The sequence below is a fragment of the Dinoroseobacter sp. S375 genome, from assembly GCF_049800775.1.
Classification (GTDB): Bacteria; Pseudomonadota; Alphaproteobacteria; order Rhodobacterales; family Rhodobacteraceae; genus Dinoroseobacter.
Map to the genome: position 1 here is coordinate 951,035 of NZ_JBNAFR010000001.1, position 57,171 is coordinate 1,008,205.

Genomic DNA, 57,171 nt, shown 5'->3' on the forward strand with positions numbered 1-57,171 from the left:
CATATCCAGCAGGACCCAGACCAGCAGATGGAACACCACGTAAACAAAGGCGAGTATCCCGATCGGACGGCGCCACTTGATCAGGTTGAGCCCCGCATAGCGCCGCAATGGCGTGATCAGCAGCCCCGCGATCAGCAGCTGGAGCGCGATCAGCCCCAGCTCATGCTCAATCACCTTGACCGGATCCACGCCCAGCGCCCCGGTGATCCCCTGCCACAGGAGCCACGCCGCAGGCAGCGGACCGAGCACATAGAAAACCCAGTTCGGCAGCTTGCGCGCCATGTGGTTCAGCCGGTCGATCATTAGAACGACTGCGTCAGATCCATACCCGTATAGAGATCCGCCACCTGATCCGCATAGCCGTTCAGCATCAGCGTCGGGCGGCGGCGGGCCAAGAGACCCCCGCCAATCCGACGCTCGGTTGCCTGCGACCAGCGGGGGTGATCCACCTGCGGGTTCACATTGGCATAAAAGCCGTACTCCCGCGGCTGGAGCATGTTCCAGGTGGTCGGCGGCTCTTCGGCGGTGAAGGAGATGCGCACAATCGACTTGATCGACTTGAACCCGTATTTCCACGGAACGACCAACCGGATCGGCGCGCCGTTCTGCTTGGGCATGGGCTCGCCATAGATCCCCGTCCCCATCAGGGTCAGCGGATGCATCGCCTCATCCATGCGCAGCCCCTCGCGATAGGGCCAGTCGATATTGCTGCGTCCGGCCTGCCCGCGCATCTCTTCGGGGCGCACCAGCGTCTCGAAGGCCACGTATTTCGCCCCGGGCTGCGGACCGAACTTGGCGAGGATCTTGCTCAGCTCGATCCCGTTCCACGGAATGACCATCGACCAGGCCTCGACACAGCGGAAGCGATAGATCCGCTCCTCGATCTCGGCCTCATCCACCAGATCCGCGATGTCATAGGTGCCGGGCCGGTCCACCAGACCGTCCACCTTGATCGACCAGGGGTCCGTGGTCAGCGCCGAGGCATAGCGCGCCGGATCCCCCTTATCGGTGCCGAACTCGTAGAAATTGTTGTAGCTGGTGATCTCTTCAAAGGTGTTTGGCTCTTCTCCGCCCGCGAAATCCCGCGCCGAGACCTGGCTTCCGGCCATGATCCCGGCCGCGGCCGCGCTGGCGAGAAAGCTGCGCCGGTTCAGGAACACGTCCTTGGGGGTGATGTCGGAATATCTGAGGTCTGGGCGAAAGCGCGTCATGGAGGTCTCCGGTTCTATTCGCTTGAGATAGGCGAACTGCGGCCGAGGTCCAAAACACGGGCGCTCACGTTGTAGCGGGTTCCTGAAACACGGGGTGCAACTGGTCAAACGGGACCGACGTGCCGTTGGGCTGCACGAGGCGCACATGATGACGGCGCATCTGGCGCGGCTCCTGCACCCCCACGGAATGAGAGATCGTCTCGACCTCCTTCACCAGACCGGTCGCGTAATTCGCCACGCGCTTATACTTCTCCTCGACCACGAGCCCTTTCTGAAACCGGGGATCATGGGTGGTGATGCCCGTGGGGCAGGTGTTCTTGTTGCATTTGAGCGCCTGGATACAGCCCAGACTGAACATGAAGCCCCGCGCCGAGGTCACGAAATCCGCCCCCGCCGCCAGGGCCCAGGCCACATCGCCCGGATTGACCAGCTTGCCTGAGGCGATCAGACGGATCCGCTCGCGCAGCCCGTATTCACTGCGCAGGTCATCGACCATGGGCAGCGCCTCGCGCACGGTCATCCCCACCAGATCGATCAAAGGCATGGGCGCGGCCCCGGTGCCGCCCTCGCCCCCGTCCAGCGTGATGAAATCCGGGGCACTCTCGGGGCCGCGTTGGTTGATGGCCTCAAAAAGCTCGCGAAAGGGGCGTTCTGCCCCGGCCACCATCTTGATGCCCACGGGCTTGCCGGTGACCTCGCGCACATGATGCACGAAATCCAGCAGGTCCTCCCAATCGTCGATCTCCACATGGCGGTTGGGCGAATAGCTCGTCTGCCCCACTGCAAGACCGCGCACCTCGGCGATCTCGGCGGTCACCTTCTCGCCGGGCAGGATCCCGCCCTTGCCGGGCTTGGCCCCCTGGCTGAGCTTGATCTCGAACATGCGCACGGTCTCATGGGCGGCCATCTTCGCCAGTTTCTCGTCGTCCAGCGCCCCCTCGGGCGTGCGCACCCCGTATTTCGCCGTCCCGATCTGATAGACGATATCCGCGCCCCCGGTCAGGTGATGCGCGCTCAAGCCCCCCTCGCCCGTGTTCAGCCAGCATCCCGCCGCCTTGGCCCCCTTGGACAGGGCCAGCACCGCCGGTTTCGAGATCGCGCCATAACTCATGCCCGAGATGTTGAAGATCGAGCGGGCCACGAAAGGCTGTCGCGCCGTGGGACCGATCAGCATGGGCCCGGCGGCGCTCGCCTGCTCGTCCAGGGGCGGAAAGGCCGCGTTCACGAAGATCGGTGTGCCCACCACGCTCAGATTGCGGGTCGACCCAAAGGCCACCGTGTTGCCCTTGCCCGAGGAGGCCCGGCTCACCCATTCCCGCTGGGCGCGGTTGAAGGGCAGCTCCTCCCGGTCCATGGCAAAGAAGTATTGGCGAAAGAATTCGCCCAGGGTCGAGAAGATATGCCGGAACCGTCCGATCACCGGGTAATTCCGCCGGATCGCGTCGGCGGTCTGCATCCGGTCGATGACAAAGAGCACGACAAGCCCTGCCGCGATCGCCCCCAGAACCAGAATGAACCCGTTCGACAGGACCCGGGCGACCCAGTCCGCGCTCTCCATCATATCCATCGCTCACCTCCGCAATATCTTGCCAAGGCTAGGCATCCCCCCGCCGCAAAACCAGCCCGGAGGCGATGAATTCCGAAACACTTTGCCGTCATTTGTCACGACGCTTCACAAAAATGTGTCTCGCATTCAGCTTTTCAGAGGGCTTAGGCCCAGCGCCGCTGTCGTCAACTCCGTCGGCGGAAAGCCCCGCTCGAAAACACACCTAGCTGCCCGTCATCGAACAAGAGATCCGCCATGGGGGCGGATGTTTGACAGGGAGATACACTCATGATCCGCAGAACTTTTCTCGCCGCTTCCACCGCAGTGATGATGGCCGGTGCGGCCTTCGCGATGAGCGACGACGACAAGGCAAAGGATATCGTTGACGTAGCCGTGGAAGCCGGCAGCTTCGGCACGCTGGTCGCGGCCGTTCAGGCCGCCGGTCTGGTCGAGACCCTCAAGAGCGAAGGTCCCTTCACGGTCTTCGCACCCACCGACGAGGCCTTCGCCGCCCTGCCCGCAGGCACGGTCGAAGACCTGCTCAAGCCCGAGAACAAGGACCAGCTGACCGCGATCCTGACCTATCACGTGATCCCGGCCAAGGTGATGTCCGGCGATCTGTCCAACGGTATGGAAGCGGCCACCGTGCAAGGCAGCTCGGTCAAGATCATGACCGAAGGCGGCGTCACCGTGGATGGCGCAACCGTCACCGCGGCCGATATCGAAGCCTCCAACGGTGTCATCCACGTGATCGACACGGTCATCCTGCCGACCATGTAAGGTCAACCACCCACTGGTTCGGCCGGGGTTCCGGCCGGACCAGCACCACAGTTTTGAAGAAAAGAGAGACCCCAATGAACCGTCGTTTCGCACTCAAGTCCTTGGCAGCCGCCGGTGCCGTCGCCTTCGTCGCAGCATGTGACCCCATGGCCAGCACCTCCCCCGATATTGTGGATATTGCCGCATCTGACAGCCAGTTCTCCACCCTGGTCGCCGCCGTGGGCGCCGCCGGCCTCGTGGACACCCTCAAGAGCGATGGCCCCTTCACCGTCTTCGCCCCGACCGATGAGGCCTTCGCCAAACTGCCCGCCGGCACCGTGGAATCCCTGCTGGAGCCGGGCAATATCGATCAGCTGACCGCGATCCTGACCTATCACGTGGTGCCCGGTGCGGTGACCTCCGGCGATCTGGCCGGCGCCATGCTCGACGTCGCCACCGTGCAGGGCGGCACCGTCAAGGTCGACGGCACCGACGGCGTGAAGGTCAACGATGCCACCGTCATCGCGGCGGACATCATGGCCTCCAACGGCGTGATCCACGTGATCGACACGGTTCTGCTGCCCTGATCGGGACCCGACCCGCGTTACCAGTGCTCTGATTTCGAGTACCCAAGCCCCCGGCGCCGCCGCGTCGGGGGCTTTTTCGTGCAAGCCCCGCCCCCTCTTGTCTGCGCCCGGAGCTTCCCGCACTCTGAGCCCAAAGCGCCCCGCGCAAATGGGAGATCACATGTCCGAGAAAATCGCCGTCGTCACCGGAGCCGCCCGCGGCATCGGCCTCGCCACCACGCGCCTCTTCACCGATTCCGGCTGGAAGGTCGCGATGATCGACCGCGATGGAGAGGCGCTCGCCGATGCGATCACCAGCCTCGACAATGTCCACGGGATCGATTGCGACGTCTCGGATGCGGACTCGGTCTCGGGAATGATCGCCGAGACCCTGCGCAAGTTCGGGCGGATCGATGCGCTGGTCAACAATGCCGGCGTAGCCGATTTCGGCCCGATCGAGGACACGACCTACGCGCGGTGGCGCACGGTGATGGCCACCAATCTGGACGGCCCCTTCCTCTGCGTGCAGGCCGCGACCCCGGCCCTGCGCGAGACGGGCGGGGCCATCGTCAACATTTCCTCGATCTCGGGCCTGCGCGCCTCGACCCTCCGGGTGGCCTATGGCACCTCCAAGGCGGCGGTGATCCAGCTCACCCTGCAACAGGCGGTCGAGCTCGGCGAATATGGTATCCGGGCCAATTGCGTCTGCCCGGGCCCCGTACGTACCAAGCTTGCCATGGCCGTCCACTCGCAAGAGATCATCGAGGCCTATCACGACGCGATCCCGCTCAACCGCTACGGCTCGGAACAGGAAATCGCCGAGGCGATCGCCTTTCTGTGCTCGGACAAGGCCAGCTATATCACCGGGCAGGTGCTCGCCGCCGATGGCGGGTTCGAGGCCACGGGCATCGGCCTGCCCGCCCTGCGCCGCTAGGGGCGCCGCCTCTCAGCCGCGACCCGCCGTCAGCGCATCATCGTGGCGTGGCCCGAGGCGATCAGGGCCGCGCCGATATCCTCGCCATCCGCCTGACAAGTGCCCGAGGCAAAGCTCTGGATGCCCGCGCCCTGCATCTGGCAGGTCACGAGCTTGCCCTCGACAATCGCGCGCAACATCTCGGCCGCCGCTTCGCCCTGCGGACTGTTCGGCGGGGGCACCGCGATCCCTTCGAGCCGAACCGCCGTTCCGGACATCACGAGGGTTCCGGCATCGGCCACATAGACATCCCCCTTGGGAGCCGCGAGCAACAGAACGAAGGCCACGAGGGGAAACATGCGAAGGCTCCTTTTCTAGGGTTCGGGACAGGATCCGCAGATCCCGTCAAGAAACCGTTAAAAGCCTAATGATTTATACTTTTTGTATCAACTATCATCTTCTGCGTTGCCATAGATTAACGCCTGTGACACATACCTCGCCATGAAGATCGGAACCATCATCGCGCGGGCGCGCCGGGCCACGGGGCTCAAGCAGAAAGAGCTGGCCGATGCGGCCGGCGTGCATGTGCAGACCCTCAAACGCCTCGAGGGCGGGTCCGGGGCGGGCTATGACACGGTTCGCGCCCTGGAAAAGGCGCTGCGCAAACATGGCGCGCGGTGGGAAGAGACCGAGACGGGCGTACGGCTGACCGTGGATCTGGACGGCTAGGCGCCCGCGCGAACGCTAGCCGTTCTGCGCCGCATTGCAGTCGCGCGCAGCCTCGATGGCCTTCATCGTCCCGGTCAGATCGACCACGAATGCGAAATCCGTCTCGGGCAGAACGATCATCTCGTATTGCTGCATGATATCGGTGACGAATTGCGGGTCATCCGAGATGATGTAGCCGCCCTGATACCCGTCCCGCAGGCCCGAGCTGAGCGTGCGCGCCGAGCCCACATAGAGGTTCTCGCCCAGCAGCACCGCGACCGTTTCCTCCCCGGTCTCCAACGGGGTGTCCTGTTTGGTGAACACGCCCAGATAGCCGAAGCCGCGATCCACGGTCAGGCCCATCTGAACGACATTCTCGGCCGCATCGACCTTCTCGATCATGCAGGTCTTCCGGTCCTCATTGACAAAGACCGTCCAGCCTTCGATCGACCCATAGGCGCTGAACGTGGTGCCCGGGGCGGGCAGGACATCGGAATTGGCCTGCGCCATGGGCGCGGTGCAGGCGAGCGCTGCGGCAAGCACGAGGGGTCGGAACATGGCTGGGCCTCCTGATCTGGCGATGTCCTCCCGACACTGACCGGCCCCCGTCACGGACGCAAACAAAAAAGGCCCCCGCATCCGGGGGCCTCTCTCAGGTGCCGTCTGGCGTCAATGGACCACCGCATCCTCCGGCGGTGTGCGCTGGGAACTCGACACGCGGTCCCCGACCAGAAGACCATCGGCCCCGGCACTGATCGGAATACTGTCGCCATCGGACAGATCCCCCGACAGGATCATCTCTGCCAACTGGTCCTGCAGGGCCCGCTGGATCACCCGCTTGAGCGGGCGCGCGCCAAAGACCGGGTCATAGCCCTCATCGGCAAGCCAGGTCCGCGCACTGTCATCCAGTGCCAGCGTCAGCTTGCGCCCATCCAGCCGCTTTTGCAGCAGGGCGAGCTGGATATCGACAATCGCATCCATATCCTCGCGCACGAGCCGGTCGAAGATGATCGTCTCGTCCAGCCGGTTGAGGAACTCGGGCCGGAAATGGGCCCGGACCGCATCCATCACGTCGCGCTTGGCCCCGCTCGTATCGGCTCCGTCGGGCAGCTGGCTCAGCGCCTGCGCCCCAAGGTTCGAGGTCAGCACGATCAGCGTCTGCTTGAAATCGACCGTCCGGCCCTGCCCATCGGTGAGCATCCCGTCATCCAGCACCTGCAACAGCACGTTGAAGACATCCGGATGCGCCTTCTCGACCTCATCGAACAACACGACCTGATAGGGCCGCCGCCGCACCGCCTCGGTCAGCACGCCGCCCTCGTCATAGCCGACATAGCCCGGAGGCGCCCCGATCAGCCGCGCGACCGCGTGTTTCTCCATGAACTCGGACATGTCGATGCGCACCATCGCGCTGTCATCGTCAAAGAGGAACTCCGCCACGGCCTTGGTCAGCTCGGTCTTGCCGACCCCGGTGGGCCCGAGGAAGAGGAACGAGCCCAAAGGCCGGTTCTCGTCGTTCAGCCCCGCCCGCGCCCGGCGCACCGCATTGGCCACCGCACGTACAGCGGATTTCTGACCGATGACCCGACGCCCGATCTCATCCTCCATCCGGAGAAGCTTCTCACGCTCGCCCTCGAGCATCTTGGAGGTCGGGATGCCGGTCCAACGCTCCACCACCGAGGCGATCTGCTCCGGGCGCACGGCCTCCTCGACCATCACGTCGCTCTCGCCATTCTCGGCGGCGGCCAGCTGCTTCTCGAGCCCCGGGATCACGCCATAGGACAGCTCCCCCGCGCGGCCCAGATTGCCCTCGCGCTTGGCGATCTCGAGCTCGGCCCGCGCCTTGTCGAGCTGCTCCTTGAGGTCCCGCGCCGCGCTCAGCTTGTCGCGCTCGGACTGCCACTGGGCGGTCATCTCTGCGCTGCGCTGCTGCAGATCCGACAGATCCTTTTCCAGGCTCGCGAGACGGTCGCGCGAGGCCAGATCATCCTCTAGCCGCAGCGCCTCCGCCTCGATCTGCTTCTGCAGGATCTCGCGATCCAGCGCGTCGAGCTCTTCGGGCTTGCTGTCCACTTCCATGCGCAGCCGCGACGCCGCCTCATCCACGAGGTCGATCGCCTTGTCCGGCAGGAAGCGGTCCGTGATATAGCGATGGCTCAGGGTCGAGGCCGCCACCAGCGCACTATCCGAGATCCGCACCCCGTGATGCAGCTCGTATTTCTCCTTGATGCCCCGCAGGATCGACACCGTGTCCTCGACCGTAGGCTCCTGCACGATCACCGGCTGGAACCGGCGGGCCAGCGCGGCGTCCTTCTCGACATATTTGCGGTACTCATCGAGCGTCGTGGCCCCGACACAGTGCAGCTCCCCGCGCGCCAGCGCCGGTTTCAGCAGGTTCGAAGCATCCATCGCCCCATCCGCCTTGCCCGCGCCCACAAGCGTGTGCATCTCGTCGATAAACAGGATGATCTCCCCCGCCGCCGCCGTCACTTCCGACAGCACGGATTTCAACCGCTCCTCGAACTCGCCGCGATACTTCGCGCCCGCGATCAGGCTGCCCATGTCCAGCGCCATCAGCTTCTTGTTGCGCAAGGATTCAGGCACATCGCCATTCACGATCCGCAGGGCGAGACCCTCGGCAATCGCAGTCTTGCCGACGCCCGGCTCGCCGATCAGCACCGGGTTGTTCTTGGTGCGACGGCTCAGCACCTGCATGGCGCGCCGGATTTCCTCGTCGCGCCCGATGATCGGGTCGATCTTGCTATCGGCCGCCGCCTCGGTCAGGTCGCGCGCGAATTTCTTGAGCGCATCATAGCCCGATTCCGCCGAGGCCGTATCCGCCGTCCGCCCCTTGCGAATGTCATTGATCGCACCGTTCAGCTTCTGGGCGGTCACGCCACCGGCCTCCAGCGCGCTCTTGGCACCGGATTTCGTCACGGCCAGCGCGGTCAGGATGCGCTCCACCGGGACAAAACTGTCGCCGGCCTTGGTCGCGATCTTTTCCGCCTCGTCCAGCACCTTCGAGGTCTGGGCATCCAGATAGGTCTGCGCGCCGTCGCCCGACACCTTGGGCAGCTTATCCAGCGCCGTCTCCAGCGCCTCGCGCACCCGTGCCAGATCCCCGCCTGCGCGTTCGATCAGGTTGGCCGCCAGCCCCTCGTCATCATCCAGAAATGCCTTCAGAAGATGCTCGGGCACCATCCGCTGGTGATTTTCCCGCATCGCGATGGTCTGGGCGGCCTGAAGGAAGCCGCGCGACCGCTCCGTGAACTTTTCCAGGTTCATCGGTTTCTCCTTTTTCCAAGCGCTTGCCCGGTGAGACGCCCGCTTCGCGGCACATCTGTTGCAAGCCTCACATCTCAGATGGGCGTGAAGAAACCGTTGCGCAAGAGCCACAGACCCGAAATCGGGCGCGAAAAAGCGCCCCTTGCAGGGGGGCCGGGGCTCTGGCAGGGGAAGGCAGCAACCATGGAGGCCCCGATGACGCAAACCGCAGATGATCGCCTGATTGTGGCGCTGGATGTTCCCAACGCGCTGGCCGGGCTCGAACTCGCCGGCAAGCTCGGGGATGCGGTGTCCTTCTACAAGATCGGGCTGGGGATGCTGACCGGCGGGGGGCTGGCGCTGGCCAATGAGTTGAAGACCGAGCATGGCAAGCGGATCTTTCTCGACATGAAGCTCTTCGATATCGGGGCGACCGTCGAGGCGGCGGTGCGCGGGCTGGCCCAGTTCGAGATCGATTTCCTAACCGTCCATGGCGATCCCCATGTGGTCGCGGCCGCCAAGCAGGGCGCCGCCGGGTCGGACATGAAGATCCTCGGGGTCACGATCCTGACCTCGCTGGACCGGGCGGATCTGGATGCCTGCCTGATGCCCGAGGGGCCGGTGCAGGATCTGGTGCTCGAACGCGCGGGCCGCGCGCTGGAGGCCGGGGCCGATGGCGTCATCGCCAGCCCGCAGGAGGCCGCGCTGATCCGCGCCCTGCCCGAGGCGGATGGCAAGCTGATCGTGACACCGGGCGTGCGCCCGACCGGCGCCGCGCTTGGGGATCAGAAACGGGTGGCCACGCCCGCCAAGGCAATCGCCGACGGGGCCGACCATATCGTGGTCGGGCGCCCGATCTGGCAGGCCGCGGCCCCGGCCGCCGCCGCGCGCGCCGTGCTGGCCGAACTGCCCACCACCTAGCGGCTGTGGCGCGGGCCCGGCTTAGTCGTCGTTGATATCATGTTCAAAGGTCTTCACCTGCCCCTGACGCAGGCCGAAGATCCGACGCAGCGCCAGCCACGCGATCAGCGAGAGCACCGCAAAGATCAGGCAGAGGATCGGGACGGATTGCGTCCAGCCGAGCTCCGCCGGGGTGACAAGCAGCAGCCCGCCCACGAGCCCCGCGCCGATCGCGATCCCGAGAAAGATATAGCCGGGCGCCAGCATCTCGACAAAGCCAAGGATCAGCGCCGCCGCGAACCAGAACCATGGCGTGACCAGCATCAGCCGCGCCCTTTCAGCATGTGGAAGGCATTGGTGAAGGCGTCCACCGCATCCGCCGGAACGATGACCGTCTGTGTGCCTTGGGAAGACCCCACCGCCGTGAGCGCCTCGACCTGCTTGAGCGCGACCTGGTACTGTGCCGCCTCCAGCCCGTTATCCTGAATGGCCCGGGCCACGGCGCTGGTGGCATAGGCCTCCGCATCGGCGAGCACCCGGCGGGCCTTCGCCTCCTGCTCGGCGGCATAGAGCTCCGCATCGGCGGCCAGCTCCACCGCGCGTTTCTGGCCCTCGGCCTCGGTGACCTGGGCCCGGCGCGCGCGCTCGGCATTGAGCTGCTGCAACATCGCCTCGCGCGTGGCCGCATCCAGATTGACGTCGAGGATCTCGGCCCGGGTCACCTCGATCCCCCAGTCATCCACCGCATCCTCGACCAGCGCCTTGATCTGGCTGATCAGCTGGCTGCGGTTCGACTGCACCTCGTCCAGCTCCATCTTGCCGATCTCGGCCCGCACGATCCCGGCGACGGTGGTGGCAATCGCGCCGTCCACATCGCGGATCCGGTAGACCGTGCGCTCAGGCTCCAGAATGCGGTAGAACACGCTGGTCTCCACCTGCACCAGCACGTTGTCACTGGTGATCGCGTCCTGGCTGGCATTGGGCAATTGCCGCTCGAGGATCGACACCTCATGGGCGACCCGGTCGAGAAACGGTACGATGAAATTGATCCCCGGCCCAAGCACCGCACGCAACCGCCCGAACCGTTCCACCACATGCTTCTCGGATTGCGGCACGATCCGGATCCCGAGGAACACGCAGAGCAGGATGAACGCCGCCAGCAGCAGGATCACGAGATTTTCCTGTACCAGCGTGAAAAGCAGGTCTTCCATGGCAAAGCTCCGTTACCGGCAGGCCCCCTTGGCCTGCCCCGGGCGTGTCCGCCGCGCCCGCAGAGTAACAGTATCCACGGGGCCGTAAACGGCCCGATAACGTCTCGGCGACCTCCAACCAAAATGGCGATTGGGCGCTCGCCAAATTGTCGCAGCGCGCTAGATATGAGCGATCACTCAAGGAGACGAGACATGAGCACATTCACACGCCGCCAAGCCCTTGCCGCAGGCGCCGCCCTGCCCCTGGCCGCCGCCGCCGGCAGCCCGGCACTGGCCGCCGCCGACATGAAGGGCGCCACAGTGCCGACCCATAACCGCATCAAGCTCGGCGGGTTCGAGGTGACGACCCTGCTGGCCGGCACCACCAAGCGCGACGAGATCCAGTCGATCTTCGGCATGAACGTCTCGCCTGAAGAATTCGCGCAGGTCAGCGAAGAGAACTTCATCCCCGCCGACGCCTCGCAGTTCTTCTTCACCCCGACGGTCGTGAACACCGGCAGCGAGCTGGTGCTTTTCGACACCGGCCTGAACCCCGACGGCATCACCAGCGCCCTGGCCGCCGCAGGCTACAGCCCGGATCAGGTGGACACGGTGGTCCTCACCCATATGCATGGCGACCATATCGGCGGGCTGATGTCCGGCGATGACCCGACCTTCGCCAATGCGCGCTACATCACTGGTGCGGCCGAGCACAACCACTGGTCCAACGCGGCCAATGACCGGTTCAACACCAATGTCGCGCCGCTGAACGAGCAGTTCTCCTTCCTCGATGATGGCGGCTCGGTCGCCTCGGGCATCACCGCCATGGCCGCCTTCGGCCACACCCCCGGGCACATGACCTACCGGATCGAGAGCGAGGGCCAGGCCCTGATGCTGATCGCGGATCTGGCGAACCACCCGATCTGGTCGCTGGAGCGTCCGGACTGGGAAGTGCGCTTCGACATGGACAAGGCCGGGGCCGCCGCCTCCCGCCGTGCGGTGCTGGGCCAGATCGCCGATGAGCGGATCCCGATGATCGGGTACCACATGCCCTTCCCCGGGGTCGGCTTCGTGGAAACCCGCGGCGACGGCTTCCGCTACATCCCGCACAGCTACCAGCTGATGCTCTGAACACGCCCCCTCTCGGGACGACAAGCAGGCCTCCGGGCCTGCTTTTGCGTTTCGGGGTCTGGGCGATCTGTGGGCTCTGCTCGCGGTGTGTGTCGCGAACAGAGCCCGCCCGGTCTCGTGAGTGGTGACGCCCAGCGCCGTCCAACAGGGTGTGCGCCCTAAGGTGTGTCAGACGCTCGCCACGATGCATGAGCGACACGCATGCACCGGGCGTTTGGGGCCAGGAGGACCGGGTGTTCCCGCCTGTGAGTGACATTTAGGGATGCGCCGATACCGCTACCATCGCGCGATTACGTGACAAAGCCGCAGGCCACCCCGCATGCATGGGCGCGCCCCGATCCCGGGCCGGCACTCCGGCACATTTCTGCCACCCGACAGAGTTCGTCGCATGACGGCTTGTCTCCGGAACGACAAAGGCGGAAGCCATGTCCGAACCCGATGCGGCCCGACCCGCCGACCCTTGTGGCCTCCCGCCCGGGGGGTCAGCGCCGATTGGACATGACAACACCCAACCACAGTGACCTGCCCCATGCCTTTCCAGACCGCCATCGCCGCTTGCTCCGTCTGCGCTCTTATCGCCTGTCTCGCGGGCGAGGCGCGTGCCGAAACACGCCGCGTCATCGCCGCAGACCCTCTCGCCAAGGAGATGACCGGGCGCGATGTCAGCTTCCTGGCCCGCGATCTCGAAACGCAGGAGGCCTGCCTCCTCGAGAACAGCGATCTCGAGACACGCCATGGCCCCTGGTCAAGTTTCAAGATCCCCAATCTGCTGATCGCGCTGGAAACCGGCGCGGCTGACGGTCTGCACGCCGAGCGGTCCTGGGATCCGCAACGCCGACCGGCGGCGGGATACTGGCCCGAGGACTGGCGCCGGGACCAAACACTCGAAAGCGCCTTCAGACGGTCGGCAGCCTGGTATTTTCAGGATGTCGCCGTCGATGTCGGCGCGCAAACCTACCGGACAGTTCTCGACGCGTGGCGCTATGGCAATGCCGCCGCGCCCGAAGCGTCGGACAGGTTCTGGCTGGACCGAACCCTGCGCATCTCGGTCTCGGAGCAGGTCGCGTTTCTCTCCCGTCTGCTCTCGGGGTCTCTCGATGTGGCGCCAAAAAACGTTGAGGCGCTCGCCACAGCAAGCCTCGACCGTCGCAGCCCCGAGATCAGCCTCCACGGCAAGACCGGATCGGGCCCCCTGGTCCCGGGGGATTTCTCACGCCCCTTCGAAGGTTGGTATGTGGGATGGGTGGCCAGAACCGGGATGCAACCGATCCCCTTCGCCCTCTATGCCCGTGCCGCCACCTATGGCGAGATCAGGGAGTTCCGGCGCGAGTTTGCCCTCCGGATGCTCACGGAGTGCGGTTATCTCCCGGACGGGTTCGACCGCTGACCGACAGCGCGCGCCTCGGGCAGCCGGTCAGATGGATCTCGCTGTTGTCGACAAGCGCCCCGCCGATCTCAATGCGGCTCCGGCCTCTCGCGGACCGCCAGTCGCTCAGCCCGCAAAACTCTGGCGGCGATCAAACGCACAGGTCGAAGAAGTTGCCGAGCTCAGAGCCACCGCTCAGAGTGCTGGCATGAGCAGGTCGGCATAAGTCTTGGGTAAGCTCGGACAGGCCGTCGAACATTCGGACCGCCGAAGTGACTGCTGCTCCGGGCAAGACATACAGCAGGGAACGTCCGGGTGGGTACCAAGGGGCGTGGTCGTCCATCGGTCTATATTGCGAGGGCTCTGGACCAGGACTGACTTGAGTGCATTCACGAGGCTATCGCAGGATGTGCCCACCGAGCGACCGGACGCAGCGCGCAGGGTGGTCCCCCTTAACCGCAGGATGCCGGAAGCAGTGGCTGAAATTGTCGCCGAAGCGGCCAAATTTCGGTCCGGGGGCTAGGGGTCAAGTTCGTCCCTCGCATCAGTAGCGGTGTAGTGAGCCCCGCCCTTCGCTTCCCTCGCCGCCCCGTGCCTGCGATAGAGGGTCATGTCTGACCGCGCCCCTGATCTCACCGCTTTTCTACAGATGGCCCGCGCCACGGTGGCAGAGTTTCCTGCACCCTTCGCGGCGCTGGCGGCCGAGGTCTCCATCGTCATCGAAGAGATGCCTCAGGACTGGATGCTCGAGGATCTCGACATCCCGGATCCGCTCGATCTGACCGGGCTCTATGACGGGGTGCCGCTGACGGAGAAATCGGTCTTCGATCAACCGATGCAGCCGGACACGGTCTGGCTTTTTCGCCAGCCGATCCTTGCGGAATGGCGCGAGCGCGAGGGCGTGCGCCTTCCCGATCTGATCGCCCATGTGACCGTCCACGAGTTCGCCCATCACTTCGGCTGGTCCGATGAGGATATCGCCGCCATCGACCGCTGGTGGGAGTAGTGTTGCGCGGTTTGGGGGGTAACGCGCGCCCGTGCCCGACACTTGCCCGACACATGTCCGACAGCTGTCCGACGGGGGGCCGACCGCCGTCGGGCAGGCCCGGCGCGCCCCTTTCGGAGGCTGCGCTACGCCAGTTGGAGCCGGTCCGCGGTGGGGTTGATTGGGTAGATCAGGGCGCGATCCGCGCGACATAGGAGACGTCGGCCCGCACCGCTCGGCCCTGCCGCCATGGGACCAGACCCGCCGCGCCGCACCAGCGCGCAGGCCGTCCCGGCGGACCTGTTAGCACGGCACGGGCCGATGGCTCCCGCGCCCCTGAGCGCCAGCCTTCCGACCCCCAGGACCCGGTTTCAGCGTGGTTCAGAGCGTGTCAGTGGTTGCGCGTCGCCGAGGTGTCGCGCCAGCGGTTCACAATGGGATAGCGCCGGTCGAGCCAAAAGGCCCGCTCGGTCAGCCTTGCGCCGGGTGCCGATTGGAACCGCTTGTATTCACTGATGAAAATCAGGTGTTCGACTTTCTTGACCGTCTCAAGCTCGAACCCTTCGGCGACCAGTTCCGCCACCGAGGCTTCGCGGTCGATCAGGCCTTCGAGGATCGCGTCGAGCACCCCATAGGGCGGCAGGCTGTCCTCGTCCTTCTGATCCTCGCGCAACTCCGCCGACGGGGCCTTGTCGATCACCCGCTGCGGGATCACCTCGCCCGCCGGTCCCATCATCCAGTCACGATGGTTCTCGTTGCGCCAGCGGCAGGTCTCGAAAACCCGGGTCTTGTAGAGATCCTTGATCGGGTTGTAGCCCCCCGCCATGTCGCCATAGATCGTGGCATAACCCACGGCGACCTCGGACTTGTTGCCCGTGGTCAAAAGCATCTCCCCGAACTTGTTGCTCAGCGCCATCAGAAGCAACCCGCGCAACCGCGATTGCACATTTTCCTCAGCAATCCCCGGCGAGGTCCCATTGAAAAACGGCGCCAACGCCTCCGAGACCGCCGCGCGCGGTCCGGCAATGGGCAAGGTATCGAGCGGGCAGCCAAGGCGGTCGGCCACACCGGCCGCATCCTCGAGCGAGTGCTCCGAGGTGTATTCCGACGGCAGCATCACGCAGCGCACGTTCTCCGGACCAATCGCGTCGGCCGCGATCGTGGCAACGATCGCGCTATCGATCCCCCCGGACAGGCCGAGCAGCACCTTGCCGAAACCCGACTTGCGCAGGTAATCGCGCAGGCTCTCGACCATCACCCGGTAATCGGCTTCCCATTCGTCGGGAAGCGCCGCTTTCTCGCCCTCGCGGATCCGCCAGCCCTCGGGCGTCTCGTCGAGATCCAGATGGGTGATCGCCTCGTCCATGGCGGGCATCTGCAGGGCCAGCGCCCCATGGGGATTCAGGGCAAAGCTCGCCCCGTCGAACATCTGGTCGTCCTGCCCGCCCACCATGTTCAGATAGATCAGCGGCAAGCCGGTCTCGATCACCCGTGCCACCATCAGGTTGAGCCGAGTGTCATGCTTGTTGCGGTGATAGGGCGAGCCATTGGGAACCAGCAGGATCTCGGCCGCCGATTCCGCGAGGGTCTCGGTCACATCCGGGTACCACGCATCCTCGCAGATCGGCGTCCCGATGCGCAGGGGCCCGATCCGGTACGGCCCGCTCACCGGCCCCGAGGTGAAAAGCCGTTCCTCGTCAAAGACATCCGCATTGGGCAGGTGATGCTTGAGCACCCTCGCCACCACGCGTCCGCCTTCGAGAATGGCATAGGTGTTGTAAAGCTTGCCGCCTTCGATCTGCGGCGATCCGATGCCCAGCGCGGGCCCGTCGGCGCAATCCTGCGCCAAGGCGGCCAGCACCCGCTCCGCATCGGCGGCAAAGGCCGGACGCATGACCAGATCCTGGGTCTGGTAACCGGTCAGGAACATCTCGGGCAGGGCCACGAATTGCGCGCCCGCCGCTTTGCCGGCCTCCCAAGCCGACAGGGCCTTGGCCGCATTGTCATCCAGCGCCCCAAGGGTCGGGTTCAGCTGGGCCAGGGTCAGGCGAAAGGTCTGGGTCATCTGGGGCGCCTCGGATTGACTGTCGCTGCGAAGCATCGCTTCGCCGTTGGGGCGTTTGTAGCAGGTCCTCCGCCGGGCGAAAGGCTCGGCGCGCCTTCGCGGCCCCCCGCCTAGCCCATTGCCCCCTGACGGGAGGTCCATTAGCCTTTTGGCCAACGAGAACGCCGCCGCATCCCGCGCGCAGGCCCGACAGGACACAACCCATGCCGCAAAAGCTCCCGCCCGTCTCTTCCCTGCGCCGGATCGCCCTGACGGCGGGCCTCCTGCTGGCCGCGCAGGGCCCGGCACTGGCTCAGGACGGGGCCATCGTGAAGCAATTCGACGATGGCGGGATCTATGAGGGGACCTTTGTCGACGGGCTGCAGGACGGGGTCGGCACCTATACGCTCCCCAATGGCTATGTCTATTCCGGCGAATGGGTCCGGGGCGAGATCCGCGGACAGGGCGAGGCCCGCTTCCCCAATGGCTCGGTCTATGTGGGCAGCTTCGTGAAGGGCAAACCCGAGGGGCAGGGCCGGATCACCTATCCCGATGGCGCGACCTTCGAAGGCGACTGGGTCGATGGCCGGATGACCGGAGACGGCACGGCGAGCTATGCCGATGGCGCGCTCTATACCGGCTCCTTCCTCAATGGCCGCCAGAACGGTCCGGGCCGGATGGAGGCCGCGGACGGCTATATCTATGACGGAGACTGGGTCGACGGCGTGATGCAGGGCCAGGCCCGGATCACCTATGCCGATGGCGCGGTCTATGAAGGCGCGGTCGTGGCGGGCGAGCGCACCGGATCGGGCCGACTGACCCGGCCGGACGGGCTCGATTACAATGGCGAATGGGCGAATGGCCAGTTCAACGGACAGGGGCGCCTGATCCAGCCCAATGGCGACATCTATGAAGGCACGCTGGTCAATGGGTTGCTGCAGGGCGAAGGCACCATGATCTATGCCAGCGGGTTGCGCTATATCGGTAGCTTCGCCGATGATCAGCGCCACGGACAAGGCGTGTTCGAAGGCCCCGATGGCTACCGCTACGAAGGCAGTTGGGTCGAGGGCAAGATCGAGGGCGAAGGCACCGTCGTCTATCCCGACGGCTCGCGCTATGTGGGCAGCTTTGTGGACGAGAAGCCCCATGGCACGGGCCAGATCACCTATCCCGACGGCTCCACCTATGCGGGCACCTGGGTCGCGGGCGTGATCGAGGGCGACGGCGTGGCGCGCTATGCCAATGGGATCGTCTATGAAGGCCAGTTCCGCAACGCGTTGACGGACGGGACCGGCACGATCACCTATCCCAACGGCTACAGCTATACCGGCGGCTGGGTCGCGGGCGAGAAGGAGGGCGAAGGCACCGCCACCTATCCCGACGGCTCGGTCTATAGCGGCGCGTTTCGGGGCGGAATGCGCGAGGGCGAGGGCGTGGTCGTGCTTGCGGATGGGTTTCGCTACGAGGGCAACTGGACAGGCGGCGAGATCAACGGCTTTGGCCGCGCCACCTATGCCAATGGCGATGTCTATGTGGGCACGTTCGAAGGCGGCAAACGCTCGGGCCAGGGCACGCTGACCTATGTGGGTGGGCAGGTCGAATCCGGCGAGTGGCAGAATGGCGCGCTGTTGCGCAATGGCGGCGAAGCACCTCCCAGCCCCGCCACCCAGGATGACGACGCGGCCACGCCGACCGAGTAACCCCGCCTAGATCCGTTCGCCCCGGTCGAGCCGCGCCAGCAGGTCGTCGGCCTCGGCCAAGACGGTCTCGCGGCGGGTCTCATCCATCCGGTCAAAGGTCCGGTACATCTGCGCCATGCGGGGATTGCCCTCGAACTTCGCGCGATGCCGGATCAGGAACTGCCAATAGAGCAGGTTGAACGGGCAGGCCCCCTCGCCCGTCTTCTGCTTCACCTTGTAGGCGCAGGATTTGCAGTAATTCGACATCCGGTCGATATAGGCGCCGCTCGACACGTAAGGTTTTGAGCCCAGCACCCCGCCATCGGCAAACTGGCTCATGCCGATGACATTCGGCGCCTCAACCCACTCGTAGGCATCTGCATAGACCGCGAGATACCACTCATGCACCGCCGCCGGATCGATCCCGGCCAAGAGCGCGAAATTGCCCGTCACCATCAGCCGCTGGATATGGTGGGCATAGGCCTCGTCCCGGGTCTGGCCGACCGCCTGCGAGATACAATGCATATCCGTGTCGGCATCCCAATAGAAGGCCGGCAAGGGCCGGTCATGGCCCAGCGCGTTGCGCCGCGTATACTCCGGGCCTTCGCGGAAATAGATCCCGCGCATGTATTCCCGCCAGCCGATGATCTGGCGAATGAACCCCTCCACCGCGTTGAGCGGCGCGGTTCCGTCCCTGTAGGCGGCCTCCGCCGCGTCACAGGCCGCGCGCCAATCCAGCAAACCCGCATTGATGTATTGCGCGATCACCGCGTGGTAGAGAAACCGGTTCTCCGACAGCATCGCGTCCTGGTAATCCCCGAATTTCGTAAGCGCATGCCGGATGAAGTGATCCAGCGCCTGCTGGGCCTGCTCTGCATCGGTGGCGAACCAGAAGGGCGTGAGCTCTCCGAAATTCTCGCCGAAACGGGCCGCGACAAGGGTAAGCACCTCTTCGGTGACCGCATCGGGGGCAAAACGCAGCGGCCCCTCGAAGGCCACATCCTCGGGTGCAGGTTTACGGTTGTCGTGGTCGTAGTTCCACTTGCCGCCCTCGGGCTTGTCCCCCTCCATCAGGTAGCCTGTCTTGCGCCGCATTTCGCGATAGAAATACTCCATCCGGAGCTGCTTGCGCCCCTCGGCCCAGGCATCGAATTCCGCGTGGCTGGCCAGAAACCGCGTGTCGGGCATCTGGTGGACCGGCAGCGGGCAATCCTCCAACGCCGAGATGAGCCGCCATTCCCCGGGCTCCGTGGCGATGACCTCGGTCGCGCCCAGCGCGTCGGCCCGGCGGAGAAGCTCTCCGGGGATCGACTGCGTATTCTCCGGATCCTCCAGCTCGGTATAGGCGACGGTCCAGCCCTGATCGCGCAGCCGGGCCGCGAATTTCCGCATGGCGGCAAAGAGGAAGGCGATCTTCTTGGGATGGTGGGGCACGTAGGAGGCCTCGTCCATCACCTCCGCCATGACCACCACGTCGCGGCCAGCCTCCGCCTCGGCGAGGGCGGCGATCTGGGGTGAGAGCTGGTCGCCGAGGATCAGGATCAGTCGCGGCGCGCTCACCAGGGCACCTCGGCCCCGGACCAGTCGAAGAACTGCCCCGTCTGGGCCGCGCCCACCCCGTCCATGACCCGGACCAGATTTGCCGCAGCCTCGGCCGGCGGGACGGACGGGTGGCGGCCGAGATACTTGGCCGTGAAGGGCGTCGCGACCGTGCCCGGATGCAGGCAGACCACCGCGGCCTCGCGATGGGTGCGCGCGATTTCGATCGCCGCCGTGTGGACCAACTGGTTCACTGCCGCCTTCGCCGCGCGGTAGCTGTACCATCCGCCCAGCCGGTTATCCCCGATCGATCCGACCCGCGCCGAGAGCACCGCAAAGACCGCAGGACGGTCCTTGGGCAAGAGCCGTTGCGCATGGCGCAACACCAGCGCAGGCCCCGCTGCGTTCACCAAGAACTGGTCCAAAAGGGCCTGCGGCGTGAGGTCGCGCAGGGATTTTTCGGGGGCAGAACCGGCAATTTCCAAGGCACCGGTCGCCACGATCACCCGGTCGAACACCCCCTCCAGCGCGCCGAGCTGGGTGTCGACCGCTGCTGCGTCCGTGACATCGAAGCCCGTCTCACTCCTGGACAGACCTATGATTTCATGTGTTTTTTCGAGCTCGACCTGCAACGCGGCACCGATACCGCCCGAATTGCCGAGGATCAGCGCGCGCGGGGCCATAGCGTCTCTCCTTGTCATCGGCGTGACACTTAGGTCGCAGCGGCAATCTGCCGAGGGCTTTTATTAAGGAATTCAGAGTAGCCTTTCAGAAGGCTGAGGGAGGTAATGTAGAGTGAGACTGACGAATGACCAGACTATTCATTGCCGCGCTCGCATCCCTGTTGCTTGGGGCTCCTGCGTCCGCGATTGAGCTACACCTTCTGAGAAGTTTCCCGTCCGACGGCCCCTCGGGCCTTGCCTATGATCGCAATTTCTGCGGCCTTTGGGTTGCGAACGAGACCGGCACGGTCCGGCTCATCGATCTCTGGGGCAACGAGGTGCGCAGCTTCGAAGCGCCGCTTCACCGGGTTGATGCGGTCGCCGTCGAAGGTGACCACCTGCTGATTTCTGACGGCTCGGGCCTCTATCAACGGGTCTCGCGCGAGGGCAAGGCCCTTGGCGAGCCGTTCCGGCTGTCCCTGACCCTGAGGGATACGGACGGCCTTTATGTGGACAATAGCAGTTCGGACTACTGGGTCGCGGATGACACGGCGGCCGAGATCGTGCAGATCCGTCAGGATGGTACCACGGTGCGCCGCCTGATCGGCTATATGCAGAGCCCGCAACTGATGGAGCCTCAGGGCATCACCCAGGACCCGGTCCATGGCACGATCCTCGTGGTGGATGACGCCGATGCGTCCGACAGCCTGTTCGAGTTCGATGCCGATGGCGTGCTGCAATCGGTGACCTCCCTGCAGTTTGCCGGGAATGACGCCGAGGGGGTCACGATCAATGCCGAGGGCACCCAGGTCTATGTGGCCTTTGACGAGGGCGGCGTGATCGCGGTCTTCGACTACAGCCCCACAAGTGTGGGGTCGTTTGGCGAAGCGCTGCCGTCGGCCTGCATGATTTCCAGCTTGGAATTCGCGGAGCCGCCCGTATAAAGGGGCCCATGACGCTGCAAACCGCCTCTGACACGATGTTGCCGCGCGCCATGACCGGCGCGCGCCTTCCTGCACGTCTCCTTCTTCTTAGCCGCCTCTGAGCGTGCCGTACGGCGCGACCGCTCAGAGGTATTCGCTGCGCCACTTCGCGACAGAGACAAACGGCTAAATCAAGAGACATCCCATGACCGACAAGACGAAACAGGACCGCGTGTTGATTTTCGACACGACCTTGCGCGACGGCGAGCAGAGCCCCGGCGCCACCATGACCCATGATGAGAAGCTGGAGATCGCCGGTCTGCTCGACGAAATGGGGGTCGATATCATCGAAGCGGGCTTCCCCATCGCCTCGGATGGCGACTTTGCTGCGGTGAGCGAGATCGCCAAGAACGCCCAGAACTCCGTGATCTGCGGGCTGGCGCGGGCGAATTTCAAGGATATCGACCGCTGCTGGGAGGCAGTGCGCCACGCCCGCCAGCCCCGGATCCACACCTTTATCGGCACCTCGCCCCTGCACCGGGCGATCCCGAACCTGACCATGGACGAGATGGCGGATCGGATCCACGACACGGTTACCCATGCGCGCAACCTCTGCGACAATGTCCAATGGTCCCCCATGGACGCCACGCGCACCGAGTATGACTATCTTTGCCGGGTGATCGAGATCGCGATCAAGGCCGGGGCCACCACCATCAACATCCCCGACACTGTGGGCTACACCGCCCCGCGCGAAAGCGCGGACCTGATCGCGCGGCTGATCGGCGACATCCCCGGCGCGGGGGACGTCACCTTTGCCACCCATTGCCACAACGATCTGGGCATGGCGACCGCCAACGCCCTGGCCGCCGTGGATGCGGGCGCGCGCCAGATCGAGTGCACAATCAACGGCTTGGGCGAGCGCGCGGGCAACACCGCGCTGGAAGAGGTCGTCATGGCACTGCGCGTGCGCAATGACATCATGCCCTACCAGACCGGCATCGACACGCAGAAGATCATGAACATCTCCCGCCGGGTCGCCTCAGTCTCGGGCTTTGCGGTCCAGTTCAACAAGGCGATCGTCGGCAAGAACGCCTTCGCCCATGAGAGCGGGATTCACCAGGACGGCATGCTCAAGAATGCCGAGACCTTCGAGATCATGCGTCCCGAGGATATCGGCCTCAGCGAAACCAACCTGGTCATGGGCAAGCATTCCGGTCGTGCGGCCCTGCGCGCCAAGCTGTCCGATCTGGGCTATGAGCTGGGCGACAACCAGCTCAAGGATGTGTTTGTCCGGTTCAAGGCCTTGGCCGACCGCAAGAAAGAGATCTATGACGAGGATCTCGTGGCGCTGATGGGCGAGGCCAGCACGGATCCCGCCCGCGAGCGGCTGCAGGTCAAATTCCTGCGGGTGATCTGCGGCACCGAGGCACCGCAATCGGCGGATCTGACCCTGACCGTGGATGGTGTCGACACCCAGATGACGGCCCAGGGCGATGGTCCGGTGGACGCGACCTTCAACGCGGTGAAGGCCCTGTTCCCCCATGCCGCGCGGCTGCAGCTCTATCAGGTGCACGCGGTCACCGAAGGCACCGACGCCCAGGCCACCGTCACCGTCCGGCTGGAGGAAGATGGTCGTATCGTCTCGGGCCAGGCGGCGGATACGGACACGGTGGTGGCCTCGGCCAAGGCCTATGTTCAGGCGCTGAACCGTCTGCTGGTGCGGCGCGAAAAGACGCCCGAAGGCAGCGACCGGCGCGAGGTGTCATACAAGGATGTGAGCTGACCGGGCCCAAGACCGACGACGGCGGGCCATCCCGGCCCCCGTCAAGACCCCGCCCCTTCGGCTTGGCCTGATGGCGGAAAGCTGCCATAGGCTGGGGGAATGGGTCTTTACCCGCTGCGGTGCAGCGGTCATTAAGACGTGCACCTCGGCGCGCCCGAGTCTGTGCCAAGGATTCTAGACGTGGGGTAGGCGGGCAATGGCAGGTGGCTTTTCGCTCTTTTCAACGGATATGGCGATCGACCTCGGAACGGCGAACACGCTGGTCTATGTCAAAGGCAAGGGCATCATCCTGAATGAGCCCTCCGTGGTGGCCTATCACGTCAAAGACGGCAAGAAGCAGGTTCTGGCCGTGGGCGAAGACGCCAAAATGATGCTGGGCCGGACGCCCGGTTCGATCGAGGCGATCCGTCCCATGCGCGAGGGTGTGATCGCCGATTTCGACGTGGCCGAAGAGATGATCAAGCATTTCATCCGCAAGGTGCACCGCCGGACGTTTTTCTCGAAACCCAAAATCATCGTCTGTGTCCCCCATGGCGCCACCCCGGTGGAGAAACGCGCGATCCGCGATTCCGTGCTCAAGGCGGGTGCGCGGCGCGCGGGTCTGATCGCCGAACCCATCGCGGCGGCCATTGGCGCGGGCATGCCGATCACCGATCCGACAGGCTCCATGGTGGTGGATATCGGTGGCGGGACCACCGAGGTCGCGGTGCTCAGCCTCGGCGATATCGTCTATGCGCGCTCGGTTCGCGTGGGTGGCGACCGCATGGATGAGGCGATCATCAACTACCTGCGCCGCCAGCAGAACCTCCTGATCGGGGAGGCGACCGCAGAGCGCATCAAGACCTCCATCGGGACGTCGCGGATGCCCGATGACGGGCGCGGGGCGACGATCCATATTCGCGGCCGTGACCTTCTGAACGGGGTGCCGAAAGAGGCCGAGCTCAATCAGGCGCAGGTCGCCGAGGCGCTGGCCGAGCCGGTGCAGCAGATCTGCGAGGCGGTGATGACCGCGCTTGAAGCGACCCCGCCGGATCTGGCCGCGGATATCGTGGATCGCGGCGTGATGCTGACCGGGGGCGGCGCGCTACTGGGTGAGCTGGATCTTGCCCTGCGCGAGCAGACCGGCCTGCCCATTTCTATTGCCGACGAGTCGCTGAATTGTGTAGCCTTGGGCACAGGCAAGGCACTGGAATACGAGAAGCAGCTGCGCCACGCGATCGACTACGAAAGCTAACGCAACCCGGCGGCACCGCCCGCTGAGGAGGGGCCTTGGCACGATACCGCAACGACGACGACAGTTACTTCAAGCCGATCCGCCGTGTGCTGGTCGGCTGTCTCGTTGTGGGGCTGCTTGGTCTCTTCCTGCTCTGGCGCATCGACAGCCCCCGGGTTGAGCGGATTCGCATGGATATTGTCGAGCGGGTCGTGCCCGGGCTCGACTGGGCGATGGCGCCGATCACCGGGCTGTCGCGGATGGCCGAGGATTTCCAATCCTATGCCCGGCTCTATGAGCAAAACGAGGAATTGCGCCGCGAATTGCAGCAGATGAAGGCCTGGCGCGAGGCGGCCTTGCAGCTGGAACAGGAGAATGCCCAGCTCAAGGATCTCAACACCGTGCGGATCGAGCCGGAACTGACCTTTATCACCGGCGTGGTCATGGCCGATAGCGGATCGCCCTTTCGCCGCTCGGTGATCCTGAATGTGGGGGCCGAGGATGGGGTTCAGGATGGCTGGGCGACCATGGATGGCCTGGGCCTCGTGGGGCGGATCGCCGGGACGGGCGAATCCGTGGCGCGCGTTCTGCTCCTGACCGATCCATCGAGCCGCGTGCCCGTGATCCTGCAACCCTCGGGCCAGCGCGCCATGCTGGTGGGGGACAATTCCGGCACGCCCCTGATCGATTTCATCGAAGCGCCCGAGCAGGTGCGTCCGGGCGACCGGGTGGTGACCTCGGGCGATGGCGGGCTGTTTCCCGCGGATCTTCTGGCCGGTCAGGTGGCGCGCGCCACGGATGGACGGTTCCGCCTGCGGCTCTCGGCGGATTATGAGCGGCTGAAATTCCTGCGCGTGCTGCGCAGCCAGCCGACGCCGCCTCTGCCCGAGGCCGCCCCGATCGACGGCATCGTCACCCCGCCCCTCGCCGCGCTGGAGGCGCTGGCCGATGGATAGCGCGCTCGATCTCCGACGGTGGAGCCTGCGGACCATCTTTGCGCTGATGGTTGCCGTGGTGCTGATCACAGCCCTATTGCCCCTGCGGGTCGAGGCGCCGCGCTTTCCGGGCCCCGATCTCGTGCTCTGCGTGACGCTGGCCTGGGTGCTGCGGCGGCCCGATGTCCTGCCGGTGCTGTTTGTTGTGGCGGCGGTCCTGCTTGAGGATTTCCTGTTTCAGCGCCCGCCCGGGCTCTGGGCGCTGCTGGTGCTGATCGGCTCCGAGGTGATCCGGCGACAGGCCTACCGTGAGGGCGAGATCCCCTTCCTTCTGGAATACGGCATGGTGGCCGCGACGATCACCGGCATGATGGTGGCCGAACGGGTCCTGCTGGCGGTGGCCTTTGTGCCCCAACCGAGCCTCGGCGCGCATCTGCTGCATCTGGCGACCACCATTGCGATCTATCCGGTCGTGGTCGCGATCAGCGTGTTCGTGCTCGGGGTGCGCCCGCTCGCCACCGATGGCCCGCGGATCCGGGGGATGCGTCCATGAAACGGTCCGAGAAAGACAGCAAGTTCAGCGTGCGCACCATCACTCGGCGGGGCCTGATCCTCGGCGGGTTGCAGACCGGTGTGCTGGGCGTGCTGGCCCTGCGGATGCGCGAGCTACAGGTCGAACAGGCCGAACAGTTTCAGTTTCTCGCCGAGGAAAACCGGATCAACATTCGCCTGCTACCCCCGGCACGGGGGCTGATCTATGATCGCAACGGGGTGCTCCTGGCCGGGAATGCCCCGAATTACCGGGTGGTGATCGTGCGCGAGGATGCGGGCGATGTGGACGCGGTACTCAAGACACTGACCGATATCGTCCCCCTGCCCGAAGAGGATCTTGTCCGCGCCCGCCGCGAGATGAGCCGCCGCTCGCCCTTTGTCCCGGTGACCATCGCGGACCGCCTGACATGGGAGCAGTTCTCGGAAATCGGGGTGAACGCCCCCGCCCTGCCCGGCATCACCACCGAGGTCGGTTTGAGCCGGGTCTATCCGCTGGATCAGGATTTCGCCCATTCCATCGGCTATGTAGGCCCGGTCAGCGACTACGATCTGGAGCGCTTGCAGGATGATGACCCGCTGCTGCAGATCCCGCGGTTCCAGATCGGCAAGACCGGGGTCGAGGCCAAGCTCGAGCGGGACCTGCGCGGCTCCGCCGGAACGCGGCAGATCGAGGTCAATGCCGCGGGCCGCGTGATGCGCGAGCTGCGCCGGGATGCGGGCAATTCCGGCGCGAATGTGCAACTGACCCTCGATCATTCCTTGCAGAACTTCACCGAGGCCCGGTTGGCCGGGGAAAGCGCGGCGGTCGTCGTGCTCGACATGGCGGATGGCGATATCCGCGCCATTGCCTCGGCGCCCAGCTTTGATCCCAACAAGTTCGTGCGCGGCATTTCGGGGCCCGACTACCGCGCCTTGCTGGAGGATGAATATCGCCCGCTCGCCGACAAGACCGTGCAGGGCACCTATCCGCCGGGCTCGACCTTCAAGATGATCACGGCGCTGGCCGCGCTCGAGGCCGGACTGATCGACACCGAGGAGCGTGTCTGGTGCGGCGGCTATACCGAGCTTGGGCGGCGGCGCTTCCACTGCTGGAAGCGCGGCGGTCATGGCTGGATGAACATGGTCGACAGCCTGCGCGAGAGCTGTGACGTCTATTACTACGACATCGCCCAGCGCGTCGGGATCGAGAAGATCGCCGAGATGGCCCGCCGGTTCGGGCTGGGCCAGCGGTTCGATCTGCCGATGTCGGCCGTGGCCGAGGGCCTGATCCCCGACAAGGCGTGGAAGAGCGCCAATCGCGGCGAGGACTGGCTGGTGGGCGATACGCTCAACGCCTGTATCGGGCAGGGCTTCGTGCTGACCTCGCCCCTACAACTGGCGGTGATGACCGCGCGGCTCGCCACAGGTCGCGAGATCATGCCCCGCCTCGTGCGCAAGGTCGACAACACGCCCGTCCCCGTGGCCGAGGCTCCGTCTCTGGGCATCCGCCGGCGCTATCTGGAGGTGATCCAGCGCTCGATGTACGAGGTCAGCAATCTGCGCAAGGGCACCGCCTATGGAAGCCGCGTCACCGAGAAGGCATACCGCATCGCCGGCAAGACCGGCACCAGCCAGGTCCGCAACATCACCGCCGAAGAGCGCGCCCGCGGCGTGTTCCGCAATGCGGATCTGCCCTGGAACCGGCGCGACCATGCGCTGTTCGTGGGCTATGCGCCGTTTGATGCGCCGCGCTACGCGATCTCGGTCGTGGTGGAGCATGGCGGCGGTGGTTCCAAGGCTGCGGCCCCGATCGCCCGGGATGTCCTGTTGCAGGCGCTCTATGACGGGCTGCCGCCACTCAGCGCCTACCCGGCCCACCAGCACAACATGATCGAGGAACGTCAGCGCGCGCTGGAACTGCGTCCGCGTCTCGAGCCGACCGAAGGGCGCAGCCGCGCATGAGTTATCTTGAGTCCCAGGTTCAGCGCGTCCCCTCCGGCTTTGCCAAGGCTCTGCATCTCAACTGGGGCTTGATCCTGCTGCTGATCGCGGTCGCCTGCTTTGGCTTCCTGATGCTCTATTCGGTGGCGGGCGGGTCCATGACACCCTGGGTCGAGCCGCAGATGAAGCGCTTTGCCCTTGGCATGACGCTGATGTTCATCGTCGCTTTTGTGCCGATCTATGTCTGGCGCAACCTCTCGGTGCTGGCCTATCTCGTCTCGCTGGTCCTGCTTCTGGCGGTGGAGTTCTTCGGGGTCGTGGGCATGGGCGCCCAGCGCTGGATCGATCTGGGCTTCATGCGGCTGCAGCCGTCCGAGCTGATGAAGGTGACCCTCATCATGTTGCTCGCGACCTATTACGACGTGCTCGACGTCAAGAAGACCTCGCGCCCGCTCTGGGTGATCCTGCCGCTGATCGCGATCATGGTGCCCGTGGCACTGGTGCTGAAACAGCCCGATCTGGGGACATCGATCCTGCTCATGGCGGGGGGCGGTGTGGTGATGTTCGCCGCCGGGGTGCATTGGCTCTATTTCGCGGTGGTGATCTGTGCCGGGGTCGGTCTCGTCACTGCGGTGATCTATTCACGCGGGACGGAGTGGCAGCTCCTGCAGGATTACCAGTACCGGCGCATCGACACCTTTCTGAACCCGGAAAACGACCCCCTTGGCGCGGGCTATCACATCACCCAGTCGAAGATCGCCCTGGGATCCGGCGGGTTCACCGGCAAGGGCTTCATGGAAGGCACCCAGAGCCGTCTGAACTTCCTGCCCGAGAAGCACACGGATTTCATTTTCACCACGCTGGCCGAGGAGTTCGGCTTTATCGGCGGGATCTCCCTGCTGGCGCTTTACGGGCTGATCATCGCGTTTTGCCTGGTCTCGGCCCTGCGCACCCGGGACCGGTTCTCGAGCCTGCTGATCATCGGCGTCGCGGCGACCTTCTTCTTCTTCTTCGCGGTCAACATGGCCATGGTGATGGGGCTGGCCCCGGTGGTGGGCGTCCCGCTGCCGCTGGTCAGCTATGGCGGCTCGGCGATGCTGGTGCTGCTCGTTGCCTTCGGCCTTGTCCAGAGCGCCCATATCCATCGACCAAGGTAGCCTGCCCATGCCCCCTCGCATTCTCTTTGCCGCCCATGCGCAACGCTGGGCGCAGTATGAGGCCCCCTTGCGCGCCGCACTGGCCGAGGCCGGGATCGAGGCCCGGCTCGATTGCGATCTGAGCGATCCGGGCAGCGTGGATTACATCATCTTTGCCCCTGCAGGGGATGTTGAGGATTTCACGCCTTTCACCAACGCGCGGATGGTCCAGAACCTCTGGGCCGGGGTTGAGGGGGTGGTGGGCAACCCGACCCTGAACATTCCGCTGACCCGGATGGTCGATACCGGGCTGACCGAGGGAATGGTCGAATGGTGCACGGGCCATGTGCTGCGCCATCATCTGGGGATGGACCAGATGCTCGCGGCGCAGGACGGTATCTGGCGACATTTTGAGTTCATCCCGCCCCTCGCCCGGGATCGCCGGGTCACGGTGCTGGGGCTCGGGGCGCTGGGGGCGGCGGTCTGTGCCTCTCTGGTCGGGCTGAACTTTCAGGTGCGCGGCTGGTCCCGCCGGCCGAAATCCCTGCCCGGTGTCGAAAGCTTCCATGGCGACAACCTGCACGCCGCGCTGGAAGGGGCGGAGATCGTCATCCTCCTCTTGCCCTACACCCCGGCCACGGACGGGATCCTGACCACCGATGGCTTGGACCAACTGGCCGAGGGCGCCGTGGTGCTGAACCCCGGGCGCGGTGGGCTGATCGATGATGCTGCACTTCTGGCCGCGCTCGATCGCGGGCGGGTGGGGCACGCCACGCTCGACGTCTTCCGGACCGAGCCCCTGCCGCCCGAGCATCCCTATTGGTCCCATCCCAAGGTCACGGTCACCCCGCATATCGCCTCGGAAACCCGGCCCAGCACCGCAAGCCGTGTGGTGGTCGAGAATATTCGCCGCGCCGAAGCGGGGGAGCCGCTGCTCCATCTCGTGGACCGCAGCGCGGGGTATTGAGCGTTTATTTCAGGCGTGGCGGGCGGTCGGGGTCCATGCCCGGCGCCGCGGGGCCGGTATAGCTCTCGGCCTCGGGCAAATCGAACCGCAGCCCGTGGCGCGCAAGGGCGCTGGCCACCGGGTCGCTGTCGCGCAGGAAGCCCACATCGAGCGCCCCTGCCTCGATCCCGGAGAAGACGAGCGCCTCGCGCGCGGCGGCCGCCAATGCAGGTTCCGCCCCCGGGACCGTCCCGAGGAAGCCCAGCAGGTGCCCCATGCGCCCGCCCTCGTAGCGCACGCCCGCGAGATAGGCTGTGCGCGCAAGCCCAGCGCTGGTTGCGAGCTTGGTGTCGAGCGCCGTCAGCACCGCCTCGGGCAGGCCCTTGGGGGGCAGGATCTCTTCGGGGGTGGCGGCGACCTCCTCGGGGTCTTCGGCAACGGTTTCGGCCAACCACGCTACAGCGGCCGGCGGCAAGAGCGTCGCCGAAGGCGCCACATCGAGATTGACCCCCAGCCCGAGCCCCTGATCCGCCAAAAGCTGCACCACCGTGCGCCCGGAGAGCCCCGCATATTCCGCAGCCCCCTCGGCGAACCGCGTCAGCCGATCCTCGCGGTCAAAGACCAGCACGTAGGTATCGTCCTCGACCGGAAAGAGTTGCGGCGCGACCTGATCGCCCTCCGCCTCCCCCGCGAGCAGCATGAACAGCTCCGCATCCGCCAGCCGCTCGTAAAATCGCAGCCGCGCCGCGTCATCTTCGGGGGCCGCCTCCATCGCCGCATGGGCATGGTCGAGCGGGCTGAGATCGGTCATGCAAGCACCTCGGCCAGACGGGTTCGCAGGGCGGGCAGGACCTCCGCCTCGAACCAGGGGTTTTTCCTGAGCCAAGCGGTATTGCGCCAGGACGGGTGCGGCAAGGGGAAAACCTCGGGCGCAAAGTCGCGCCAGTGTTGGACCGTCTTGGTCACGCCCGCCTTGCCTCGGTCGCCCAGATGCCATCGCTGGGCATAGGCACCGATCAGCAGGGTCAGGCGGATCTCGGGAAGCGACTCTAGCACCGGCGCGCGCCATGTCTTGGCGCAGATCTTGGGCGGGGGCAGGTCGGATTTCCTGGCGTCGTAGCCCGGAAAACAAAAGGCCATGGGCACGATCGCCACCTTGTTGCGGTCATAGAACAGGGTGTCGGACACCCCCATCCAGTCGCGCAACCGGTCGCCAGAGGGATCCGTGAAGGGTTTGCCCGACAGATGCACCCGCATCCCCGGCGCCTGCCCCGCAATCAGAATGCGCGCCGCCGGGTCGAACCATGTCACAGGACGAGGGCTGTGCCCGGAGGCGGTTGCCGCAAAACGCTCGGCACAGAGGGTACAGCGGCGCAACTCCTCCGTCACTTGGGACACGGTCATACCTTAGAATGCGGCAGGATGGCGTTTTCACCAAGGGGGTTGCTTTTTTCTACATTTCTACAATTATAGAAATATGGAAGCATCTGAGTCCCCGCCCCGCCTTGCCCCCACGCGCCTTGACGCCGCCGCGGCCTTTGCCGCGCTGGGTGCGCCCCAGCGGCTGGGCGTTCTCGAAGTGCTCGTGCGCGCGGGTCCCGAGGGCCTGCCGATCGGTGTGCTGGGAGAGCGCGCGGGCGTGACCGGCTCGACCCTGACCCACCATGTGAAAGCGCTCGTTCAGGCCCGGCTCGTGACGCAAACCCGTGAGGGGCGGATCATGCGCTGTACCGTGGCCTATGGCCGGGTCGAGGCGCTTTCGGATTACCTTCTGGCGCAGTGCTGCGCGGACACCACCACAGGACATGACCATGGCCGAGACCTCGACACAGCCTCCTAAGCTACGCGCGCCCGCCCCGCGTCGCCGCCTGCCCCGCCCCGATCCGGCCCTGAGCCTGATCGCGCTGGCACTCCTGGCGCTTGCCCTGTTGGATCGCGCGGCCCTGAGACCCGTGATCGAGAACACGCTGGGCTCGTTCGGGCACACCTTGATCTTCATCCTCTTTGCCATTGGCAGCGTCGCCTATCTGCGGGCGACCGGGGCGACCACGCTGCTGGCCAAGGCTTTTCAGGGCAACGAGACACGCATGATCCTGATGGCCGCGGCCTTTGGCGGGCTTTCGCCCTTTTGCTCCTGCGAAGTGATCCCGTTTGTGGCCGCGCTGCTGGCGGTGGGCGCGCCCCTGAGCGCGGTCATGGCATTCTGGCTCGCGTCGCCGCTGATGGATCCGGCGATGTTCTTCATCACCTCCGGCGCCTTGGGGATCGAGTTTGCCCTGGGCAAGACCGTCGCCGCAATCGCCCTCGGCATGATGGGAGGCTTCTCGGTCAAACTGCTGGCGGGCACCGCGCTCTACGCGGACCCGTTGAAATCCGCGCCGAAGCTGAGCTGCTGCGGCAGTTGCGGCCCCGCAGAACTGGAGGGCAAGCCGGTCTGGAAATTCTGGACCGAGGCGCCGCGGCGTCAGGAGTTTCGCGAGGTTGCGGTGCAGAACACGCTGTTTCTCGGGAAATGGCTGCTGCTGGCCTATGTGCTGGAATCCCTGATGCTGCGCTACATTCCCTCGGAGATGATCGCAGGCGTGCTTGGCGGTGACGGCGTTGGCCCGATCCTGATCGCGAGCCTTGTGGGGGCGCCCGCCTATCTGAATGGTTATGCGGCCGTGCCGCTGGTGGCCGGACTGTTGGAGCAGGGCATGTCCCCCGGCGCTGCCATGTCCTTCGTCATTGCCGGCGGGGTGAGCTGCATCCCGGCGGCCGTGGCGGTCTGGGCCCTGGTCAAGCCCCGGGTCTTTGCCTCCTATCTCGGCTTCTCGGTCACGGGCGCCATTCTCGCCGGGCTCGTCTGGAACATGGTGGCTTAGCGCACGCCCTCCCCGGGGGCAGACGCTCCGCCCCCTCTTTTTGCTGAAAACATCCCCGGATCGGCAGGCCGAACCGCCCTGTTGCGGCCGAGTTTGGCCGGGGCTGCGATATAGATGGCATTGAAGCTAAATTTCTGGAACATCTGGAACATTCATTAAACTGTTGCCGATATCGATACGACAAACCAGCGACGGAGCCCCCTCGTGATCGAATTCGATCAGGTCAGTAAGTCCTTTTGGACCGGAAAAAGCCGCAAGGTCATCCTCGACCAGGCGTCCTTTCGCGTCGATCTCGGGCGCTCCATGGGCATTCTCGCACAGAATGGGACCGGCAAGACCACGCTGATCAACATGATGGCGGGACTTGAGCAGCCTGATGAGGGCACGGTCGTCCGCAAGAGCCGGATCTCCTTCCCATTGGGTTTCATGGGCGGCGTGACCGGCAAGCATTCCGGGCGGGAAAACGCACGCTACATCGCCACGCTCTATCATATGGATGCGGACTACGTCGAAGCCTTCTGCCGCTATCTCTCTGGGATCGAAGAATATTTCGACATGCCCGTGGGGACTTACAGCGCCGGGATGCGGTCGCGTTTCTGCTTTTCTCTGATGCTGGCGCTGGATTTCGACATCTACCTGATTGACGAGGGCATGCCCGCCTCCACGGATGTGGGGTTCAACAAGCGGGCCGCGGTTGTTCTGAAACAGCGGCTGGAGCGGGCGACGGTCGTGATCGTCTCTCACCAGGCCAGCACGCTGGAAAAATTCTGCCGGTCCGCAGCGGTGCTGCAAAACGGTAAACTTCACATGTTCGATACGCTCGAAGAGGCAAAGAGGCTCTATGACTACGAAGCCCACAGCTAAGAAATACCGCATTCGTCGCGAGGATGTCGCCGCCTCTCTCGAGGCAGCAGAGCGGCCCGAGGCCCCCCGTGACCCCAATGCCGAAGCCCGCGCCGACAGCGAGTTGGATGCCGCCATGCGCACAGCCGAGGCCAAGTCATCGCGCCGCGTGGATCTCAAGCCCAGCATGCAGGACGCCGTGCGCACCACGGAGGCGCAAGACCCGGAGCCAGAGGGAGAGTCCCCCGCGGCGCAAGCCCCGGGCAAGGACACCGCCCCCCCTGCGCAGCCCGCTGCCAAGGGCAAGCCTGCCAAAAAGCCGGGTGGCAAGGGCAAGAAACTCGACCCCGACAGCGATGCCGCCATCCTTGCAGAAGGATTGACAGGTCGACAGCTGCGGATTGCACGACGGGTTGCAAACCGCCACGGGCTAGAGCCCGCAAATGACCTCGAGGCTGTGCGGATGCTGCGCAAGAAGGGGATCGATCCCTTCACCCGCGAGACGATCCTCGATCTGGCGCGGGGCTCTGGCAAAATCCAGCTTCCGGACACCATCCCCAATACCGAGGTGCCCTCGCCGCAGGTCCATACGGAGGCGGATGTTGCCCGCGAGGTGCGCAAGATCCAGCAAGAGATCGTCAGCCGCCGCAGAAAGCGTTTCCTGCTGCTCGCGGCCCGCGTGATGCTCTTCGTGTTCCTGCCGACTTTCCTCGCGGGCTACTACTTCTTCAAGGTTGCGACGCCCATGTTCGCCACCCATTCCGAGTTCGTGATCCAGCAGGCGGAGCCTTCGGCGGGCGCTGGCGGGCTGGGCGGGATGTTCTCGGGCACAATGCTGGCCACGACCCAGGATGCCGTCGCGGTTCAGAGTTATCTGACCTCGCGCGAGGCGATGCTGCGTCTGGACGAGGATCTTGGCTTCCGAAGCCATTTCGCGGCAGAGACCATCGACCCACTCCAGCGGCTGGAACCGGATGCGAGCTACGAAGACGCCTTTGCCGTCTACAAGAAGCGGGTGAAGATAAGTTTCGATCCCACCGAAGGCATCGTCCGGATGGAGGTCATTGCCGCCGATCCAGAGACCAGCCAGGCCTTTTCGGAGGCGCTTCTGTCCTATGCCGAGGAACAGGTCGATCACCTGACACAGCGCTTGCGGGCGGATCAGATGCAGGGTGCCAGGGACAGCTATCAGGACGCCGAAGCGATGGTGCGGGACGCTCAGAACCGCGTTCTCGACCTGCAGCAGGCCCGTGGCGTGCTGAGCGCCGATCTCGAGGTCACAAGCCTGATGTCGCAGATCTCCGCGCTGGAGGTCGAGATGAACACCGAGAAGCTGCGCCTGCAGGAGCTGCTCCAGAATGCCCAGCCCAATCCGAGCCGCGTGGCGATCCTCGAAGGCAATGTCCAACGCCTGAGCGATCTGGTGCTCGATCTGCGCAGTCAGATGACCCAAGGAGGCAATGAAGGGGCCTCGCTCGCGCGGATTTCCGGTGAGCTGGTCATTGCGGAGGCCGATCTGCAGACCCGGCAACTCATGCTCAGCCAGTCTTTGCAGCAATTGGAGATGGCGCGTATTGAGGCGAACCGGCAAGTGCGGTATCTGTCCACGAGCGTGAGCCCGATTGCACCGGACGAAGCCAGCTATCCGCGGTCGCTTGAGAATACCTTCCTCGCCTTCCTCGTTTTCGCCGGGCTGTACCTGCTGATCTCTCTCACGGCATCGATCCTTCGGGAACAGGTTTCGGGATAGAACAAGGTTGGGGCGGCATGAAAACGATCGCGATTGGGGCGTTGAATGTGGGCAACGATGCCCCGCTCACGGTGATCTCCGGCCCCTGCCAATTGGAGAGCCTCGACCAGGGCCTTGAGATTGGCGCCACCTTGAAGAGCCTCTGCGAAAAGGCTGGTGCGCAGTACATTTTCAAAGCCTCCTACGACAAGGCCAACCGGACATCTGCCTCGGGGAAGCGTGGAATGGGGATCGAGCAGGGTCTGGATGCCCTGTCGCAAATCCGCTCAAAGCTGGACGTCCCCGTCCTCACGGATGTGCATGAAGCAGCCCATTGCCAGATGGCAGCGCAAGCGGTTGATGTCCTGCAGATACCGGCATTCCTGTGCCGGCAGACAGACCTCTTGCTGGCCGCAGGCAAGACCGGTGCCGCCGTCAATGTGAAGAAAGGTCAGTTCCTTGCGCCATGGGACATGGACCATGTGGTCGCGAAAATCGAAAGCACCGGCAATGACCGGATCCTGCTGACAGAACGGGGTGTGTCCTTTGGCTACAACGCCTTGGTTACGGATATGCGCAGCCTGCCCCAGATGATGAAGACTGGCTATCCCGTCGTGATGGATGCCACCCATTCCGTGCAGCAACCGGGCGGGCTCGGCGGCGCTTCGGGCGGACAACGGGAGTTTGCGCCGGTGATGGCGCGGGCGGCTGTCTCCTTGGGGGTTGCCGCGGTCTTCATCGAGACCCATCCGGCGCCCGACACGGCGCCTTCGGATGGCCCAAACATGATTCCGCTCGATGAGATGGACGCGTTGATCGAAACGCTCATGGCGTTCGACACCCTCGCCAAAGCCCATCCGATACGGCTCTGAACGCCCGTGGCCCCTCTCGGTCAGAGCTGCATTCAGCCACTGGCGCTTTTCAGTGAGACGGCGCCGAAAAAAACGCAATCGGGTCTTGCACTGACCTATCAGGAGTCGTATCCCCTCCCGCACTGTTGGGGTGTAGCCAAGCGGTAAGGCAGCGGTTTTTGGTACCGTGTACCGTAGGTTCGAATCCTACCACCCCAGCCATCTTTCTCTGCTGTGACATCCGGCGAGAGTTGGCACTTATCCAGCGCGACTTGGCATTTTTGCCGGGCAAGACTGGAACTTTCATCATTTTGGGTGAGTTTGGGAGCCTTCTGTTTACAGAGGTGGCCCCTTTGTTCGTTTTGAAAAGCTGCCCCAGAACAGTGCGGTCGGTCGGTTTTGGATTCGGCACTCAGGGTGGAAAGTGGGCGATAGCTGCGACTGCAAGGACGTCACTTTGTTCAACCCAATGCAGACCTTCAATTTAGTCCGTTTTGATCTGTTATTCTCAAGCTCTCAAGGGTCGCCTAACAACACATAATCCCCGATGTTCAGGCGCTATAATTCATGGCGAATTTCATGTAAAAAGGTATACATATTTTCGAAATATTTGATGAAATTTAGCACATATTTGACTCTCGTTTGTGAATATTCTTACATCCTTGAGTGGGAGAACATGCTAAGGATCGTTCAAAATTGCCCGAAATTATTGATAAAAGAGAGAAATTTGTTCGACTCGCGGAGGGGAGGACGCAGTCCGCGTTGGATGCGATTCGTAAACTCGGCAATCTTTCGAACCGGCGAGCGTATGAGTACTCGGATAGCGATGTGAAGAAAATCGTGAAAGCTCTTCGAGACGCGACCAGCGACATCGAACGAAAATTTGGCTCAACAGCCAGCGATGGCATCGACAAATTCAAGCTCTAGGGGCACATCGCATGAAGTCAGAACCACTCAATATCCGCGACAAGCGCTTCCTGATCAATCGACTGATTGAGCAAGCTCCTGTGAACACTTTGGTTCGCGAGTTTTTCAAAAACGCCGATGAGAGTGCGGCTGGCGCAGCTGATGGGAACCGTCGCATCGAGATTTATCCCACCATAATCGACGGTGTTAGGAAGCTTACTTTCTGGAACACCGGGACGGGTATGGACGATCGCGAGCTAAAACAAGCGACTGAGTTATCCTCTTCGATCAACAAAGAGATGGCACTCGATGGAAATTTTGGCATCGGAGCGAAGGTTTCAGGGCTCACAATGTCGAAGGAGGGTATTCGCTACCGTTCTTGTAAGGATGGCTCCGTCACCGAAGTGGTGATCGGCTTCGATGCTGACGAACAGACTTATGTTCGATTCCCAGTGGAATTGCCTGATGGCAGTTTCGATACGGTTTATGACGTGACCCAGGCTGCCATTGCGGACGGTCAGGATACATCGTTCGATTGGACGGAAGTTGTCCTCATGGGCGAGCATGAAGACCACGACACGGTTGCTGAACCACTTGGGAAGGGAAAGAGCCAAGATCGAAGTTTCATACCTTCGGCTATCTTCCGGCGCTTCGCGCGTTTCGCAGATGGCGTCGAAGTGCGCATCGATGTCGCTATGACCAAAGGTGGAGGCAAAGACGAAACGGGTCGCAAGCGACGCTTGAAGACGCTCGAAGAGGTGGCGGAGGAGCTTCCAAACCACGAGTGGGTTGACGCGCCCGGTGGAGAAATAAGGGTACATTATATCCATGACCCGAAGCACGAACGCTACAGCCATTCTCTCAGCGCGCTGGCCAATCCGGCAACTAGCTCGACGACCTTTTGTGCGCTAGTTCACAAAGGAGAACGTTACGACATTAAGTCCAGAAAAGCCTGGTCAGCCGCTGCTCCAAACTTCGGAATTCCATTTGGTTCGAAGGTTCTTACGGTTGAGATTGAGCTTTCAGATGAACTGGCGCTGCCAAATCAATATCGGGATGGGCTGACCTGGCCAGATGACCGTTCTCCAATGCTTGCTGAAGACTTTGACGACTATGTGCGGGAGCTGATGCCAAATTGGGTCAAAGACGTCATTCGAGCGGAGTCCCCCTTATCCGACGACAACTTGGATGACCTTCAATCCGACCTTCAAAAATTGCTGGACGAGTTCCGTGTACCCACGGTGACTTTGAGCCCATCTCGCCGTCATTCTGCAATACTAACTGAAGCGGCAGAGGAAGGCACCGATACATCTAATCCAACTAGTCTCGAAACCGAGTTTCCCGAACTAAGCGAGGCTGGCGAAAAGGATGCATCCGAAGCCGACCACGACAAAAGCCAGCGAGCTAAGCAAAAGAAAGTCCGCAAGGCACCAGATGGTTCAAAGCTCTCACGTTCAGCTCAATCATTAGAACGCGTGCCAGAAATCAAAATTCTTACGGACCCAGAGGAAATAGCAGACAAGAATCTCAAAGGTCGTGCTGGCCGCTACTATAAGGATGCACAGACACTGTTTGTGAATGGTCTCTATTCGGCTGCTGAGCGCATGGCCGTCGAACTTGATGCTGAGCTGCGAACAGCGGGCGAGGCTGAAGTCGTCCGGTCGGCGATTTTGAGAGCATCACGAAAGTTCATGGCTTTTCGAGTTGGCAAGGCGACTTGCTACGCGATCAGCAAGCGTCTCTCGGATGATTGGTCTAGCGACGATCTTGATCGCGCCACTTCACCTGAGTCTTTGTCCTTGGCGGCCGATGATTACAAACAGAGCATTTCTCAAGCGAAGCGATATGCGAAAGAATTGATTAGGACTGCAGATGTCCCAGAAGAAAACGTTGCTTAGTTCAATAGAATACTTGTTAGTCAAATTCAGTGATGCTTGCCTGTGTCCGGGAGGCTTGGTCTCGAATGGCTAAAGCAGGCGGATACATTTTGCGGCTAAGCCAAGAACGGCTCGATATATTTGACTATGCCATGGACATGTATGGCCACTTCGCAGAAGCGGTGCCGTCGTTCAATCACAGCCGAAACGCACCATTGGTCTGTTTCATCGTCGATCCATGCGGCCACGTTTCGCACATTGGTCGTGGAAGACGAGGTGTGAACGCTGGGACGGAGCAAAGCCGCCTCAATATTGATGAAATTCACTCGCTCGACAGCGCTGTGTCGATCCGCGACATCATCGTTGGCGTGCCAAACCGCAATAGAAAAGCCGTCGAAGATCGGTTTCAGAATGGCGGCTTACTTTCGCCAAAAGCCTTTCAAGAGACTGTCGATCTCTTTGTTCAGCTTGCGCCTGGCTCTGGCGGCCTTATCGAGCGCTTCACGACGTCGACACGTCAACGTCTTGAGCGTTTGAGCGAACGAGCCCGGAGCAATCTTGCATATCAAAAAGAAGCTGTCGCAGTCGCTTTGAGTCTAGCCGGGATTGACCGTGCTCCTTTGGCTGAATGGTCTCTCGAAGAGGAAGCTCCTGAGTCTTTTCTGGATGGGCTCGCCGAAGTTCGGATGCGAGAGGATCCGATGGTTATTCAGGACATGCGACAAGTGCCTGGCTACGCGTATCTACGAGACGTGCCCAACGCCGCCGCCGCAGTCTTCGTAGATGGCGAAGATCGCCTCACTGTGATCATGGCCAATCGCCAGCCGCTTGAGGAGCAGACTGGAACCGATTTGATCTACTTCAATGAGCGCTTTCAGGCGTTCATCATGGTTCAATACAAGGCCATGGAACCGGATGACGAGCTGGGCGCGATATTCCGCTTCCCCGAAGCAAAACTCACGGACGAACTCAGTCGTATGGACCGCTTCCTCAAGGAGTTGTCCAGGGTCAAAACCGTCACAACGATGGATGATTTCCGCTTCAGCGACGATCCGTTTTTCTTGAAGTTTTGCCCGCGTGTCCAGTTTGAGCCTGATAGCACGGGTCTGACGAAGGGTATGTATATTCCTCATGCTTATTGGAGACTGCTTGAAAAGGACGACCAATTGAAAGGCCCTCGGGGCGGACGTCGTTTAGCTTATTCCAACGTCGGTCGGTACTTTGACAACACGTCGTTCTCCATGATGGTCAAGGGTGCATGGGTCGGGACCAGTATTCCGCAGTCGGAACTTCTCGAAAGATGGATGAGGGATGTCGTGGCTTCTGGTCGCTCGATCACTTTCGCGGTGAAGCCCGATGATCCGGATCCTGACGGTGAGGATGTCTTCGTCGTCGATCCAAACCTGGATCTGGATGGCTTGACTCTCCAACAAGCTGAAGAGCCGGTTCGCGTAAGAATCTCACGCGAGTGACTAGACAATGAATTGGCGTAGTCCGCCTGGGAGGAAAATATGGCGGTCATTCGCAAGGTTGATATTTCGCACTTCCGATCGATTAAATCGTTTGAATGGTATCCGTCGCCGGGTCTCAATTGCCTGATTGGATCTGGCGACGCTGGCAAGAGCACGATCATTGACGCCATCGACTTATGCCTCGGGGCGCGGCGATCCGTGCAGGTCACCGATGCAGATTTTTATGAGCTTGATGTAGAGACGCCAATTTCGATCACGCTGACTTTGGGGGCGTTGTCAGACGCTCTCAAGAATTATGAGGCTTATGGGGAATATCTACGAGGTTACGACGACCTCCTCGGCACGATTGAAGACGAACCCGGGCACGACTTGGAGACAGTCCTGTCGTTGCACCTAGAAATTTCTGGCGATCTGGAGCCACGTTGGCGGCTGAGGTCGGATCGCGCGGATGCAAAGGACAACGACCGAAATCTCAACTGGAAAGATCGAATTGCGCTTGCGCCGACCCGTCTCGGCGCGGTCTCGGACTACAATCTTGCTTGGCGGCGCGGGTCCCTCTTGAGCCGGTTGAGCGAAGAGAAGCCGGATGCGTCTCTGGCCCTTTCGCAGGCGGCCCGAGAAGCGCGGAAGGCTTTCGGCAACGACGCCGATGCACAGCTTGGAGACGCCCTTGGCTCGGTGAAAAAAGCGGCCGATGAACTCGGTATACCCATCGGTGCGAAGGCGCAGGCGCTTCTCGACACCCATTCTGTCTCGATCACAGGTGGGTCTATCGCCTTGCACGATGAACGCGGGGTTCCACTCCGAGGCTTGGGACTCGGTTCCACGCGGTTGCTTATCGCCGGGCTCCAACGAGAAGTGGCGGCGCGTTCGTCCATTCTACTTGTCGACGAGATCGAGAACGGTCTCGAGCCGCACCGCATCATTCGGCTTCTTGGATCGCTGGGGGCCAAAGAGGAAGCGCCGCCCCAACAGGTCTTCGCGACCACGCATTCACCCATCGTCTTGCGCGAACTTTCAGCGGACCAACTTCGTGTTTTGCGGCGATCAGGTGAGAAACATAGGGCACAACCCGTCCCTGCTTCTGCACAAGGGACGCTGCGAAGTGTTCCTGAAGCTTTTCTCGCCCCATCGGTCTTGATCTGCGAGGGGGCGTCGGAAGTAGGTTTTGTGCGCGGCTTCGAGCATTTTTGCGTGGGGCAAGGCCAGCCCTCGATCTTCGCTAGGGGTGTCGCGCTCGTCGACGGTGGTGGCGGCCATCCGGACCGCTTGTATGAGCGCGGGGACGAGTTTGCGAAGCTCGGGTATCGGACTGCTGTGTTTCGAGATGCCGACATTCTGCCCACCCCGCAAACTGAAGCGGCTTTCCATCAACTGGGTGGTGGAACATTCACCTGGGAAGCGGGTCAGTCGCTGGAGGCGGCGATCATCCGCAATGTCGGAGACGCGACGCTTCTCGCTCTTCTTGACTACGCAATTGCTGAACATGGGCGAGATTTGGTCGCCGCCCATATTCAATCTGCATCTGGGAATCAGGAGAATGTCGAGAACTTCCGAGCACTTCTTCATTCGCCTCAGCACACAATCACTCCCGCTCAGCGAGACGTTCTAGTGGCGGCGTGTACGACGAAGAAAAACTCGTGGTTCAAGTCGGTTGGCCGCATGGAACATGTGTCCAATAAGATACTGGCGTCGAACTTTGCAGATGTAAGCGAAAGCTTCAGGCACCGTGTCAATGTCCTGCTCGGCTGGGCTCAGGCGACTCATGGCTGATATTGACTTGCTGACGATCGATTGCGGCGGTGTCTCCGCGCCGGCCGGGTGCGGGAAGACCCACTTGATTGCCTCAGCGCTTCAACACCACGACGATTCGAAGCCAATCCTAATCTTGACGCATACTAATGCAGGTGTTGCCGCCCTGCGCGCGCGATTAATTCACATGGGGGTGCCGCAAACCGCGTACCGGATCACCACCATTGATGGCTGGGCAATGCGTCTCATCAGATCCTTTCCGCATCGCAGCGGCCATGCTGAAGGGGTCCTGGATCTGACGGATCCACGGAACGATTATCCTGCAATCAGGCAAGGCACGATCAATATCCTTGCAGGCAACCATCTCAGAGATGTTCTGCAAGCGACTTACGCACGGTTGTTTGTCGACGAATATCAAGATTGCCTAGTCGAGCAGCACGCGATGGTCTCAAAGATTGCAGAAGTTCTACCGACCTGTGTGCTCGGTGATCCGATGCAGGCCATATTCGGCTGGGGCTCCAACGTGCTCGTCGATTGGGAGGCCGACGTCCATGCGCGCTTCCCGCCAGCAGGTGAACTCGACACGCCGTGGCGATGGCGCAATGTTGGGACAGAGGCCTTTGGTCGTTGGCTATTGCAAGTCAGAGCAGCGCTGCAATCTGGTCAACCTATCGATCTGACGCAAGCGCCCGATGAGGTGGAAGTGATAAACGTCACTGGCGACGATGATGTGCCCAACCAGACCAGGGCCGCTAGTACCCGTCCTCCGGTCGAGGGTGGAAGCGTGCTGATCGTCTGTGACGCCAAACGACCTCCGCGACATCGTGAGATCGCGGCAAGAGCACGAGGTGCCGTTGTCATCGAGAACGCCGACCTGACAGACTTCATTCACTTCGCAGCATCCTTCGATATGCGTGCGCCAACGGCTGCGGATGAGCTGATCGATTTTGCTGGTTCGACAATGACCGGCGTCGGCGCCGCTCAGATGAAGCAACGGCTACGCGTGCTCCTTGCAGGTCGGGAACGATCTCCGCCAAACGATGCGGAAGCGGCAGCGCTGGCTTTTGCACACGCTCCGAGTCCCACCGCCGCCGTAGCTTTGTTAGTCGAGATCAATCAGCAGGCCGGAGTCTTCCCTTTGCGGCCTGCACTGGTTCGTTCTGCCATCCAGGCCTTCAATGGCTGTGTGGACGCGGAAGACTTCCACGAGATGGCGGTCCGCGCGCGTGAGCAATCACGCGTCAAGGGGCGCGCTCTGCCTCGCCGAGCTGTCGGTAGCACTTTGCTCCTCAAAGGATTGGAGGCCGATGTTGCGGTGATCATTGACACCGATCAGCTGAATGCTCGCGACCTCTATGTCGCGATGACGCGAGGGTCGAGAAAACTCGTGATTTGCACTAGCAACCCGGTTCTCGTGCGGGAAATACCATGAGCTTCAAGCGCCCAAATCTCGTGTGGCTGGGTCGACTGCATATCGCGGTTGTGAGTTAGTTGTTCCAAGGGAGGTTTTTGGGAGACATGTCGATCGTCTATTCACAACGTGGCGTGAAAACTGAAACCCTCTCAAAAATGATCCATTTGGGGACATCGGTTTCCACGTCCTGAGCTTGCCGAACCAACCACGTGTGGCCCAACTCGCCCTTATCTCTTTTGGTCCGGTGAATTTGCTGTAGGCTGGTTCAAGACAGAGCGCCTGCGAACGCATCGGTAGAAATATTCTGAAAGCAACAAATGTCCGTTGAACTCATTTTCCCGCCACCATGGGATACTTCCCAACCTTACTTGAGCGTGCCGAGTCTTGCCGCAGAGTTGCAAAAGTTTGGGATCACCTGCCATCAAACTGATCTCAATCTTGAGTTTCATGACTATTTGAACGGGTTTTCAACTACCGAAAACCTGACCGAAATTTTAAGGCGTAAAGCTTCGGGAAGAGAAGACAATGAAGCAGTCGCAGCGAGATGGGCTTTGGCGTCGCTGCCGTCGTTAAAAGAAAATACTGACTACTTTTCGCACGTGATGCGCTCACAGATGTTTTACGAACCAGCTCAATACGGCCGGGCACACCGACATCTACAAAAGGTGTGTGATGTCTGGTCTGCCGCATTTCATCCAACAGTCCTAACGCCAATAACATTCCGAGCGAACTTAAACGCCGAGACGGCTGAAGAGTGGAAAAAATTCGTTACCGATGAACAGCGAAATCCAGTTCTGGAGTTTGCACGAAACTACTGCAAAACGTGGGCAGATGATCCGCCAAATCTCTTTGGAATATCAGTGGTATATAACGATCAATTACTTCCATCTCTCACTATAGCAGAACAGGTGAAGCTTCATTTTCCAGATGCTAAAGTAATACTGGGTGGGCATGCGATCTCTCAGTGCTCACGACTTCACTGGAGGGAAGTGCTCGCTAATTTTGGTTGTGTCGACTTTCTGTCAATCGACGATGGATATGAACATCTGAGAGCAGTTGCGCGTAGCATTGATACACAATCCGAAGTGCCGCCCTTGCCGAACTTGATTCAGCGTTCCAACGACACAGAACCAAGGATCACAACGCCAAGAACGGAATCGTTCAATGCTCCAGCACGCCCAGCATATGAGGGGCTCCCACTAGAACGGTATCACTCCCCGAGCGTGATGCTGTCTTTCAAAACAAGTAAGGGCTGCAAGTGGGGCAAATGCACATTTTGCAGTGAGTCCGCGTTCAAAGAATACTCCGAGACTGATATAGACAGAACAGTCTCAGCCATCGCTTCGTACGTGACAACGCACGGTCTGACGTTTGTGAACTTTGCTGACTCAGATATTTCCTCAGAGCGATTTTTAGAGTTATCACGAGCGATAATCGAGCAAGGCTTGGAAATTTCTTGGTCAATACGCGCCCGGTTCGACCCGAGATTTACGGCGGAAATTCTTGAAATAGGGGCTCAATCGGGTTGCAAAAAGATCTATTTCGGCCTCGAGAGTGCCTCGCAAAGACTATTGAAAAAAATGAAAAAGGGTACCGCCCTTCACAATGTTCGCAGAATTCTTGATATCTGCTACGAGCTGGGCATCCACACACACCTATTTTCATTCATGGGCTTTCCCACTGAAACGAAAGAAGAAGCCCGTAAAACTAAAGAATTCCTTTGGGAGAACATTTCAAAAATCTCGTCCTTTAACATTGGAGTCTTCCAGTTAAGAAAATTCTCTGACGTGTTCTTTGAACGCGAAGAACTTGGCTTGGCAACTGCCGATAGCCGAGTTGGTGATATTGCCGTTGACAATATTGGATATAGCGTCGAGTCCGGTATGTCTCAAAGTGAAGCATGGGATGCGCAGAGAGAAGCGCTAGAGTTTTTTCGCCAAAAGTTCATTGATCTCGACCTACCTTTCGACATCAATATGGCGTCTGGCTATGTCAACCTGCGTGGAGCGCCTTACTGGGACTGCCATAATCTTGCCTACGCAGAGAGGCTGTTCGATCAGATTAGACAGGACCACTTGCCATGTACGGCCTTCAAAGCTTTACCACAAAGCATTGTTCGCCTTGGTGAAGGTCCTTCAACATCCACTGTGTACCTCGAACAAGAATTCCGAACGCTAACCATGCCTAGCAAGCTGCTGCAAATGTACGAGCGAGCAGTTCACTCTGATGGACAGATAGTCGACCAAACCAGCGCTGGTAGTCTGCTTGAGAAGTACGGGCTCTGCATTAGAGCAAACTCTGGAGTTCAGTGACTTGCTGGCGCTTATTTCCCCACCCGTGGTCGATCCTCGCAGCACTTACCTAGGCAGTGCAATTTTAAGTGGTCACCTTTCGCGGTTTCAAGTTGATCACACTACTAGAGACGCAAACCTAGATTTTTTTGACTGGCTGTTTACTCAGAAGACAGCAGAGGGCTATGCGAACGCATCGAACGACGCTCTTTTGCGATACCTGTCACTCGAGTTGGAACCGGCAAAAGCCATACTCAAAGGCAATGGATTTTTCGATGTCCAAAGCCGAAACAAGGCAAGAAACGTTCTGGATCTGTATTGCCGGGCGCTCAGTGTAGTTTTTCCGGATATGGATTTGAGGCTGCACAGGTTCAGCTACGGCGGAATAGAACGATCTGCGAAACTTCTCTCAGACGCATTGCGCTCTGAAAAGCCCAATATATTTCATGATTACTACGAATATTTTTTGAGAACAGCTCAAAGTGATCTTGAAGAGCGAGTAGCAGTCTCAATCACTAACTCTGACCAATTGTTTCCCGGCTTGATGCTGGGGAAATATCTTAAGGATCGTGGGCACGAAGTGGCAGTCGGTGGAGCCTGCGTGACAAAACTGCGAGAGCACTTTCTTTCGAAAAACTCGTTCTCAGATTGCTTCGACGTCGCTGTTTTCTTTGAGGGCGAAGAAGCAATAATCAAGTTTGCGCTCAGCGGTACGACTGCGTTTGAAACTACGGGCTGGGCCAACTTTGTCGTCCACCAAGGCAGAGACACAATATCAAGTAGTTATGGAAAATCGCTGAAGCCCAGTTCATGGGCAAGTCCAAAGTTTTCCAATTCCGAGACCAAGAAAGCGCTTCGCCCGAAAAATGTGCTTCCCATCCTTACATCAAAGGGATGTTCTTGGGGACAATGTACATTTTGCACTATTCCCGAATCCAGTGGAGCCGGTCCAGAGTTAGTCCGCAATGCTGTGTTGCAGAATTCGGTTTCTTGCATTGAGCGGCTACAACGGGATAATGACTGTAGCAACTTCATTGTAGTTGATGAGAATTTCCCGGCATCTCGTCAAGTCCAATTCTCTGAATATCTAAGCAGCAAGAAGGTTTGCGTTAATTGGCTAGCTTACGCACGCTTTGAGAGAGAGTTTACTAATGAAAACTGCCTAACGATCCGAAAAGCTGGTTGTAGGAAGCTTCTCATAGGCCTTGAAACTACAAGTAATCGCGTCTTGAAGTTGATGAAAAAGGGCGTCACGCGCAAGATCATCGAAGCAAACCTTACTGCGTTCAGAAAAAGTGGCATCGCCGTTCATCTATACGGAATGGTAGGTTTCCCCGGGCAAAAGTTATCCGAAGCAATCGAGACCCTCGAGTTTGTCATCCAGTGGTTGCGCAGTTCTGAGAACGCTCTAGACAGTGCGAGCTTCTCCGAGTTTAACCTAAATACATCGAGCCCAATCGGACGGGATCCGGCATCTTACAACTTGATTATCAGTTCAGATCGCAACGACGATATCATCTCATCGACCTATCACGAGGCGGACGGTAGCGAAGTTACAGATTGGGTGGAGTTCCGAAAAGTCGCCAACGAACGCATTGTCTCAGAATTCGGCGAGAGATCGATGGTGGGTTGGGAAGAATACTCACTGCTCCTTGCGGACAGGTGCGATGACAAATTCCGAAATTTTGAAGCCAGACCAAGACTGACCGTTAGCACACTCGAAAACCACGACATTCGGAGACACGAGGTGCGTTCATTCGAAACGTGCAAGCACCACAAGCAAGGCTATCTACTTCTCAACGACGAGACTTCTCAGAGCATGTTTGTTTCAAGAGCACTACAAGGCATGCTCGATCACACACCTACGCATGGCTCTGCAGCTTCTCTCTTTCAAAGGGCTCAAGCGGCTTACCCAAACTTGACAGAAGAAGCATTCGCTCACATCATGAACGGGCTTGCTCGCAATGGAATTGTGGCGATCACCCATCGAACTCAAAATTGATTGAGGTACCAAATGAAAACTGTGTGTTGCAGCCACTGCGGAATGAGCGTTGGTGAAACTCATCCTACAACGGATGAGAAAATTGACCGGATAATCGTTAATCACGAAAAGACAGCCTACATCTGTTCTGAGTGCGTCGGCCTTTGCGTTCAGATCCTTGGCCGAAACCGTATCGCTGTAGAGGAGGCGGTCCAATGAGCGGGCACAAAGTTGAGCAAAATCCATCGAACACTGATACCGATAGACTTTCGCCAGACGAGCTATGGATTGAAGAACTGGATGAAGTCATGTTCCAACCAACAGAAATTGTTCCGAATACGTCGCGGGTGCAACTATCTCCATCAGAGATGGAAAAAGCGATCTCTGCACGCCTAGACAAGAGTTCACCCTAAGTTAGGGGTAAACAAACATTACTCACGTTTAAGAAGCCAATCGACTGTAGCCTGCGAGTGCTCGTCAAATTGAGATTGGTGAGTTCTTATTATGTCGTCGATAGCGGACCTACGAGCGTCAGGTTCCAGCATTTTGTTGCATAATTCCTTTAGCACGCCCGCAATAAATGCGTCGCCTTGTTCTGACGATAACCAACTGCTGGATACCTGTTGTGAACGGCTGTCGTCTTGCAAAACCGCTATGTCGATTACTTGCTTAATAACGTCTTCGACATGTATTCGGGAACAAGCGAATGTAAGTTGGCAACCCGGCGCGCCCGATAGATTTTTTACGACATGCGCGTGCCCGCGTGGAACAAAAAGAGTGTCTCCCGGATTTAGTTGGAATTCCAACGGCTCGTTAGAGAGTTCAAGATCTTTGGGCGAGGACATGTGCCGTTGCCGCACAGGGTGAGGAAAGTTGTCGACCATCCAAACTTTTTCCCCACTTAAGTGGAGTACCAGGACGTCATGAGCGTCGAAATGTGGCGGAAAGCCCTGACCATTTGGAGGTGTCAGGTAAAGATTTGCCCTACAAATGAAGTCAAACTTGGTGGACAAAGCAAAGCAAATTTTCTGGACTACTTTTGAGATGTGTTCAACTTCATCCGATGCAATCGTCCAGCCTGACTTGAAGCGTTCGAGCATCATCGATAGTCTTTGCGAAGGAGGCAGATGCCGCTCAGGGCTCACCCTCCGACCAAGCCCAACATTATGCCGTACGCAGTGAGAATTCGAGAGATTGCAACTCAGAAGTTCCATCGGGCTTAGTTCTGACACCAAGCGTTCAGAAGACGACGAAGAGCGATGTAACGCAGGCTGACTACAAAACACTGTGCTATCAGAAATCTCATCGACCCAGCTTTCAAGCGCTTCGGCAAGGTGTCCTAGGATCAAACGGCTATCTTCGGGCATTTCTTCAATCTCCGTTTGGTCTGATCATTTCGCCACTACAAGATGCAAAAGCGCGGCATAATTTTCAACCAATTGAGGAAGACACAGAGCAAGAAATCACTCAGTTTTCGCTGGTGAGCCGGATCAAAGGTTGCCTCAACACGTTCGTCGGACTTTTTGGGTTTGTCGACCCAAAGCTATACTCGCTGGGCTCGCCGCTCAGGCTCAATTGAAGTCCAACTCTCTTTCAACCAAGCTGTTACTAAGTCAATTTTGGCATAGTGAACAACTCAGCGTTCTAATGGCGGCGTCCGACCGTTTGGGGTTTTACGTTCGGCGGCTAAACCACGGATATTCAATGGACTGGTTACGGTTCATTTTACAAATCTTCGCAATGAATTCAACGCTATCCATAGGATTGCAAATCCGCTGAGTAGTCGAGTAACGTGAACCGTATGGGCGAAGCTCCAAGGTCAGATTTTGGGGTAAAGGCAGCTTGGTCCGCTTTGCGTTCATCGAATCCCTCACATTTCTGACCTGACTGTCAACACAGCATCGATGCTGTCGCAATGGCGAAGCTGATCGTTTTGGATAGATGCCTAGCGGGGCTTTAGAAAGAGCAGCAGTTTCAAGTTCATTCTGGTAGTTGTATTCCCGAAGTCCGCCAAAAATCTTCAAAGGATGATCCCAACTTTTCAATAACGATCATCGTCTCAATAATATCCAGTCGCCGCTCGCCCAGTTCATACTTGCCAACATAGCTCGGTGGTTTCCTAAGCCGCTTTGCTAACTCAGCTTGGGAAAGGCCCGCTTCCTTGCGCAACTGGACCAACGCGTTAAGCAGATCTTTGTAAGCTTGAGTGTGAGCTGCCCCCGCCAATGTTTATCCTGCCATTTCTTGTCGACAAGAGCAGCTACCCCTAATATAGGATTAACCCCAAAATGGGGGTGAATGTGATCGTACTGGCGTTGGAATCGGAGGCCGCCTGCACTGGGAAAACTACGACACTTCGCGTGTTGACCTCTTCCTTTGTCACTGCAAACCGGAGCGTCTTCATCGCGAACGCAGGCACGATTGATGACGGAGACGAGGACGACTTGGGTGAGTGGGCTTTCAAGCTGCTTGGCGAACCAGATGAACCGCAACTAATCGACTATCGCCAGATTAAGTCACCTGATGCTCTGATTGAAACGCTTCGTACGAAACGACGCACAAAAGACAATGACTTCTTGATCATCGACACTAGCAATGGCCGACCAACGCTAGCCGATATCGCGCGCAAAAGTGCTGATCTGACCTTAATCCCGAGCATTCAGCGATGCGCGGAGAGTGCCTCTAGACCTACATTAGCGAAATCTGCGGACTACCAGCTCTCATATGAAGTATTCAGCAAGTCTACCAGGAAACGCTCGCTTCGTTCTATGCTGCCGCGTTCGGAGATCTTTGCGGACCAGAACGAGGGCGGGCACATTCCAGATATGCTGCGTGCTTTTTCCCAGCGGACACGAGAAACCACCAAGTCGCCAAGTCGTCATAAAGTATCATTCGAGCGGAGACAGGCGGCCAAGGCGGCTTGGTCTGCCGCACAGTCATTGGCTTGGGAGGTGGAATGGTTGGCGCGCGGTTACAGCCTTGCAAAAGTCGAAGCATCCGAGGATCGTTTCGGCAAGGGTTCGGAGTTTAAGCGTGGAACCGGCGAGGGGATGCTTTGAACTCAGTTGAGCTGCAGCCAATCGAGATACCGACTACATCGGTTTGTCGCTATGTTTCGTTCAACCAGGCCCTTAACCTCCGGGCAGAGGGCGAACTGACCGGCGACTGGCACTTCAAGGTGATGTTTTTCTGCGTGAAGGACGAGCCCCGCAAGATGGCCTCGCTCGCAGGCGAAGGTATGCCGGTCAATTCAAACCACAGTCTGGCTGATCGCGGCATTCGGGAGATGTCGAAAGAGCTTCAACGCGGAGGAGTGATATTCGGCGATGCGCCTGTTTTTGTCGCCAATCACTATCGGGCCATTGCAGATATCGTGATCTCTGAGTTGCAAGCCAAGAGGGTTCCCAGACGCGTTACGAACCGCTGCATCAACCAATGGCTCGATACCAAAGAACAAGTGGGCATGCTGATTTCGAACTATCTAGCTCATTTACCAAAACAATTGGCGGAGCAGGAACTGGAACTCTTCAATAGTTGGTTTTCAACAATCCACTTTGAGAATTAGTTCAAAAGATCAGCCAAAAACACCTTGACCCCAGTCCAATCCCAGAGCTAGATTTTACCACATATAGCGCTGAAGGCTTCGAATTAGAGCCAAAGACACAAAATATAGAATCACTTTGCTTGACTTGGCAGTGATCCTGATTCACTTTGACCGCAGACCACATTTCTGTTGGTGAAATGAGTAATGCAAAAAACGCTGCAAATTGATCGTCAAAACCACGCGCGCGTTAAGTACCTTCTCAGTTTAAGGGGTGCGACATTCTCTGACGTTGCGCAAAGCCTCTCGCTGACGGTTTCATCGGTGTGTTCAGCATCTCTCGGTCGACATCGGTCCGCCAAAGTAGAGCAAGAAATATCTAAACGGACTGGAGTACCTGTGTCAGAACTTTGGCCCGGAAGAACCAGCAAGTTCCCAAGGGAGGCTGCCGAATGACCTAGCTTTCACTTTCATGAATGAGCAAGGCCCAGCCAGCTCTCGCTAACCAGGCCCCGCATTAGAACGCCTCATTCATCTCACCAAAAAACGACAAAGTCAACGGGTCCGCGCGAGCGGAGCGCTCCTTTGCGACCCAACATCCAGCGTCTTGGCGTTGGTGAATGAGGATATGTTGTTATGAACGCACCACTCGATCACTTCGTGATGGAGATCAGCGGGATTCCGAAACGAGACCTGGCAGGGATGCCAGTGGCTTTTCAAAAGGCATTCGGCCCTGAAGCTCCATTCGCCTCAGACCTCCCTGAACTAGTTAGAGAAAACGAAGTTCCGTTGCCCTATCGAGGGCATCGGTCGATAAATCCGCGATCACGTGGCTCTTGTCGGATTTTTGCGGTCTTGCCAGACCTTCCGACTAAGAGACCCCGCATCTATGGTCTCGACAGTCAGGTCGAATATCATAACTTGGTCATCACGCTCACCGATCCGAATGTAGAACAGGTGCATGAGCAGGTTGGGCCCATCCCTTTCAAGGATGAAAACGGCTTTCCGGCAAATCACTTCATCGACCTTTTAGTAACCAAAAAGGATGGGTTTCGCATAGCAGTAGCTGTTAAACCTACAGGACGGATGGAAAGCGGGCGGTTTATGCGCGAGCTTATCCAACTAAGGGAGACGATGCCTCGAGAGATGGCGGACGAACTCCGACTGGTAACAGAACGCAGTTTTTCTAGAACAGACGCGTTCAACGCTGAGATGTACCTGAGGTTTTCACTGACGCATGATCCGACGGTAGATGACCGATTGGTCCACTTCCTCGAGACAAAACCGGACAAAATGACAATCTGTGAGATTTGTCAAAAGCTTGGGGCTGGTGGCCGCACTTTTCGTTGCGTTGTACGAGCCATTTATCAGGGCAGTCTTCGTAAACTCAGCCCTGGCAGGATCAACCTTTTTACAGAAGTTGTTGCGACATGAAACTTCCGAAAATTCGCTTTGGCGAAGATGATAGGTACTTTATTGATAGGAGACCCTATAGGTATGTTTTCTCGGATGAAGGCGGAGCTTGTTTTCAGCGCTTAGATGGTTCCAATAGCATTGAGAAATTCTCTTGGTTTGAACTCCACAGCCTCATCGGTGGACAGCGTTGGGATTGCATTCCACAGCCGCGAACGTCGGAAGCCACTGACCGAGCCCCCGATCCATTCTATTCTGTTTGGGAATTGCCGGAGATCCAACAAACCCTTCTCTTGAACCGGTGGTTTTTCGTGCGCGCCTTGCGCAAACTACGCTCCGCGAACAGGCTCAAGCTTACTCCAGAATCGGTGAAAGAAAACGAAGCTTTAGTTCATCATGAAGCTGCGAAGGAGTGGTCAGCGTATTGGGGTGATTTCAACAAACGATACTTCAGTTCAAAACCAACTCGGTTTGGTTTCAGTGCCTCTGCGTCGAGCATCCTGCGATGGAATAGAAACCTGAAGAACGCTGGGGACAGACTCATCGCGCTGAAAGACGGTCGCGGAAAATCGCGCAGTCTCCAGATCGATCAGAAAAGTTTCCAATTTATCATGCGTGCGTTGCGGGAGTACTTAAGTGAGCAACGTTTCACACCAACGGCCATAGCTAAGAAGACCGTCTTGGCGCTTAAAGTGGAAAACGAGCGACGGGCTTCGAAAGGTGAAAGACCACTAGAAACCCGGAGCCGCAGCGCACTAATCGAGTGGATTGCGCGTTTCCCAGCGCTGGAGGTAACGGCAAGCCGTGAAGGCATTAAGGTTGCGAGAGAAAAGTTTTCTGCGGTCGGCAAAACTCAAAGCGCAACTCGCCCAGGCGAACTATTTGAGATTGATGAATGGGAAGTTGATGCTCGCACTCTGATTACCGTCAGTCCGGTTCGAGAAGGCTTAGACGCCGACACTTTGAAGCGTCTCCCAATTGGCCGACGATGGCTCTACGTCGTGGTGGACGTGGCCACGAGGTACGTCGTCGGCTTCGTAGTCGCTTCAACACAGAACTCTTCGTCCGCGATCCGAGCATTGGAGATGGCCACGCGAAGCAAAGATGACCTCGCTGCCGCCGTAGGATCGTCATGTCACTGGGTCGGTATCACACCAGAGAGTGTTCGGTCCGACACAGGCAGCGCCTTTAGCGCAAAGGACTTTCTCCGCGCCGTCAACGAGATTTTTGCAACCTACGATTACCCGATGGTAGGGGAGCCTGGCTTTCGTCCCTACATTGAGAGGCTGTTTGGATCATTCACAATGATCCCGATGCCATATGTGCCGGGACGCACATTTAGAGACCCCCAGGAACGCGGCAACTACGATTCTGACTCTAAGGCAGTTTTAACCGACGATCAGTTAGCATTGATTTTCATCCGCTATATCTTGGATGTATATCACCAATCTCCGCATGACGGTTTGAACGGAGAAACCCCAGAAAACGCGATGAAACGGTTAGCGGGTACCGTTGGCATTCCCCCAGCTCTACCGATAGCTATGCGGCGAAGGGCGTTTGGTTTGCGCAAAGAGCGCGTAGTGACCGCTAGAGGCGTCCAGTTCTTTGCCATAAACTACAATTCTGAGGAACTTCAGGCGATCCGCCGGAATCTCGGCTCAAATACCGTAGCGCTTTACGTCAACCCCCAAGATTTAGGTTTTGTCAGTGTTTGGGCCGAAGATCGTTGGATAGAAGTTCCCTGCAGCATTGAAAACTTCAACGGTGTGACACTCCTTGAATGGCTTGAGGTAGGAAAAACACTGCGTGGCAGGTACGCCGCACAAGCCGAACTCAAATCATCCGTCGTATTTGAAGCGCTTTCCGCGATGCGGGCGACGTCGGAAAATGCGATGGCAATCATGGGGGTATTGCCGCAAGTTCCAACATCAGATCAGCTTAAGGACCTTGAAAACAATCTCTTCTGGGGCCTTTCCATAAGTGAAGACGCCGTCCCCGAGCTAAACGACCTACCACTTGCCGAGGACGGCCTTGGTTATGTCGTTGGTCCGGTCGCAAACTCGGGCGCGGATCCCAGTGCGGCAGCAGCACCCGCCGTAAATGAAGATCCCTATCCTGCGGGTGACAAAAGTCTTACCGAGGATGACCCATCTGACGATGACACAGATTGGTGGCGTGATGGGGACAAGTCATGAACAGGTCACTTTCACCGCAGGATGTCCGCCGAGTGCATCAGAATCTGAAAACGGTGTTCTTTGAGAATGAAAACTTCACAAGAGTTCATTCAATCATTGAAGAGAACATCGCAGACGCTCTTACCGCTCGAGAAGCAGGCGAATTAACCGAAACGCGCGGCGTCGCGGTACTTGGCTGCAGCGGCGCAGGGAAGACGGCAAGCGTCTTGCATTCACTGTCTGAGCTCGGGTTTGAGCGCACAAAAGTTGGAGATCGCGACCGGCCGTATCTTCTCGTTCGGCTAAGCGCGAACGCCTCGCTGAAAGCGGTAAGCGCCGACTGCCTAGCAGAAATCGGATGGCGCGCAAGAATGCAGGATAGCGCCCGCAGTATCTGGCAGGAAGTCACGCACTACATGCGCGAACTAAACACGTTCATACTGGTTTTGGACGAAATTCAGCATGTCCGCACGACGGGAGCAAACGACAGGGCCGCCTTGCGAGATTTTCTAAAGTCGCTCGTCCAACCAAGCCAAAACATGGTCGTCCCAATCGTCATAGGAATGGAAGAGTTCCGAGAAGTATTGGTCTCAGACGAACAGCTTAGGAGGCGCTACGACCAAGTCCACGTTAGGGCCTTGTCGCCCGTCGAAGATCTTAAGGAAACAGTCCAAACACTGGATCGCTATGCTTCGAAAGCTGGCTTGTCATTGGATAGCTCGGTTATGAGCCGCGACTTCGCCGAACGCTTGCTACACGCCTCAAACTTCGCCTTTGGCGAAATGTGCTCGATCTGTGTGGCCGGTATCCGACGCACGTTGCTCGGCGGCTCTGCAACCATCAAGCTTTCGCATTTTCAGGAAGCCTACAATCGTCGCGCAGACTGCGTTCCGGCCCTGAACCCGTTCATCGCAGCAGACTTTCAAAACATAAAACCAACGGATCAAACAATCGATCCCAACAAACGAGCGGTCTAATGATTACACAGCTTCCAATCTCTTTGACGGCTACGGCCGGTGAGCCGGGATTCTCACTACTCGCACGACTGGCCAATGCCAACACCGGCCGATCCACCCATGACTTCTGTGTTTCGACTAGTTTGACCAAACCGGCCATTTGCTCAGGCGAACCGCAGGAGCTTGAAAAACTGGCCAATCTAACTGGGTCTGACCCCGCTGAACTACGAAACAACTCTCCTAGAGTGATCGACCGCAAGTTTACCATCCTGAGCGGCTGCAAATTTCAGTCCAGATCAATCAGAAAGCAGGGCATGTTAGTTTGTCCACTCTGTTGGATGGAGCAAATCAAAAGTGGCGCAGACAAGCCGTATTCCATCGCGATGCGTCGAGAATGGTTACCTCGCCCAATTTCAACTTGCTTGCGACATGAAGTCAGACTGATCGAACTGCCTTACTGGGACTACACCACAACGTATGACCACCTGCGTCGGAGCAGGATTGATCGCAACTGGGCGGTAGACTTGATGGACCGGACCCAGGAACAGAATCCTTCGACATTCGAACGGCTGACTGTCCGGCAGCTGGAAACGGGTCGTCCAGTCTGTGCTTGGCTGCCCAGTGAACAAATCGATGTTCTTGAAAAGTGGTGCTTCGGGCTTGGGCTGCTCCTTGAGAAAGGTTCGACGCACGCCAATGCAACTCAGAAGTCAGACGAAGATCTGTACATCGAGAGGGGATTGCAGGCGATATTGCCTGGCAAAGAGCACATGTTGCAGGAAATTGATGCTGCCCTACGCCGTCATCGCTTGAGACTTCCGTCAACATGGCTTGCCGGGTGGTCCGGTCAAAGTCAAAAACCGCGAGAACGGCAGCACTTTGCCAAACTGTTCAAAAGCTTGGTGGATGACCAAGGGCACTTTTGTTTGAGTTCCGTGACGGATCAGTTACCGCGACAAATCGAGTTCGAAAAGGGGCTAAAATCCATTGCCAAGTCGACGAGGCGGTCGCCTTCAAAAGTTCGAGAACTGCTCGCTCGAGATGGTTTGATCCCCTTAGATGGGCTTCCGCATCAGCAAAGCATTTACATGGTCTTACGAAATTGCCGTGACCACTTAGGAGCCGTCGATCACAGTCTGTCAGAGCGTCGAGCTGCTGGCATGTTGGGGATTGGAAGCCATCTCTTCAAAGGCTTGGTGCGCGACAATGTCATCACTCCAATGAAAACAAATATCT

Annotated in this window: 52 protein-coding genes and 1 tRNA gene (2 of these 53 only partly in view); 38 read left to right on the forward strand and 15 right to left on the reverse strand. The window is 60.1% G+C overall.

Going from position 1 to position 57,171, the window contains the following annotated elements; all coding sequences use genetic code 11:
• The 3 genes from msrQ to ACP150_RS04560 form a co-directional block, all read right to left on the reverse strand.
• Window positions 1-303 carry the beginning of a protein-methionine-sulfoxide reductase heme-binding subunit MsrQ gene (gene msrQ / locus ACP150_RS04550; protein WP_424965349.1) on the reverse strand. 339 nt of this gene lie to the left of the window's left edge, so the window shows 303 of its 642 coding nt (coding positions 1-303); it begins with the start codon at window positions 301-303; its stop codon lies off the left edge, out of view.
• On the reverse strand, window positions 303-1,211 hold the full coding sequence (gene msrP, locus ACP150_RS04555) for a protein-methionine-sulfoxide reductase catalytic subunit MsrP (protein WP_424965350.1): 909 nt from the start codon (window positions 1,209-1,211) through the stop codon (window positions 303-305). The genes msrQ and msrP overlap by 1 nt, the downstream gene beginning before the upstream one ends.
• 64 nt (window positions 1,212-1,275) lie before the next feature.
• Complete coding sequence (locus ACP150_RS04560) at window positions 1,276-2,778, reverse strand: FMN-binding glutamate synthase family protein (protein WP_424965351.1); 1,503 nt, start codon at window positions 2,776-2,778, stop codon at window positions 1,276-1,278.
• Between the two features lie 267 nt (window positions 2,779-3,045).
• Here ACP150_RS04560 and ACP150_RS04565 point away from each other — a divergent pair, with 267 nt between their 5' ends.
• The 3 genes from ACP150_RS04565 (at window position 3,046) to ACP150_RS04575 (ending at window position 5,016) form a co-directional block, all read left to right on the forward strand.
• Window positions 3,046-3,537, forward strand: a complete 492-nt coding sequence (locus ACP150_RS04565) for a fasciclin domain-containing protein (RefSeq protein ID WP_424965352.1) — start codon at window positions 3,046-3,048, stop codon at window positions 3,535-3,537.
• Window positions 3,538-3,611: 74 nt separating this feature from the next.
• Window positions 3,612-4,103, forward strand: a complete 492-nt coding sequence (locus ACP150_RS04570) for a fasciclin domain-containing protein (RefSeq protein ID WP_424965353.1) — start codon at window positions 3,612-3,614, stop codon at window positions 4,101-4,103.
• 160 nt (window positions 4,104-4,263) lie between these two features.
• On the forward strand, window positions 4,264-5,016 hold the full coding sequence (locus tag ACP150_RS04575) for an SDR family NAD(P)-dependent oxidoreductase (RefSeq protein WP_424965354.1): 753 nt from the start codon (window positions 4,264-4,266) through the stop codon (window positions 5,014-5,016).
• A 29-nt stretch (window positions 5,017-5,045) separates the two neighbouring features.
• Here the strand turns inward: ACP150_RS04575 and ACP150_RS04580 are convergent, their stop codons facing one another.
• A complete protein-coding gene (locus tag ACP150_RS04580; RefSeq protein ID WP_424965355.1) occupies window positions 5,046-5,354 on the reverse strand; it encodes a thermonuclease family protein in 309 nt (102 codons plus the stop codon).
• A gap of 142 nt (window positions 5,355-5,496) precedes the next feature.
• Here ACP150_RS04580 and ACP150_RS04585 point away from each other — a divergent pair, with 142 nt between their 5' ends.
• Window positions 5,497-5,724: a helix-turn-helix domain-containing protein gene (locus ACP150_RS04585; RefSeq protein WP_424965356.1), complete on the forward strand. Its 228-nt coding sequence runs from the start codon at window positions 5,497-5,499 to the stop codon at window positions 5,722-5,724.
• Between the two features lie 15 nt (window positions 5,725-5,739).
• On the opposite strand, the gene ACP150_RS04590 is transcribed toward ACP150_RS04585, so the two are convergent.
• Together ACP150_RS04590 and clpB are read right to left on the reverse strand one after the other, a co-directional pair.
• Window positions 5,740-6,261: a hypothetical protein gene (locus ACP150_RS04590; RefSeq protein WP_424965357.1), complete on the reverse strand. Its 522-nt coding sequence runs from the start codon at window positions 6,259-6,261 to the stop codon at window positions 5,740-5,742.
• Between the two features lie 111 nt (window positions 6,262-6,372).
• Entirely contained in the window at window positions 6,373-8,988 is a 2,616-nt protein-coding gene (gene clpB, locus ACP150_RS04595; RefSeq protein ID WP_424965358.1) for an ATP-dependent chaperone ClpB, read from the reverse strand.
• Between the two features lie 195 nt (window positions 8,989-9,183).
• Here clpB and pyrF point away from each other — a divergent pair, with 195 nt between their 5' ends.
• A complete protein-coding gene (gene pyrF, locus ACP150_RS04600) occupies window positions 9,184-9,888 on the forward strand; it encodes an orotidine-5'-phosphate decarboxylase (RefSeq protein WP_424965359.1) in 705 nt (234 codons plus the stop codon).
• Window positions 9,889-9,909: 21 nt separating this feature from the next.
• On the opposite strand, the gene ACP150_RS04605 is transcribed toward pyrF, so the two are convergent.
• Window positions 9,910-10,191 carry an NfeD family protein gene (locus tag ACP150_RS04605; protein WP_424965360.1) on the reverse strand — a complete coding sequence of 94 codons (282 nt, stop codon included), beginning with the start codon at window positions 10,189-10,191 and terminating at the stop codon, window positions 9,910-9,912.
• Complete coding sequence (locus ACP150_RS04610; protein ID WP_424965361.1) at window positions 10,191-11,078, reverse strand: SPFH domain-containing protein; 888 nt, start codon at window positions 11,076-11,078, stop codon at window positions 10,191-10,193. The genes ACP150_RS04605 and ACP150_RS04610 overlap by 1 nt, the downstream gene beginning before the upstream one ends.
• Before the next feature lie 192 nt (window positions 11,079-11,270).
• Here ACP150_RS04610 and ACP150_RS04615 point away from each other — a divergent pair, with 192 nt between their 5' ends.
• The 3 genes from ACP150_RS04615 (at window position 11,271) to ACP150_RS04625 (ending at window position 14,560) form a co-directional block, all read left to right on the forward strand.
• Window positions 11,271-12,188, forward strand: a complete 918-nt coding sequence (locus ACP150_RS04615; protein WP_424965362.1) for an MBL fold metallo-hydrolase — start codon at window positions 11,271-11,273, stop codon at window positions 12,186-12,188.
• Between the two features lie 529 nt (window positions 12,189-12,717).
• Entirely contained in the window at window positions 12,718-13,575 is an 858-nt protein-coding gene (locus ACP150_RS04620) for a penicillin-binding transpeptidase domain-containing protein (protein ID WP_424965363.1), read from the forward strand.
• A 628-nt stretch (window positions 13,576-14,203) separates the two neighbouring features.
• A complete protein-coding gene (locus ACP150_RS04625) occupies window positions 14,204-14,560 on the forward strand; it encodes a metallopeptidase family protein (RefSeq protein ID WP_424965364.1) in 357 nt (118 codons plus the stop codon).
• 370 nt (window positions 14,561-14,930) lie between these two features.
• Here ACP150_RS04625 and ACP150_RS04630 read toward each other — a convergent pair whose 3' ends face one another.
• On the reverse strand, window positions 14,931-16,604 hold the full coding sequence (locus tag ACP150_RS04630; RefSeq protein ID WP_424965365.1) for an NAD+ synthase: 1,674 nt from the start codon (window positions 16,602-16,604) through the stop codon (window positions 14,931-14,933).
• A gap of 203 nt (window positions 16,605-16,807) precedes the next feature.
• On the opposite strand from ACP150_RS04630, the gene ACP150_RS04635 reads away from it, so the two are divergent.
• Window positions 16,808-18,283 (forward strand): MORN repeat-containing protein, encoded by a 1,476-nt coding sequence (locus tag ACP150_RS04635; protein ID WP_424965366.1) that lies wholly within the window; start codon window positions 16,808-16,810, stop codon window positions 18,281-18,283.
• A gap of 6 nt (window positions 18,284-18,289) precedes the next feature.
• Here ACP150_RS04635 and ACP150_RS04640 read toward each other — a convergent pair whose 3' ends face one another.
• Window positions 18,290-19,822 carry a cryptochrome/photolyase family protein gene (locus tag ACP150_RS04640; protein ID WP_424965367.1) on the reverse strand — a complete coding sequence of 511 codons (1,533 nt, stop codon included), beginning with the start codon at window positions 19,820-19,822 and terminating at the stop codon, window positions 18,290-18,292.
• Window positions 19,819-20,484 carry an SDR family oxidoreductase gene (locus tag ACP150_RS04645; protein ID WP_424965368.1) on the reverse strand — a complete coding sequence of 222 codons (666 nt, stop codon included), beginning with the start codon at window positions 20,482-20,484 and terminating at the stop codon, window positions 19,819-19,821. Before ACP150_RS04645 ends, ACP150_RS04640 begins: the two co-directional genes overlap by 4 nt.
• A gap of 125 nt (window positions 20,485-20,609) precedes the next feature.
• Here ACP150_RS04645 and ACP150_RS04650 point away from each other — a divergent pair, with 125 nt between their 5' ends.
• The 8 genes from ACP150_RS04650 (at window position 20,610) to ACP150_RS04685 (ending at window position 29,892) form a co-directional block, all read left to right on the forward strand.
• Complete coding sequence (locus ACP150_RS04650) at window positions 20,610-21,407, forward strand: hypothetical protein (protein WP_424965369.1); 798 nt, start codon at window positions 20,610-20,612, stop codon at window positions 21,405-21,407.
• 184 nt (window positions 21,408-21,591) lie between these two features.
• Window positions 21,592-23,169 (forward strand): 2-isopropylmalate synthase, encoded by a 1,578-nt coding sequence (locus ACP150_RS04655; RefSeq protein ID WP_424965370.1) that lies wholly within the window; start codon window positions 21,592-21,594, stop codon window positions 23,167-23,169.
• Between the two features lie 196 nt (window positions 23,170-23,365).
• On the forward strand, window positions 23,366-24,403 hold the full coding sequence (locus ACP150_RS04660; protein WP_424965371.1) for a rod shape-determining protein: 1,038 nt from the start codon (window positions 23,366-23,368) through the stop codon (window positions 24,401-24,403).
• A gap of 35 nt (window positions 24,404-24,438) precedes the next feature.
• Window positions 24,439-25,338, forward strand: coding sequence for a rod shape-determining protein MreC (gene mreC / locus ACP150_RS04665; RefSeq protein ID WP_424965372.1), 900 nt, complete (start codon window positions 24,439-24,441; stop codon window positions 25,336-25,338).
• Window positions 25,331-25,870 carry a rod shape-determining protein MreD gene (locus ACP150_RS04670; protein WP_424965373.1) on the forward strand — a complete coding sequence of 180 codons (540 nt, stop codon included), beginning with the start codon at window positions 25,331-25,333 and terminating at the stop codon, window positions 25,868-25,870. The genes mreC and ACP150_RS04670 overlap by 8 nt, the downstream gene beginning before the upstream one ends.
• A complete protein-coding gene (gene mrdA, locus ACP150_RS04675; RefSeq protein WP_424965374.1) occupies window positions 25,867-27,810 on the forward strand; it encodes a penicillin-binding protein 2 in 1,944 nt (647 codons plus the stop codon). Before ACP150_RS04670 ends, mrdA begins: the two co-directional genes overlap by 4 nt.
• Window positions 27,807-28,946: a rod shape-determining protein RodA gene (rodA, locus tag ACP150_RS04680; RefSeq protein ID WP_424965375.1), complete on the forward strand. Its 1,140-nt coding sequence runs from the start codon at window positions 27,807-27,809 to the stop codon at window positions 28,944-28,946. The genes mrdA and rodA overlap by 4 nt, the downstream gene beginning before the upstream one ends.
• A gap of 7 nt (window positions 28,947-28,953) precedes the next feature.
• Window positions 28,954-29,892: a 2-hydroxyacid dehydrogenase gene (locus tag ACP150_RS04685; protein WP_424965376.1), complete on the forward strand. Its 939-nt coding sequence runs from the start codon at window positions 28,954-28,956 to the stop codon at window positions 29,890-29,892.
• Between the two features lie 4 nt (window positions 29,893-29,896).
• Here the strand turns inward: ACP150_RS04685 and ACP150_RS04690 are convergent, their stop codons facing one another.
• Complete coding sequence (locus ACP150_RS04690; RefSeq protein WP_424965377.1) at window positions 29,897-30,682, reverse strand: SseB family protein; 786 nt, start codon at window positions 30,680-30,682, stop codon at window positions 29,897-29,899.
• The gene (locus tag ACP150_RS04695) at window positions 30,679-31,275 is read right to left on the reverse strand and encodes a uracil-DNA glycosylase family protein (RefSeq protein WP_424965378.1); all 597 of its coding nucleotides are present in this window, start codon (window positions 31,273-31,275) and stop codon (window positions 30,679-30,681) included. Before ACP150_RS04695 ends, ACP150_RS04690 begins: the two co-directional genes overlap by 4 nt.
• A gap of 73 nt (window positions 31,276-31,348) precedes the next feature.
• Here ACP150_RS04695 and ACP150_RS04700 point away from each other — a divergent pair, with 73 nt between their 5' ends.
• The 14 genes from ACP150_RS04700 (at window position 31,349) to ACP150_RS04765 (ending at window position 48,264) form a co-directional block, all read left to right on the forward strand.
• Window positions 31,349-31,711: an ArsR/SmtB family transcription factor gene (locus tag ACP150_RS04700; protein WP_424965379.1), complete on the forward strand. Its 363-nt coding sequence runs from the start codon at window positions 31,349-31,351 to the stop codon at window positions 31,709-31,711.
• Window positions 31,683-32,735 (forward strand): permease, encoded by a 1,053-nt coding sequence (locus ACP150_RS04705; RefSeq protein WP_424965380.1) that lies wholly within the window; start codon window positions 31,683-31,685, stop codon window positions 32,733-32,735. Before ACP150_RS04700 ends, ACP150_RS04705 begins: the two co-directional genes overlap by 29 nt.
• A 204-nt stretch (window positions 32,736-32,939) precedes the next feature.
• Entirely contained in the window at window positions 32,940-33,599 is a 660-nt protein-coding gene (locus ACP150_RS04710) for an ABC transporter ATP-binding protein (RefSeq protein ID WP_424965381.1), read from the forward strand.
• Window positions 33,577-35,328 (forward strand): capsule biosynthesis protein, encoded by a 1,752-nt coding sequence (locus ACP150_RS04715; RefSeq protein WP_424965382.1) that lies wholly within the window; start codon window positions 33,577-33,579, stop codon window positions 35,326-35,328. Before ACP150_RS04710 ends, ACP150_RS04715 begins: the two co-directional genes overlap by 23 nt.
• A gap of 17 nt (window positions 35,329-35,345) precedes the next feature.
• Window positions 35,346-36,179 carry a 3-deoxy-8-phosphooctulonate synthase gene (kdsA, locus tag ACP150_RS04720; protein WP_424965383.1) on the forward strand — a complete coding sequence of 278 codons (834 nt, stop codon included), beginning with the start codon at window positions 35,346-35,348 and terminating at the stop codon, window positions 36,177-36,179.
• Between the two features lie 126 nt (window positions 36,180-36,305).
• Window positions 36,306-36,380 (forward strand) — tRNA-Gln (locus ACP150_RS04725).
• Between the two features lie 444 nt (window positions 36,381-36,824).
• Entirely contained in the window at window positions 36,825-37,085 is a 261-nt protein-coding gene (locus ACP150_RS04730) for a hypothetical protein (RefSeq protein ID WP_424965384.1), read from the forward strand.
• Window positions 37,086-37,096: 11 nt separating this feature from the next.
• On the forward strand, window positions 37,097-38,962 hold the full coding sequence (locus tag ACP150_RS04735) for a hypothetical protein (protein ID WP_424965385.1): 1,866 nt from the start codon (window positions 37,097-37,099) through the stop codon (window positions 38,960-38,962).
• Window positions 38,963-39,027: 65 nt separating this feature from the next.
• Window positions 39,028-40,413 (forward strand): hypothetical protein, encoded by a 1,386-nt coding sequence (locus tag ACP150_RS04740; RefSeq protein WP_424965386.1) that lies wholly within the window; start codon window positions 39,028-39,030, stop codon window positions 40,411-40,413.
• Window positions 40,414-40,452: 39 nt separating this feature from the next.
• Entirely contained in the window at window positions 40,453-42,186 is a 1,734-nt protein-coding gene (locus tag ACP150_RS04745; protein ID WP_424965387.1) for an ATP-dependent nuclease, read from the forward strand.
• A complete protein-coding gene (locus tag ACP150_RS04750) occupies window positions 42,179-43,597 on the forward strand; it encodes a UvrD-helicase domain-containing protein (RefSeq protein ID WP_424965388.1) in 1,419 nt (472 codons plus the stop codon). Before ACP150_RS04745 ends, ACP150_RS04750 begins: the two co-directional genes overlap by 8 nt.
• 299 nt (window positions 43,598-43,896) lie before the next feature.
• A complete protein-coding gene (locus ACP150_RS04755; protein WP_424965389.1) occupies window positions 43,897-45,891 on the forward strand; it encodes a B12-binding domain-containing radical SAM protein in 1,995 nt (664 codons plus the stop codon).
• Window position 45,892: 1 nt separating this feature from the next.
• Window positions 45,893-47,872 (forward strand): B12-binding domain-containing radical SAM protein, encoded by a 1,980-nt coding sequence (locus ACP150_RS04760; RefSeq protein ID WP_424965390.1) that lies wholly within the window; start codon window positions 45,893-45,895, stop codon window positions 47,870-47,872.
• Window positions 47,873-48,066: 194 nt separating this feature from the next.
• Window positions 48,067-48,264, forward strand: coding sequence for a hypothetical protein (locus tag ACP150_RS04765; RefSeq protein WP_424965391.1), 198 nt, complete (start codon window positions 48,067-48,069; stop codon window positions 48,262-48,264).
• 18 nt (window positions 48,265-48,282) lie between these two features.
• Here ACP150_RS04765 and ACP150_RS04770 read toward each other — a convergent pair whose 3' ends face one another.
• Entirely contained in the window at window positions 48,283-49,218 is a 936-nt protein-coding gene (locus ACP150_RS04770) for a JmjC domain-containing protein (RefSeq protein ID WP_424965392.1), read from the reverse strand.
• Window positions 49,219-49,831: 613 nt separating this feature from the next.
• Window positions 49,832-50,077, reverse strand: coding sequence for a helix-turn-helix transcriptional regulator (locus tag ACP150_RS04775; RefSeq protein ID WP_424965393.1), 246 nt, complete (start codon window positions 50,075-50,077; stop codon window positions 49,832-49,834).
• A gap of 62 nt (window positions 50,078-50,139) precedes the next feature.
• Here ACP150_RS04775 and ACP150_RS04780 point away from each other — a divergent pair, with 62 nt between their 5' ends.
• The 7 genes from ACP150_RS04780 to ACP150_RS04810 form a co-directional block, all read left to right on the forward strand.
• Complete coding sequence (locus ACP150_RS04780; protein WP_424965394.1) at window positions 50,140-50,910, forward strand: hypothetical protein; 771 nt, start codon at window positions 50,140-50,142, stop codon at window positions 50,908-50,910.
• Window positions 50,907-51,416, forward strand: a complete 510-nt coding sequence (locus ACP150_RS04785; RefSeq protein ID WP_424965395.1) for a hypothetical protein — start codon at window positions 50,907-50,909, stop codon at window positions 51,414-51,416. The genes ACP150_RS04780 and ACP150_RS04785 overlap by 4 nt, the downstream gene beginning before the upstream one ends.
• 183 nt (window positions 51,417-51,599) lie before the next feature.
• Window positions 51,600-51,848, forward strand: a complete 249-nt coding sequence (locus ACP150_RS04790; protein WP_424965396.1) for a helix-turn-helix domain-containing protein — start codon at window positions 51,600-51,602, stop codon at window positions 51,846-51,848.
• A gap of 180 nt (window positions 51,849-52,028) precedes the next feature.
• A complete protein-coding gene (locus tag ACP150_RS04795; RefSeq protein WP_424965397.1) occupies window positions 52,029-52,826 on the forward strand; it encodes a hypothetical protein in 798 nt (265 codons plus the stop codon).
• Complete coding sequence (locus tag ACP150_RS04800; RefSeq protein ID WP_424965398.1) at window positions 52,823-55,000, forward strand: Mu transposase C-terminal domain-containing protein; 2,178 nt, start codon at window positions 52,823-52,825, stop codon at window positions 54,998-55,000. The genes ACP150_RS04795 and ACP150_RS04800 overlap by 4 nt, the downstream gene beginning before the upstream one ends.
• Window positions 54,997-55,956 carry a TniB family NTP-binding protein gene (locus ACP150_RS04805; RefSeq protein WP_424965399.1) on the forward strand — a complete coding sequence of 320 codons (960 nt, stop codon included), beginning with the start codon at window positions 54,997-54,999 and terminating at the stop codon, window positions 55,954-55,956. Before ACP150_RS04800 ends, ACP150_RS04805 begins: the two co-directional genes overlap by 4 nt.
• Window positions 55,956-57,171, forward strand: the 5' portion of a protein-coding gene (locus tag ACP150_RS04810) for a TniQ family protein (protein ID WP_424965400.1). The gene runs 575 nt beyond the window's last position; 1,216 of the gene's 1,791 nt are visible here — the first part of the coding sequence; it begins with the start codon at window positions 55,956-55,958; its stop codon lies beyond the right edge, outside the window. Before ACP150_RS04805 ends, ACP150_RS04810 begins: the two co-directional genes overlap by 1 nt.

Excerpts from the sequence above, each read along its gene's own strand:
- msrP (WP_424965350.1), bottom strand. The coding sequence starts at position 1,211 with ATGACGCGCTTTCGCCCAGACCTCAGATATTCCGACATCACCCCCAAG.
- ACP150_RS04560 (WP_424965351.1), bottom strand. The coding sequence starts at position 2,778 with ATGGATATGATGGAGAGCGCGGACTGGGTCGCCCGGGTCCTGTCGAAC.
- ACP150_RS04565 (WP_424965352.1), top strand. The coding sequence starts at position 3,046 with ATGATCCGCAGAACTTTTCTCGCCGCTTCCACCGCAGTGATGATGGCC.
- ACP150_RS04570 (WP_424965353.1), top strand. The coding sequence starts at position 3,612 with ATGAACCGTCGTTTCGCACTCAAGTCCTTGGCAGCCGCCGGTGCCGTC.
- ACP150_RS04575 (WP_424965354.1), top strand. The coding sequence starts at position 4,264 with ATGTCCGAGAAAATCGCCGTCGTCACCGGAGCCGCCCGCGGCATCGGC.
- ACP150_RS04580 (WP_424965355.1), bottom strand. The coding sequence starts at position 5,354 with ATGTTTCCCCTCGTGGCCTTCGTTCTGTTGCTCGCGGCTCCCAAGGGG.
- ACP150_RS04585 (WP_424965356.1), top strand. The coding sequence starts at position 5,497 with ATGAAGATCGGAACCATCATCGCGCGGGCGCGCCGGGCCACGGGGCTC.
- ACP150_RS04590 (WP_424965357.1), bottom strand. The coding sequence starts at position 6,261 with ATGTTCCGACCCCTCGTGCTTGCCGCAGCGCTCGCCTGCACCGCGCCC.
- clpB (WP_424965358.1), bottom strand. The coding sequence starts at position 8,988 with ATGAACCTGGAAAAGTTCACGGAGCGGTCGCGCGGCTTCCTTCAGGCC.
- pyrF (WP_424965359.1), top strand. The coding sequence starts at position 9,184 with ATGACGCAAACCGCAGATGATCGCCTGATTGTGGCGCTGGATGTTCCC.
- ACP150_RS04605 (WP_424965360.1), bottom strand. The coding sequence starts at position 10,191 with ATGCTGGTCACGCCATGGTTCTGGTTCGCGGCGGCGCTGATCCTTGGC.
- ACP150_RS04610 (WP_424965361.1), bottom strand. The coding sequence starts at position 11,078 with ATGGAAGACCTGCTTTTCACGCTGGTACAGGAAAATCTCGTGATCCTG.
- ACP150_RS04615 (WP_424965362.1), top strand. The coding sequence starts at position 11,271 with ATGAGCACATTCACACGCCGCCAAGCCCTTGCCGCAGGCGCCGCCCTG.
- ACP150_RS04620 (WP_424965363.1), top strand. The coding sequence starts at position 12,718 with ATGCCTTTCCAGACCGCCATCGCCGCTTGCTCCGTCTGCGCTCTTATC.
- ACP150_RS04625 (WP_424965364.1), top strand. The coding sequence starts at position 14,204 with ATGGCCCGCGCCACGGTGGCAGAGTTTCCTGCACCCTTCGCGGCGCTG.
- ACP150_RS04630 (WP_424965365.1), bottom strand. The coding sequence starts at position 16,604 with ATGACCCAGACCTTTCGCCTGACCCTGGCCCAGCTGAACCCGACCCTT.
- ACP150_RS04635 (WP_424965366.1), top strand. The coding sequence starts at position 16,808 with ATGCCGCAAAAGCTCCCGCCCGTCTCTTCCCTGCGCCGGATCGCCCTG.
- ACP150_RS04645 (WP_424965368.1), bottom strand. The coding sequence starts at position 20,484 with ATGGCCCCGCGCGCGCTGATCCTCGGCAATTCGGGCGGTATCGGTGCC.
- ACP150_RS04650 (WP_424965369.1), top strand. The coding sequence starts at position 20,610 with ATGACCAGACTATTCATTGCCGCGCTCGCATCCCTGTTGCTTGGGGCT.
- ACP150_RS04655 (WP_424965370.1), top strand. The coding sequence starts at position 21,592 with ATGACCGACAAGACGAAACAGGACCGCGTGTTGATTTTCGACACGACC.
- ACP150_RS04660 (WP_424965371.1), top strand. The coding sequence starts at position 23,366 with ATGGCAGGTGGCTTTTCGCTCTTTTCAACGGATATGGCGATCGACCTC.
- ACP150_RS04670 (WP_424965373.1), top strand. The coding sequence starts at position 25,331 with ATGGATAGCGCGCTCGATCTCCGACGGTGGAGCCTGCGGACCATCTTT.
- mrdA (WP_424965374.1), top strand. The coding sequence starts at position 25,867 with ATGAAACGGTCCGAGAAAGACAGCAAGTTCAGCGTGCGCACCATCACT.
- rodA (WP_424965375.1), top strand. The coding sequence starts at position 27,807 with ATGAGTTATCTTGAGTCCCAGGTTCAGCGCGTCCCCTCCGGCTTTGCC.
- ACP150_RS04685 (WP_424965376.1), top strand. The coding sequence starts at position 28,954 with ATGCCCCCTCGCATTCTCTTTGCCGCCCATGCGCAACGCTGGGCGCAG.
- ACP150_RS04690 (WP_424965377.1), bottom strand. The coding sequence starts at position 30,682 with ATGACCGATCTCAGCCCGCTCGACCATGCCCATGCGGCGATGGAGGCG.
- ACP150_RS04695 (WP_424965378.1), bottom strand. The coding sequence starts at position 31,275 with ATGACCGTGTCCCAAGTGACGGAGGAGTTGCGCCGCTGTACCCTCTGT.
- ACP150_RS04700 (WP_424965379.1), top strand. The coding sequence starts at position 31,349 with ATGGAAGCATCTGAGTCCCCGCCCCGCCTTGCCCCCACGCGCCTTGAC.
- ACP150_RS04705 (WP_424965380.1), top strand. The coding sequence starts at position 31,683 with ATGGCCGAGACCTCGACACAGCCTCCTAAGCTACGCGCGCCCGCCCCG.
- ACP150_RS04715 (WP_424965382.1), top strand. The coding sequence starts at position 33,577 with ATGACTACGAAGCCCACAGCTAAGAAATACCGCATTCGTCGCGAGGAT.
- kdsA (WP_424965383.1), top strand. The coding sequence starts at position 35,346 with ATGAAAACGATCGCGATTGGGGCGTTGAATGTGGGCAACGATGCCCCG.
- ACP150_RS04735 (WP_424965385.1), top strand. The coding sequence starts at position 37,097 with ATGAAGTCAGAACCACTCAATATCCGCGACAAGCGCTTCCTGATCAAT.
- ACP150_RS04740 (WP_424965386.1), top strand. The coding sequence starts at position 39,028 with ATGGCTAAAGCAGGCGGATACATTTTGCGGCTAAGCCAAGAACGGCTC.
- ACP150_RS04745 (WP_424965387.1), top strand. The coding sequence starts at position 40,453 with ATGGCGGTCATTCGCAAGGTTGATATTTCGCACTTCCGATCGATTAAA.
- ACP150_RS04750 (WP_424965388.1), top strand. The coding sequence starts at position 42,179 with ATGGCTGATATTGACTTGCTGACGATCGATTGCGGCGGTGTCTCCGCG.
- ACP150_RS04755 (WP_424965389.1), top strand. The coding sequence starts at position 43,897 with ATGTCCGTTGAACTCATTTTCCCGCCACCATGGGATACTTCCCAACCT.
- ACP150_RS04765 (WP_424965391.1), top strand. The coding sequence starts at position 48,067 with ATGAGCGGGCACAAAGTTGAGCAAAATCCATCGAACACTGATACCGAT.
- ACP150_RS04770 (WP_424965392.1), bottom strand. The coding sequence starts at position 49,218 with ATGCCCGAAGATAGCCGTTTGATCCTAGGACACCTTGCCGAAGCGCTT.
- ACP150_RS04780 (WP_424965394.1), top strand. The coding sequence starts at position 50,140 with ATGGGGGTGAATGTGATCGTACTGGCGTTGGAATCGGAGGCCGCCTGC.
- ACP150_RS04790 (WP_424965396.1), top strand. The coding sequence starts at position 51,600 with ATGCAAAAAACGCTGCAAATTGATCGTCAAAACCACGCGCGCGTTAAG.
- ACP150_RS04795 (WP_424965397.1), top strand. The coding sequence starts at position 52,029 with ATGAACGCACCACTCGATCACTTCGTGATGGAGATCAGCGGGATTCCG.
- ACP150_RS04800 (WP_424965398.1), top strand. The coding sequence starts at position 52,823 with ATGAAACTTCCGAAAATTCGCTTTGGCGAAGATGATAGGTACTTTATT.
- ACP150_RS04805 (WP_424965399.1), top strand. The coding sequence starts at position 54,997 with ATGAACAGGTCACTTTCACCGCAGGATGTCCGCCGAGTGCATCAGAAT.